General features: G+C 70.3%; 61 protein-coding genes and 1 pseudogene (2 of these 62 only partly in view). 47 read left to right on the plus strand and 15 right to left on the minus strand.

Going from position 1 to position 54374, the window contains the following annotated elements; genetic code table 11:
• From eno to FHW12_RS15065, 6 genes and pseudogenes are all read left to right on the plus strand, one after another.
• Positions 1 to 174 carry the final stretch of a phosphopyruvate hydratase gene (gene eno, locus FHW12_RS15040; protein ID WP_182531863.1) on the plus strand. 1122 nt of this gene lie to the left of the window's left edge, so 174 of the gene's 1296 nt are visible here — the last part of the coding sequence; its start codon lies off the left edge, out of view; the stop codon is at positions 172 to 174.
• A gap of 12 nt (positions 175 to 186) precedes the next feature.
• Positions 187 to 504: a cell division protein FtsB gene (gene ftsB, locus FHW12_RS15045; protein ID WP_182531864.1), complete on the plus strand. Its 318-nt coding sequence runs from the start codon at positions 187 to 189 to the stop codon at positions 502 to 504.
• A complete protein-coding gene (ispD, locus tag FHW12_RS15050; protein WP_182531865.1) occupies positions 494 to 1198 on the plus strand; it encodes a 2-C-methyl-D-erythritol 4-phosphate cytidylyltransferase in 705 nt (234 codons plus the stop codon). The genes ftsB and ispD overlap by 11 nt, the downstream gene beginning before the upstream one ends.
• Positions 1195 to 1677: pseudogene (gene ispF, locus FHW12_RS15055) on the plus strand (2-C-methyl-D-erythritol 2,4-cyclodiphosphate synthase); the annotation flags it as partial. The gene ispD and the pseudogene ispF, both read left to right, overlap by 4 nt.
• A 74-nt stretch (positions 1678 to 1751) precedes the next feature.
• Positions 1752 to 2777, plus strand: coding sequence for a tRNA pseudouridine(13) synthase TruD (gene truD / locus FHW12_RS15060; RefSeq protein WP_182531867.1), 1026 nt, complete (start codon positions 1752 to 1754; stop codon positions 2775 to 2777).
• A gap of 142 nt (positions 2778 to 2919) precedes the next feature.
• On the plus strand, positions 2920 to 3120 hold the full coding sequence (locus FHW12_RS15065; RefSeq protein ID WP_182531868.1) for a hypothetical protein: 201 nt from the start codon (positions 2920 to 2922) through the stop codon (positions 3118 to 3120).
• A 48-nt stretch (positions 3121 to 3168) separates the two neighbouring features.
• Here the strand turns inward: FHW12_RS15065 and FHW12_RS15070 are convergent, their stop codons facing one another.
• Positions 3169 to 3789: a Smr/MutS family protein gene (locus tag FHW12_RS15070; protein WP_310735255.1), complete on the minus strand. Its 621-nt coding sequence runs from the start codon at positions 3787 to 3789 to the stop codon at positions 3169 to 3171.
• 242 nt (positions 3790 to 4031) lie between these two features.
• Between FHW12_RS15070 and surE the strand changes: the two genes are divergently transcribed.
• The 5 genes from surE to FHW12_RS15095 all read left to right on the plus strand — a co-directional run bounded on the left by surE (position 4032) and on the right by FHW12_RS15095 (position 8152).
• Positions 4032 to 4808 (plus strand): 5'/3'-nucleotidase SurE, encoded by a 777-nt coding sequence (surE, locus tag FHW12_RS15075; RefSeq protein ID WP_182531870.1) that lies wholly within the window; start codon positions 4032 to 4034, stop codon positions 4806 to 4808.
• A gap of 18 nt (positions 4809 to 4826) precedes the next feature.
• Positions 4827 to 5507, plus strand: coding sequence for a protein-L-isoaspartate(D-aspartate) O-methyltransferase (locus FHW12_RS15080; RefSeq protein ID WP_182531871.1), 681 nt, complete (start codon positions 4827 to 4829; stop codon positions 5505 to 5507).
• Positions 5508 to 5556: 49 nt separating this feature from the next.
• A complete protein-coding gene (locus FHW12_RS15085) occupies positions 5557 to 6162 on the plus strand; it encodes a YqaA family protein (RefSeq protein ID WP_182531872.1) in 606 nt (201 codons plus the stop codon).
• A gap of 69 nt (positions 6163 to 6231) precedes the next feature.
• The gene (locus FHW12_RS15090) at positions 6232 to 7230 is read left to right on the plus strand and encodes a peptidoglycan DD-metalloendopeptidase family protein (protein WP_310735256.1); all 999 of its coding nucleotides are present in this window, start codon (positions 6232 to 6234) and stop codon (positions 7228 to 7230) included.
• Between the two features lie 55 nt (positions 7231 to 7285).
• Positions 7286 to 8152: a sigma-70 family RNA polymerase sigma factor gene (locus tag FHW12_RS15095; protein WP_182531874.1), complete on the plus strand. Its 867-nt coding sequence runs from the start codon at positions 7286 to 7288 to the stop codon at positions 8150 to 8152.
• A 42-nt stretch (positions 8153 to 8194) separates the two neighbouring features.
• On the opposite strand, the gene FHW12_RS15100 is transcribed toward FHW12_RS15095, so the two are convergent.
• From FHW12_RS15100 to FHW12_RS15110, 3 genes are all read right to left on the minus strand, one after another.
• The gene (locus FHW12_RS15100; RefSeq protein WP_182531875.1) at positions 8195 to 9916 is read right to left on the minus strand and encodes a hypothetical protein; all 1722 of its coding nucleotides are present in this window, start codon (positions 9914 to 9916) and stop codon (positions 8195 to 8197) included.
• Positions 9917 to 10044: 128 nt separating this feature from the next.
• Entirely contained in the window at positions 10045 to 12120 is a 2076-nt protein-coding gene (locus FHW12_RS15105) for a hypothetical protein (RefSeq protein ID WP_182531876.1), read from the minus strand.
• 100 nt (positions 12121 to 12220) lie between these two features.
• On the minus strand, positions 12221 to 13732 hold the full coding sequence (locus FHW12_RS15110; RefSeq protein ID WP_182531877.1) for a PAS domain S-box protein: 1512 nt from the start codon (positions 13730 to 13732) through the stop codon (positions 12221 to 12223).
• Between the two features lie 149 nt (positions 13733 to 13881).
• Between FHW12_RS15110 and FHW12_RS15115 the strand changes: the two genes are divergently transcribed.
• The 5 genes from FHW12_RS15115 (at position 13882) to FHW12_RS15135 (ending at position 15921) form a co-directional block, all read left to right on the plus strand.
• The gene (locus FHW12_RS15115) at positions 13882 to 14214 is read left to right on the plus strand and encodes a hypothetical protein (protein WP_182531878.1); all 333 of its coding nucleotides are present in this window, start codon (positions 13882 to 13884) and stop codon (positions 14212 to 14214) included.
• Positions 14211 to 14492 (plus strand): hypothetical protein, encoded by a 282-nt coding sequence (locus FHW12_RS15120; protein ID WP_182531879.1) that lies wholly within the window; start codon positions 14211 to 14213, stop codon positions 14490 to 14492. Before FHW12_RS15115 ends, FHW12_RS15120 begins: the two co-directional genes overlap by 4 nt.
• Before the next feature lie 110 nt (positions 14493 to 14602).
• Positions 14603 to 15013 (plus strand): hypothetical protein, encoded by a 411-nt coding sequence (locus tag FHW12_RS15125; protein ID WP_182531880.1) that lies wholly within the window; start codon positions 14603 to 14605, stop codon positions 15011 to 15013.
• A 152-nt stretch (positions 15014 to 15165) separates the two neighbouring features.
• Entirely contained in the window at positions 15166 to 15426 is a 261-nt protein-coding gene (locus tag FHW12_RS15130) for a hypothetical protein (RefSeq protein ID WP_182531881.1), read from the plus strand.
• Between the two features lie 108 nt (positions 15427 to 15534).
• Positions 15535 to 15921, plus strand: coding sequence for a VOC family protein (locus tag FHW12_RS15135; protein WP_182531882.1), 387 nt, complete (start codon positions 15535 to 15537; stop codon positions 15919 to 15921).
• A gap of 21 nt (positions 15922 to 15942) precedes the next feature.
• Here the strand turns inward: FHW12_RS15135 and FHW12_RS15140 are convergent, their stop codons facing one another.
• The gene (locus FHW12_RS15140; RefSeq protein ID WP_182531883.1) at positions 15943 to 16338 is read right to left on the minus strand and encodes an Mth938-like domain-containing protein; all 396 of its coding nucleotides are present in this window, start codon (positions 16336 to 16338) and stop codon (positions 15943 to 15945) included.
• A 3-nt stretch (positions 16339 to 16341) separates the two neighbouring features.
• Positions 16342 to 16638 carry a ribosome assembly RNA-binding protein YhbY gene (gene yhbY / locus FHW12_RS15145; RefSeq protein WP_182531884.1) on the minus strand — a complete coding sequence of 99 codons (297 nt, stop codon included), beginning with the start codon at positions 16636 to 16638 and terminating at the stop codon, positions 16342 to 16344.
• 140 nt (positions 16639 to 16778) lie between these two features.
• Here yhbY and rlmE point away from each other — a divergent pair, with 140 nt between their 5' ends.
• The 4 genes from rlmE (at position 16779) to folP (ending at position 23340) form a co-directional block, all read left to right on the plus strand.
• A complete protein-coding gene (rlmE, locus tag FHW12_RS15150; protein WP_182531885.1) occupies positions 16779 to 17399 on the plus strand; it encodes a 23S rRNA (uridine(2552)-2'-O)-methyltransferase RlmE in 621 nt (206 codons plus the stop codon).
• 91 nt (positions 17400 to 17490) lie between these two features.
• Positions 17491 to 19428 (plus strand): ATP-dependent zinc metalloprotease FtsH, encoded by a 1938-nt coding sequence (gene ftsH / locus FHW12_RS15155; RefSeq protein WP_182532138.1) that lies wholly within the window; start codon positions 17491 to 17493, stop codon positions 19426 to 19428.
• A 195-nt stretch (positions 19429 to 19623) separates the two neighbouring features.
• Positions 19624 to 22260 (plus strand): S8 family serine peptidase, encoded by a 2637-nt coding sequence (locus FHW12_RS15160; RefSeq protein WP_182531886.1) that lies wholly within the window; start codon positions 19624 to 19626, stop codon positions 22258 to 22260.
• A gap of 186 nt (positions 22261 to 22446) precedes the next feature.
• The gene (gene folP / locus FHW12_RS15165; RefSeq protein WP_182531887.1) at positions 22447 to 23340 is read left to right on the plus strand and encodes a dihydropteroate synthase; all 894 of its coding nucleotides are present in this window, start codon (positions 22447 to 22449) and stop codon (positions 23338 to 23340) included.
• A gap of 544 nt (positions 23341 to 23884) precedes the next feature.
• On the opposite strand, the gene FHW12_RS15170 is transcribed toward folP, so the two are convergent.
• Together FHW12_RS15170 and FHW12_RS15175 are read right to left on the minus strand one after the other, a co-directional pair.
• Complete coding sequence (locus FHW12_RS15170) at positions 23885 to 26308, minus strand: winged helix-turn-helix domain-containing protein (protein WP_182531888.1); 2424 nt, start codon at positions 26306 to 26308, stop codon at positions 23885 to 23887.
• A 59-nt stretch (positions 26309 to 26367) separates the two neighbouring features.
• Positions 26368 to 27570, minus strand: coding sequence for a magnesium transporter (locus FHW12_RS15175; protein WP_182531889.1), 1203 nt, complete (start codon positions 27568 to 27570; stop codon positions 26368 to 26370).
• 210 nt (positions 27571 to 27780) lie between these two features.
• Here FHW12_RS15175 and FHW12_RS15180 point away from each other — a divergent pair, with 210 nt between their 5' ends.
• Entirely contained in the window at positions 27781 to 28257 is a 477-nt protein-coding gene (locus FHW12_RS15180; protein WP_259393095.1) for a glycine zipper 2TM domain-containing protein, read from the plus strand.
• A gap of 115 nt (positions 28258 to 28372) precedes the next feature.
• Here the strand turns inward: FHW12_RS15180 and FHW12_RS15185 are convergent, their stop codons facing one another.
• Positions 28373 to 28810: a cell wall hydrolase gene (locus FHW12_RS15185; RefSeq protein WP_182531891.1), complete on the minus strand. Its 438-nt coding sequence runs from the start codon at positions 28808 to 28810 to the stop codon at positions 28373 to 28375.
• Positions 28811 to 29233: 423 nt separating this feature from the next.
• Positions 29234 to 30061 carry a YgfZ/GcvT domain-containing protein gene (locus FHW12_RS15190; protein ID WP_182531892.1) on the minus strand — a complete coding sequence of 276 codons (828 nt, stop codon included), beginning with the start codon at positions 30059 to 30061 and terminating at the stop codon, positions 29234 to 29236.
• Positions 30062 to 30193: 132 nt separating this feature from the next.
• Here FHW12_RS15190 and FHW12_RS15195 point away from each other — a divergent pair, with 132 nt between their 5' ends.
• From FHW12_RS15195 to FHW12_RS15235, 9 genes are all read left to right on the plus strand, one after another.
• Complete coding sequence (locus FHW12_RS15195) at positions 30194 to 30373, plus strand: DUF1674 domain-containing protein (RefSeq protein ID WP_182531893.1); 180 nt, start codon at positions 30194 to 30196, stop codon at positions 30371 to 30373.
• 56 nt (positions 30374 to 30429) lie between these two features.
• Complete coding sequence (gene sdhC / locus FHW12_RS15200) at positions 30430 to 30825, plus strand: succinate dehydrogenase, cytochrome b556 subunit (RefSeq protein ID WP_182531894.1); 396 nt, start codon at positions 30430 to 30432, stop codon at positions 30823 to 30825.
• Positions 30822 to 31208 carry a succinate dehydrogenase, hydrophobic membrane anchor protein gene (gene sdhD / locus FHW12_RS15205; RefSeq protein ID WP_182531895.1) on the plus strand — a complete coding sequence of 129 codons (387 nt, stop codon included), beginning with the start codon at positions 30822 to 30824 and terminating at the stop codon, positions 31206 to 31208. Before sdhC ends, sdhD begins: the two co-directional genes overlap by 4 nt.
• A gap of 1 nt (position 31209) precedes the next feature.
• On the plus strand, positions 31210 to 33003 hold the full coding sequence (gene sdhA, locus FHW12_RS15210; RefSeq protein WP_182531896.1) for a succinate dehydrogenase flavoprotein subunit: 1794 nt from the start codon (positions 31210 to 31212) through the stop codon (positions 33001 to 33003).
• 125 nt (positions 33004 to 33128) lie between these two features.
• Positions 33129 to 33911, plus strand: a complete 783-nt coding sequence (locus FHW12_RS15215; protein ID WP_182531897.1) for a succinate dehydrogenase iron-sulfur subunit — start codon at positions 33129 to 33131, stop codon at positions 33909 to 33911.
• Positions 33912 to 33921: 10 nt separating this feature from the next.
• Positions 33922 to 34353 carry an MAPEG family protein gene (locus FHW12_RS15220; RefSeq protein WP_182531898.1) on the plus strand — a complete coding sequence of 144 codons (432 nt, stop codon included), beginning with the start codon at positions 33922 to 33924 and terminating at the stop codon, positions 34351 to 34353.
• A gap of 19 nt (positions 34354 to 34372) precedes the next feature.
• Positions 34373 to 35389 carry an SRPBCC family protein gene (locus FHW12_RS15225; RefSeq protein WP_220484484.1) on the plus strand — a complete coding sequence of 339 codons (1017 nt, stop codon included), beginning with the start codon at positions 34373 to 34375 and terminating at the stop codon, positions 35387 to 35389.
• Complete coding sequence (locus FHW12_RS15230) at positions 35386 to 35640, plus strand: succinate dehydrogenase assembly factor 2 (protein WP_182531899.1); 255 nt, start codon at positions 35386 to 35388, stop codon at positions 35638 to 35640. The genes FHW12_RS15225 and FHW12_RS15230 overlap by 4 nt, the downstream gene beginning before the upstream one ends.
• A complete protein-coding gene (locus FHW12_RS15235; RefSeq protein ID WP_182531900.1) occupies positions 35612 to 36046 on the plus strand; it encodes a hypothetical protein in 435 nt (144 codons plus the stop codon). Before FHW12_RS15230 ends, FHW12_RS15235 begins: the two co-directional genes overlap by 29 nt.
• Before the next feature lie 189 nt (positions 36047 to 36235).
• On the opposite strand, the gene FHW12_RS15240 is transcribed toward FHW12_RS15235, so the two are convergent.
• Together FHW12_RS15240 and FHW12_RS21375 are read right to left on the minus strand one after the other, a co-directional pair.
• Positions 36236 to 36835, minus strand: a complete 600-nt coding sequence (locus FHW12_RS15240) for a Maf family protein (protein WP_182531901.1) — start codon at positions 36833 to 36835, stop codon at positions 36236 to 36238.
• The gene (locus FHW12_RS21375; protein WP_182531902.1) at positions 36832 to 37293 is read right to left on the minus strand and encodes a hypothetical protein; all 462 of its coding nucleotides are present in this window, start codon (positions 37291 to 37293) and stop codon (positions 36832 to 36834) included. Before FHW12_RS21375 ends, FHW12_RS15240 begins: the two co-directional genes overlap by 4 nt.
• A 116-nt stretch (positions 37294 to 37409) precedes the next feature.
• Here FHW12_RS21375 and FHW12_RS15250 point away from each other — a divergent pair, with 116 nt between their 5' ends.
• From FHW12_RS15250 to FHW12_RS15325, 16 genes are all read left to right on the plus strand, one after another.
• The gene (locus FHW12_RS15250) at positions 37410 to 37916 is read left to right on the plus strand and encodes a YceD family protein (protein ID WP_182531903.1); all 507 of its coding nucleotides are present in this window, start codon (positions 37410 to 37412) and stop codon (positions 37914 to 37916) included.
• Positions 37917 to 38052: 136 nt separating this feature from the next.
• The gene (gene rpmF, locus FHW12_RS15255; RefSeq protein ID WP_182531904.1) at positions 38053 to 38247 is read left to right on the plus strand and encodes a 50S ribosomal protein L32; all 195 of its coding nucleotides are present in this window, start codon (positions 38053 to 38055) and stop codon (positions 38245 to 38247) included.
• Between the two features lie 159 nt (positions 38248 to 38406).
• Complete coding sequence (locus FHW12_RS15260; protein WP_310735258.1) at positions 38407 to 39402, plus strand: beta-ketoacyl-ACP synthase III; 996 nt, start codon at positions 38407 to 38409, stop codon at positions 39400 to 39402.
• Between the two features lie 10 nt (positions 39403 to 39412).
• A complete protein-coding gene (locus FHW12_RS15265) occupies positions 39413 to 39655 on the plus strand; it encodes a hypothetical protein (protein ID WP_182531905.1) in 243 nt (80 codons plus the stop codon).
• Positions 39656 to 39668: 13 nt separating this feature from the next.
• Entirely contained in the window at positions 39669 to 40604 is a 936-nt protein-coding gene (fabD, locus tag FHW12_RS15270) for an ACP S-malonyltransferase (RefSeq protein WP_259393096.1), read from the plus strand.
• Between the two features lie 89 nt (positions 40605 to 40693).
• A complete protein-coding gene (locus FHW12_RS15275) occupies positions 40694 to 41026 on the plus strand; it encodes an ArsR/SmtB family transcription factor (protein ID WP_182531907.1) in 333 nt (110 codons plus the stop codon).
• Positions 41019 to 41453 (plus strand): SRPBCC family protein, encoded by a 435-nt coding sequence (locus FHW12_RS15280; protein ID WP_182531908.1) that lies wholly within the window; start codon positions 41019 to 41021, stop codon positions 41451 to 41453. Before FHW12_RS15275 ends, FHW12_RS15280 begins: the two co-directional genes overlap by 8 nt.
• 58 nt (positions 41454 to 41511) lie before the next feature.
• Positions 41512 to 42309 (plus strand): SDR family NAD(P)-dependent oxidoreductase, encoded by a 798-nt coding sequence (locus FHW12_RS15285; RefSeq protein WP_182531909.1) that lies wholly within the window; start codon positions 41512 to 41514, stop codon positions 42307 to 42309.
• 109 nt (positions 42310 to 42418) lie between these two features.
• A complete protein-coding gene (fabG, locus tag FHW12_RS15290; protein ID WP_182531910.1) occupies positions 42419 to 43162 on the plus strand; it encodes a 3-oxoacyl-ACP reductase FabG in 744 nt (247 codons plus the stop codon).
• Positions 43163 to 43349: 187 nt separating this feature from the next.
• Entirely contained in the window at positions 43350 to 43589 is a 240-nt protein-coding gene (gene acpP / locus FHW12_RS15295) for an acyl carrier protein (RefSeq protein ID WP_182531911.1), read from the plus strand.
• Positions 43590 to 43724: 135 nt separating this feature from the next.
• Positions 43725 to 44963 (plus strand): beta-ketoacyl-ACP synthase II, encoded by a 1239-nt coding sequence (gene fabF / locus FHW12_RS15300; RefSeq protein ID WP_182531912.1) that lies wholly within the window; start codon positions 43725 to 43727, stop codon positions 44961 to 44963.
• A 187-nt stretch (positions 44964 to 45150) separates the two neighbouring features.
• Complete coding sequence (locus tag FHW12_RS15305) at positions 45151 to 46500, plus strand: aminodeoxychorismate synthase component I (RefSeq protein WP_182531913.1); 1350 nt, start codon at positions 45151 to 45153, stop codon at positions 46498 to 46500.
• Positions 46501 to 46615: 115 nt separating this feature from the next.
• Positions 46616 to 47623 carry an endolytic transglycosylase MltG gene (gene mltG, locus FHW12_RS15310; RefSeq protein ID WP_182532141.1) on the plus strand — a complete coding sequence of 336 codons (1008 nt, stop codon included), beginning with the start codon at positions 46616 to 46618 and terminating at the stop codon, positions 47621 to 47623.
• A complete protein-coding gene (tmk, locus tag FHW12_RS15315; protein WP_182531914.1) occupies positions 47620 to 48255 on the plus strand; it encodes a dTMP kinase in 636 nt (211 codons plus the stop codon). The genes mltG and tmk overlap by 4 nt, the downstream gene beginning before the upstream one ends.
• Positions 48252 to 49220, plus strand: a complete 969-nt coding sequence (gene holB, locus FHW12_RS15320) for a DNA polymerase III subunit delta' (RefSeq protein WP_182531915.1) — start codon at positions 48252 to 48254, stop codon at positions 49218 to 49220. The genes tmk and holB overlap by 4 nt, the downstream gene beginning before the upstream one ends.
• A 118-nt stretch (positions 49221 to 49338) precedes the next feature.
• Complete coding sequence (locus tag FHW12_RS15325; RefSeq protein WP_182532142.1) at positions 49339 to 49689, plus strand: PilZ domain-containing protein; 351 nt, start codon at positions 49339 to 49341, stop codon at positions 49687 to 49689.
• A gap of 74 nt (positions 49690 to 49763) precedes the next feature.
• Here FHW12_RS15325 and FHW12_RS15330 read toward each other — a convergent pair whose 3' ends face one another.
• The 3 genes from FHW12_RS15330 to cysS all read right to left on the minus strand — a co-directional run bounded on the left by FHW12_RS15330 (position 49764) and on the right by cysS (position 53621).
• Positions 49764 to 51647, minus strand: a complete 1884-nt coding sequence (locus FHW12_RS15330; RefSeq protein ID WP_182531916.1) for a patatin-like phospholipase family protein — start codon at positions 51645 to 51647, stop codon at positions 49764 to 49766.
• A gap of 152 nt (positions 51648 to 51799) precedes the next feature.
• On the minus strand, positions 51800 to 52240 hold the full coding sequence (locus tag FHW12_RS15335; protein WP_182531917.1) for a SufE family protein: 441 nt from the start codon (positions 52238 to 52240) through the stop codon (positions 51800 to 51802).
• Complete coding sequence (gene cysS / locus FHW12_RS15340) at positions 52224 to 53621, minus strand: cysteine--tRNA ligase (protein ID WP_182531918.1); 1398 nt, start codon at positions 53619 to 53621, stop codon at positions 52224 to 52226. The genes FHW12_RS15335 and cysS overlap by 17 nt, the downstream gene beginning before the upstream one ends.
• Positions 53622 to 53855: 234 nt before the next feature.
• On the opposite strand from cysS, the gene FHW12_RS15345 reads away from it, so the two are divergent.
• A protein-coding gene (locus tag FHW12_RS15345; RefSeq protein WP_182531919.1) for a glycine zipper 2TM domain-containing protein crosses the window boundary here: on the plus strand, positions 53856 to 54374 show its 5' portion. The gene runs 21 nt beyond the window's last position; the window shows 519 of its 540 coding nt (coding positions 1-519); the start codon lies at positions 53856 to 53858; its stop codon lies off the right edge, out of view.

Here is a 54374-nt window from a genome sequence, read left to right on the forward strand (position 1 = left end):
ATCGCGGACCTTTCGGTGTCGACCGCGGCGACGCAGATCAAGACCGGCTCGCTGTGCCGCTCCGACCGCGTCGCCAAGTACAACCAGCTGCTGCGCATCGAGGAGGCGCTCGGCCCGGCCACGCGCTACGCCGGCAAGGACGCGTTCCCGAACCTGCCGAACTTCGGTCGCTGAGGTTCCGCGCACGTGCTGCGCTGGGTCGCCCTCGTCCTCGTGATCCTGTTGATCGCGCTGCAGGTTCGCCTGTGGACGGGGCAGGGCGGCCTGCGCGACGTGTGGCGGCTGCAGCAGCGCGTCGCCGAGCAGAAGGCGGAGAACGAACGCCTGAAGAAGCGCAACGAGACGCTGTCGGCCGAAGTCGAGGACCTCAAGCACGGCGAGGAAGCGGTCGAGGAGCGCGCGCGCTCCGAACTCGGCCTGCTCAAGCCGGGCGAGACGTTCTACCAGGTCGTCGAACCCGACGGCGCCGTGAAGAACGACGACGCGAACGTGCATGGTCACTGATCGATTCTGGTGCGTCGTGCCCGCGGCGGGCCGCGGCGCGCGCTTCGGCGCCGAGCGCCCGAAGCAATACGTCGCGCTCGCGGGGCGACCACTCCTCGAGTGGACGCTCGAACGCCTCGCCGCGACGCCGTGCATCGCCGGCATCATGCTCGTGCTCGCCGCCGACGATCGCGAATGGGCGCCGCGCGACCGCGTCGGCGGCAAGCCGCTGCTGGCCACGGCCGGTGCGGCCGAACGCAGTGGTTCGGTGCTCGCGGGCCTGCGCGCGCTGCCGCGCGAGGTCGGCGACGACGCGTTCGTGCTCGTGCACGACGCCGCGCGTCCGTGCGTGCGCAGCGACGATATCGCGCGGCTCGTCGAGCAGGGCGGCGCGGCCGGCGGCGGCCTGCTCGCCGCGCCGCTGCGCGACACGCTCAAGCGCGCAGACGCCGACGCACGCGTCGCCGCGACCGAACCGCGCGAGGCGCGCTGGCGTGCGCTCACGCCGCAACTGTTCCGCCGCGGCGAACTCGTCGCGGCGCTCGAACGTGCGCAGGCCGACGGCGTCGCGATCACCGACGAGGCGATGGCGATGGAGCGCGCGGGCCATCGCCCGCTGCTCGTCGAAGGTGCGGAGAGCAACATCAAGGTGACGACACCGGCGGACCTCGCGCTGGCGGAGTATCTTCTGTCGAGGAGCGGAGACCGGCCATGACGCTACGCATCGGCCAGGGCATCGACGTGCATGCCTTCGGACCGGGTGACCACGTCACCCTCGCCGGCGTGCGCGTGCCGCACACGCACGGCGTGGTCGCACACTCGGACGGCGACGTGGTCATCCATGCGCTCTGCGACGCGCTGCTCGGCGCGCTCGCCCTCGGCGACATCGGCCACCACTTCCCGCCGACCGATCCGCGCTGGAAGGACGTCGACAGCCGGCATTTCCTGCTGCGTTGCATGGCGCTGGCGATCGAGCGCGGGTACGCGCTTTCGAACGCGGACGTCACGGTCGTGTGCGAACGGCCCAAGCTCGCGCCGCACGTCGAGGCGATGCGAGGCAACCTCGCCGCCGACCTCGGCTGCACGGTCGGCGACGTCAGCGTCAAGGCGACCACCAGCGAGAAGCTCGGCTTCACCGGGCGTGGCGAAGGCATCGCCGCGTTCGCGATCGTGCTGCTGCACAAGCGCACCGCGGCGGCCACCGTCGCGCCGCCCGACGCACCCGACCTGCAGGCGCTCGTGCGTCGCCTCGAGCCGGACGCGCTCGAGTGAGCGAAACCCTGCCGTACGCGCACGGCGGGCCGCCGGCGACCGGCGTGCTGCGCGCCGAGCCCGCGGATTTCCGCGTCGACGAAGTGCTCGGCTTCGAACCGACCGGCAGCGGCGAGCATGCCTTCCTCGTGGTCGAGAAGACCGGCGCGAACACCGAGTGGGTCGCGCGCGAGCTCGCGCGCGCGGCCGGCGTCGTGCCGCTCGCGGTCGGCTTCGCCGGGCTCAAGGACCGCCATGCGGTGACGCGCCAGGTGTTCACGGTGCAGCTCGCGGGGCGCGCGGATCCGGACTGGTCGGCGCTTCCGATCGAGGGCGTGCGCGTGCTGTCGGCGACGCGCCACAACCGCAAGCTCAAGCGCGGAGCGCATCGCGGCAACCGCTTCCGCATCGTGCTGCGCGACGTGCGCGGCGCGCGCGACACGATCGAAGCACGACTCGCCGCGGTCGCCGCTCGCGGCGTGCCGAACTATTTCGGCGAGCAGCGTTTCGGTCGTGACGGCGGCAACCTCGCGCTCGCGGCGAGCCTGTTCGCGGGCGAGCGCATGCCGCGCGAACGTCGCGGCATCGCCTTGTCGGCGGCGCGCTCGGAGCTGTTCAACGCGGTGCTCGCGTCGCGCGTCGAGCGCGGCGACTGGGACCGCGCACTCGACGGCGAGGTGTGGATGCTCGATGGCACGCATGCGATCTTCGGTCCGGAGGCGTGGACCGACGAGCTCGCGCGTCGCCTCGCCGTGTTCGACATCCATCCGACCGGCCCGTTGTGGGGACGCGGCGAGCTGCGTTCCGCCGGCGACGTCGCCGTGCTCGAACGCGCCGCGGTCGCCGCGTCCGCGGCGTTCGCGCAAGGGCTCGAGCAGGCCGGGCTCGAGCAGGAGCGGCGTGCGCTGCGCCTGCGCGCGACCGGCCTCGCCCATGCGTGGGAGGCACCGGACCGGCTCGTGGTCGAATTCGGGCTCGGCGCCGGCAGCTTCGCGACGACCGTGTTGCGGGAGTTGTGCGACTGGCATGCCGCGATGGCGTGATGCGCCGAATCGACGGTTTTGCACGGCGGGACACATGTCCGGCGCGCCGTTCGGGCGTATGGTGACCTCGCGGCCGCGGCGATCGGCGCCGTGGTCGCGGCATCCCGAAGCGGAGGTTGTCATGCGATCGCTGGCGATTGGAGTGGCAGTACTGCTTTGCCTGGGCCTGTCGGCATGCGCCGGCAGTGGCGGCCGCAACGGCATCGCGCGCACGTCGTACGACGGCGACATCGACTACGGCAAGGTCATCGCGGTGAACCAGTGGGCGCTGCGCCGCCATGCGACCGTGATGTGGGTGAACTACCCGACGCGTCCGGAACGCCTCGCCCGCAACGACGGTTGAGGTTCTTTGCCGCGTGGCATCGGCGGCACGCGCGTCGCGCGTACCGCCCTACGTGCCTTGCAGGAGAACGATCACCGCGCCCGTGCCGCCCTGGGCGGGGCGTGCCGACGCGAAGGCGAGCACGTCCGCGCGCCGGCGCAGCAGGGTGTCGGTGAGCTGCTTCAATACCGGACCGTGCGCCTTGGAGCGCAAGCCCTTGCCGTGCACGATGCGCACGCACAACTCGTCGTGGCGGCGGCAGTCGTCGAGGAACTGGCGGATCGCCTCGCGCGCGACGGCGACGCTCATTTCGTGCAGGTCGATCTCCGCGCGCACGCTGAACTGGCCGCGGCGCAGCTTCTGCAGCAGCTTGGGCGGCTGCCCCGCCTTGAGGTAGCTGATCGCCTCGCCGAGTTCGATCGCGGCGGGATCGATCGCGTGCGTGAGCAGTTCGTCGCGCACGCTCGCTTCGTCGCGTTCGGATTGCAGCGGCTCCGCGGCCGGTCGCGACCGCGTCGGTTCCGCGACGGCCGGTTCCGGCAGGCGACGCACGTCGCCGATCGATTCGCGGAACAGGCGCGCGTCGTCGTCCGTCGCCGCGGGCCCACTCGGTTCGGGCACGGCCTCGTCGCGTCGGCGCAGCGCGTCGCGCACGCGCGCCGACCAGGATTTGTCGTCAGATCTCGTCAAGGACCTTCGCGCGCCGTTGCGCGTACTCCTCGTCGCTGGTCGCAGGCATGCGGATTCCTCGCTCGCACGGGCGGCGGCCCGAGAGTAGCGACGCGGCTCGGCAGCGACAACCGGGCACCGTGCCGGGTGTCCCGGCGTGGGCCCGCATCTGCGGCCGCGGGCCCGATCCGCTATCATTCAGGCTTCCCCGAGACGCTTCCGCTGGTGTGCGCCGTGCGCGCTGGCGCGGCGCAGGAAGCCGCATGCGAGTCCTGGTTTCAAACGATGATGGCGTCGACGCACCGGGCATCCGCGTGCTCGCGCAACGCCTCGGCGCGGTCGGTGACGTCACCGTGGTCGCGCCCGACCGCGACCGCTCCGGCGCGAGCAATTCGCTGACCCTCGACGCACCGATCCGCGCGCTGCGCCTCGACGACGGACGCTGGCGCGTCGCCGGCACGCCGACCGACTGCGTGCACCTCGCGCTGTCCGGACTGCTCGACCACGAGCCCGACATCGTCGTCTCGGGCATCAACAACGCGGCCAACCTCGGCGACGACGTGATCTATTCGGGCACCGTCTCGGCGGCGATGGAAGGGCGCTTCCTCGGCCTGCCGGCGATCGCCGTGTCGCTCGTGACGAAGGACCACAAGGGCACGCATTTCGACAGCGCCGCCGAAGCCGTGCTGCTGCTCATGCGCCGCCTGCTCGTCGACCCGCTGCCAGCCGACACGATCCTCAACGTGAACGTGCCGGACCTGCCGTGGCAGGAGATCCGCGGCCTTGCGGTCACGCGTCTCGGGCGCCGCCACCGTTCGGCGCCGTGCATCGCGCAGACCGATCCGCGCGGCCGGCCGATCTACTGGATCGGCCCGCCCGGCGAAGCCGCCGACGACGGCCCCGGCACCGACTTCAACGCGGTGCGCGACGGCTACGTCTCGATCACGCCGATCCACGTCGACCTCACGCGCTTCCAGGCGCTCGAGAAGGTCAGCGGCTGGGTCGCGGCGTTGCAACCGGGACTGGCGGGAGCGGCCTGACCCGATGAGTCGCCAGCGATGAGCCCGCTCTTCTCGCGCCAGGATCCGTCGTCGCGCGGCCTCGGCATGACCTCGCAGCGCGCGCGCGATCGCCTCGTCGATCGCCTCGTCGCCGAGGGCATCCGCGATCGGCGCGTGCTCGACGTCATGCGCCAGCTGCCGCGCCACCTGTTCATCGACGAAGCGCTCGCCTCGCGTGCGTACGAGGACACCGCGTTGCCGATCGGGCAGGGCCAGACGATCTCGCAGCCGTGGGTGGTCGCGCGCATGACCGAAGCGCTGATCGAAACGAAGCTGCCGCGTCGCGTGCTCGAGGTCGGCACCGGTTCGGGCTACCAGTGCGCGGTGCTCGCCGCGCTCGTCGAGCAGGTGCATACGGTCGAGCGCATCGACGAACTGCTGCGCAACGCGCGCCGCCGTTTCCGCAAGCTCGGCCTGTCCAACATCCGCTCCAAGCACGACGACGGCCGCCTCGGTTGGCCCGAGGAAGGGCCGTTCGACGCGATCATCGTGACCGCGGCCGGCGCCGCGCTCGAGCCCGCGCTGCTCGCGCAACTGGCGAAGGACGGTTGCCTGGTCGCGCCGGTCGGCCCGTCGGGTCGGCAGGGCCTGTTGCGCGTGCGTCATGGCGACGACGGATTCGTGTCCGAGAATCTCGGCGCGGTGAGTTTCGTGCCGCTGCTCGGAGGGGTCGGATGAACGATGCAATGATGGAACGCCACGGGACGATTCGCACGGAACGCACGCGATGAAACTGTTCCGACCGCTGTACGAACGAGCACTGGTGTGGGCCTCGCATCCGCTCGCGGAGCGCTACCTCGGCATTCTGAGTTTCGTCGAGGCGATCATCTTCCCGATCGCGCCGGAGATCATGCTGGCGCCGATGGTGCTCGCCAGGCCGCAGCGCTGGGCGCGCTATGCGGGCGTGAGCCTCGCCTGTTCGCTGGTTGGCGCGCTGATCGCCTACACGCTCGGCCACTACGCGTTCGACGCGATGCGACCGCTGTTCGCCTGGCTCGGCTGGCTGCCGAAGATCGACGCGCTCGTCGCCGAATTGCGCACGCAGATGGGCGCGCATCCGTGGCAGGCGTTCTGGATGCTCGTCGCGGCGGGGTTCATCCCGGTGCCGCTGAAGATCTTCACCTGGGCCTCCGGCATCGTCGGCATGCCGTTGCTGCCGTTCGTCGGCGGCATGATCGTCGGTCGCGGCAAGCGCGTGTTCCTGCTCGCCGGTGCGATCCGCCTCGGCGGCAAGCGCGCCGAGGATCTGCTGCACCGCTGGATCGAATGGGTCGGCTGGGCGATCGTGCTCTCGCTCGTCGGCTTGGTCGTCTACTTGAAGTTTATCCGGTAACATATTGGCATGCCGAGATATTTACGCGGAATGCGCGCGCCGCACGGACTTGCAGCCCTGATCCTGGCCGTGGTCGTCGCCGGATGCGCATCGACCGGCCCCGCGCCGGTCGAGGACCGCAGCCTCGGTGGTCCGCCGCCCGAACGCGAAGCGGTTGCCGCGAAGCCGGCGTCGGCCGCCGGCGATACGTATCGGGTGCAACGCGGCGACACGCTCTACAGCATCGCGTTCCGTCACGGTGTCGACTACCGCGAACTCGCGGAATGGAACGGCATCGCCGCGCCGTACACGATCTACGTCGGCCAGGAATTGCGCACGAGCGCATCCCGACGCGTGCCGCTGCCGGTCGCGGGCGCATCGGCTCCCGCACGCGTGACCAGCGCGCCGACGCCGCGAGCGACGGCGGCCGCGGTAGCGCCGAAAGCGACGAACGATGCGGCGAAGCCGGGCGCATTCGAACCGCTCGCAGCGACGCCCGCGCCGGCTCCCGCAGCGCCCGTCGCCGCGACGTCCGCTTCGGGTGTGTCGCCAGCCACGCCACCCGCGCCCCCGAAGAACGCGCCGACCACGGCGCCGCCGGCATCGGGTGCATCGTCGACGACGCCGACGCCCGCAACGGCGGCCGCGGCCCCCGTGCCCGCACCGCCAGCGAAACCGGCGGCGCCGCCCGCGCCCGAACCCGCATTGCCGGCGGGCGAAGTGAGCTGGCGCTGGCCCGCCGACGGTCCGGTAGTCGGCAGCTACGCGGCGGGCGACCCGACGCGCCAGGGCATCGACATCGCGGGCAAGGCGGGCGATCCCGTGCGCGCGGCCGCCGACGGTGCGGTCGTCTACAGCGGCAACGGGCTCATCGGCTACGGCGAACTCATCATCATCAAGCACAGCCCGAGCTTCCTGTCCGCGTACGGCCACAACAGCAAGCGCTTGGTCAAGGAAGGCGATCGCGTGAAGGCGGGGCAGGTGATCGCCGAGATGGGTTCGAGCAGCGCGAGCCGCGACTCGCTCCATTTCGAGATCCGCCGCAACGGCAAGCCGGCGAACCCCGTCGATTTCCTGCCGCGACGTTGAGCGGCATGCGCGGCGGTGACGCAAGCGGTCTCGTCGGCGTTAAGCTGCGCCGGTGATGCCCGACGCTCCCGATCCGCACGCGCACGACGAGATCCTCGACCTCGTCGAGGCGATCGAGCCGCAGGACGAAGAGGCGCGCAGTTCCGCGAGTGCATACCTCGGCGAGATCGGCTACATCGAACTGCTCGGTGCGCGCGAGGAATGGGCGCTCGCCGAGCGCGTGCAGGCGGGCGACGCCGACGCGCGCCGCCGCCTCATCGAGGCGAACCTGCGCCTCGTCGTCAGCGTCGCGCGGTCGTACGTCGGCCGCGGCGTGCCGCTCATGGATCTCATCGCCGAAGGCAACCTCGGCCTCATCCGCGCGGTCGGCAAGTTCGATCCGGCGCGCAGGCTGCGCTTCTCGACCTACGCGGTCTGGTGGATCCGCGAAGCGGTGCAGTCGGCCGTGATGAACCAGGGCCGCACCGTGCGCCTGCCCGTGCACGTGCTGCGCGAGCTCGCCCAGGTGCTTCGCGCGGAACGCGAACTCGCCGCGCGCATCGGCGCCGCGCCGAGCCTCGACCAGATCGCCGAGGTCGTCGGCAAGAGCGTGCAGGACGTCGCCGAATTGTTCCGCGTGAGCGAGCGCGTCGATTCGCTCGACGCGCTCGATGCGGGCGAGCGCGCGCTCATCGGCACGATCCAGGACGGCGACGACGGCGCGAACGAGCCCGCCGCGGTGATCGGCAGCGAGCGCCTCGCCGACCTCATCGGCCGCCTCAACGAACGCCAGCGCCTCGTGCTGCAGCGCCGCTTCGGCCTCGACGGCACGCCGGTGCAATCGCTCGCCGACATCGGCCGCGACCTCGGTATTTCGCGCGAGCGCGCGCGGCAGATCCAGGAAGAAGGCTTGAAGCGGCTGCGCAAGCTCGCCGCGCAGTGAACCACGCGCGACGACGGCGCGTATGGAATTGCTCCATGCGCGTCATGGCACGAGCGGCGGCGGATCGAAGCCGTCGGCGAAGATGAGATCGGCGAGTTCGTGCGCGCCGCGGTCGAACGGCGTCGGCGACCCCATCGGTGACTGCGGGCGCGGATGCCCGGCGACGTCGACGTGCGTTTCGCCGGTGCCGGACACGGCGACGGTATCGGTGCAGGCGTCGACGTTCGGCGAGTCGGTGCGCAGGCGCAAGTCGCCGTGCGCCGCATCGACGAAGCCCGGATCGCTGGTGACGCCGTCGATGCCGGCGCCCGCGTGCACGTTCATGCACGTGCTCGTCACCGTTTCGCCCGCGCTCGTGTCCTGCACGAGCACGCCGGGTTGCCAGACGATGCTGCGGTCGAAATGCAGTCCCGCGGCGCCGCCGCTCAGGTACACGCCGGCCATCGGCGACAGCGTCGCGTTCGCCACGACCGTGCTCGCGCCGAGCGTGAATACGTTGTCGGTGCCGTAGAGCACGAACAGCCGGCCCGCGCCGGCGTCGTTGTCGTGCACGAGGCTGTCGAGCACGCGCACGCCGCTGCTGCCGTCGAGGCGGATCAGGGCCTGGCCCGAGTGGGAGACGTTGCCGGTGATTTCCGTCTGCGCGAGCACCGCGACCGCATCGATCACCTGCAGCGCGCTGGCGGCCGCGGTCGGCACATCGTCGACCGCGTTGTCGACGATGCGGCTGCACACGGCGTCGCGCGCGCACGACGTACCGCCGTCGGCGCCACGTTCGAGCGCGAGATACGCGCCACTTTCGACGTAGGCGGCGGCACCGAAGGCGCCCACGCTGTTGCCGGCGAGCGTGATGCCGGCGCCGTGGAACCGGGTGCCCGCGGCGCTGAGGTGGATGCCGCCGCCGCGGCTCGCGCGATTCGCCTCGAACGCGACGGGCTGATGGTCGTTGTCGAGGCCGATGTCGCTCGCATTCGTCGCGTACAGGCCGCCGCCGAAGAACGTCGCGGTGTTGTCGCGCACGAGCGCCGACAGCAAGGGATGGCCGGCAGCGACGAGCGCGGCAGCGCCCGCGTCGAGATCGCAGGCGAGCAGCGCGATGCCGCCGCCGTAGTCGGCGTGGTTGCCCTGCACGAGCGCGCTGCTCAGCTGCACGCGCGCGTCGGCACAGTACACGCCGCCGCCGAACGTCGCCGCGTTGCCGTCGCCGCTTCCGACGTCGGGTGTACCGACCGTGCTGTGCACGAGGCGCAGCACGGTCTGCGCCGGCGACACGCCCGTCACGGAGACGCCGCCGCCGTCGGCAGCGCTGTTCGCCGTGACCAGGGTGTCGTCGAGGCGCACGTCGAGCAGTCCGTCGACCTCGATGCCCGAGCGCGTTCCGCCGCGGATCTCGAGGTGTTCGAGCCGCACGCTGCGCGACGTGCCCGCGGCCTGGATGCGCAGCACCGGCAGGTTCGCGCCGGCTGCGCCTTCGATGAGCGCGCGCTGCGCGGAAGGCGTGCCCGCGCAATCCGCCCAGCCGCCTTGCAGCGTCACGCTCCTGTTCGAGATCGTGAGATTCGTGTTCGCGTACGTCTGGTTGTCGGCGATGCGGATCGTCGCACCCTGCGGCACGGCGCCGAGCGCGATCGGCAACGAACCGAAGTTGCACGGCGCACCGCCGCCGCCGAGCCAGAACACCGCGCCGCCGGCGACCGCGGGCAGCGGGAACATCGAAAGGAGCAACGCGAGCAGCAGGTACCGCCGGGTCCGTCGAGCGTGCACGGAGGAGCCTCCATCCGGTGAGGCGGCGCAGGCCGCCGACGTCACCGGATACGCAGTGGGGCAGGCGAAACGCCATACCCGGCGTGAGGAGGCACCAGCGGCCTTGCAGCGCGCTCCCGCGTCGAAGCCTAAGGCTGCAGCTGCACGCGGTTCGCAGCACCCGTCAAGTCACGATTCAGCGTGAGCCAAAGCTCGTTCGCACCCGCACGCAGCGACGGGTAATAGTCGATGTCGGCGGCGAGCGTCGTACCGTTGAGCTTCACGCTTTGCGGATACGCGTTGACGCCGCGCACGACGAGCAGTGGGTGCTTCAACGTGCGCCCCGCGCCGACGGCGATGTTCGCATCGAGCGCGTTCCCCGCGGCGGCGAACGTGAGCGCGCCGTAGACCGGGTCGTAGCCCGCCGGCGCGTAGGTGATCGTGTCGCTGCGCGCGGGGCCGGCCGGGCCGCTCGTCGCGACGTTGCCGATGCTCGCACTCAGCGCGAGCGTCTGGATCGCCTCGACCTCGGCGCGTTGCGCCTCGACCGGGCTCGCGCCGTGTGGGCCGAGCACGACGTAGACCGCGTAGCTCTTCTTCGGGTAGCCCGACGCAGTCGCGACGACGCCGTCGTGCACGTCGTAGCTGGTCTGGCCGAGGAAACCGTACGACGTGCCCCAGGTGAGGCGCGCGTTGTTGCTTGATGCACCGACGTCGATCGAATACGAGTTCGCCTGGTACGGCCAGCTGTCCTGCCACGGCATCGCGTAGCCGTCGCCGGCGTCGCCTTGCGCGCTCGTGTGGTTCCAGTACGCGGTGACGTCGTGGTAGAACGCGTTGCGCGCGCCGGCGTCCTGTTGCGTCATCGTCTGGCTCTGCACGAGCCCCATCGTCGCGTTCGTCGAGGCGACCCAGAGCTTCACGTACGGCACGCTGTTCGGCGTGTTCCACGTCCACGTGCTGTCGAGCGTGACCGGCGCGAGCGTACTCGTGAACTGCCAGCGATCGCCCCAGGCGACGCCGCTGATGTCCGCGGCGCCCGAGCCGTCGATCTCGAGCTCGCCGTAAGGCGCGCGCGAGTCGTCGAAAAGATAGTTCGCGCCGAGCGCGCTCATGTCCCAGGTCACCGACCAGAGCGGGTTGTCGCGCCCGGTCGAGAAGCTCCAGTCGATCGTCACCGGCACGACCGTGCTCGCGCCGCCGGGCGCCGCGCTGCAGTGGCGCGGATAGTTCTGCGTGAAGCGGAAGATCGCGTGATGGCGGCCTTCGAACACGCGCTGGAACGAACCCGGCGTGCCGTAGCCGAGCGGCGAGTCGTCGCCGTTGCAGCCACCGCCGTTGCTCGGCCACGCCGAATGCGAGACGACGTAGCCGAAGCCGCCCTGGCCCGCGTTGCCGTAGTCCGTGACGCCGGCGATGCGCGTCGAACCGTCAGGCATCTGGTAGCGGAACTCACGCAGCGCGCCGCCGCGGTTCGGATAGCCGCCCGGCGAGGTCGGCCCGGTCTGGCCGTCGTTGTGGGCGAGCACGGCGACGCGCGGCTTGTTCGCCGAGTCGCGCCAGGTGAAGCGGTCGCTCGCCATCGAAGCGACCGTGACGTCGTGTTCCTCGACGAGCATGCTCGCCGCGACCGGCGCGCCTTCGAACCCGTTGGCGTAGATCGTATCGACCGGATTCGAACCCTGCAGCGTGATGTCGTCGAAATACAGCGTCGGCTGCGTGCCGGCTGCACTGCTCTCGATGTCGATGCGGTCGAAGCCGCCCGAGTACGACAGCGGCGGCTGCGTGATCGGCACGGTGACCTCGCGCCACGTGCCTGCCGCCGGCGCGCCGCCGGTGATGTACGGGTTGAGGCTGTGCTGCGCGACGACCGTGCAGGGGTTGCCCGCGGCGCTGCAGTTCGCCTGCAGGATGAGCCCGAGTTGCTGGCCGCTGCCGCTGCCGCCGTGCACCCACAGGTGCAGCACGGGATAGCTCGTCGTGGACAGCAGACCGGTTTCGTGGGTGAACGACACCGCGTTGAAGGCGTTGCCCGCGAGCGAGATCGAGTGCGAGCCCGCGTGCACCGGCGTCGTGTTCGCGAAGTTGCTGCCACCGCCGTAGGACCAGTCGCCGAAGCCGTTTTGGAGCGCGTCGTCGTAGACGACGAGTGATTGCGCGCAGGCGGCGATCGGTGCGAGCGGGAGGAGGAGGCAGACGAACACGCAGCGACGGCGGGCGGGCATGGCGGACTCGCGCGAGGAGGACACTCTGGAATACGCGATAGTGCAACGGATTCGGCCACGGGGGCCACCGCGGCCGATGAGGCCGATCGCCCTGCGCGCCCTACGCGCGACCGGGGCGCGCCTTCCTCGCCGGCGCGGTCAGGCCGTGCATGCCGCGCTCGCGCGCCCACAGCATCGCCTCGGCGCGCCCGCGCACGCCGAGTTTCGCGTAGATCGACGTCGCATGGTTGCGCACCGTGCGCGGCGAGAGTTGCAGGCGCGTCGCGATCGCCTTGTCCGCGAGGCCTTCGCCGATCAGGGCAAGCACGTCGCCCTCGCGACGGGTGAGGCTCGCCATCTCCGCCGACTCGCCGGCCGCGTCGCCGCGGCGCACGCGCGCGAGCCGTTCGATCAACGGGCGGCTGAACCACGATGCATCCTGCATGATCGCCTCGACCGCGTCGGCGAGTTCGAGCTCGCGACGCTTGCGGTGGGTGATGTCGAGGTAGGCGACGAGGACGCAGTCGCGCCCCTCGATGCGCACGGTCTCCGCCGACACCAGCACGTCGACCGACTCGCCTTCGCGCAACGCGAGCGTGAGTTCGGCGTTGCGCACGCGCCCGTGCGCGCCGACCTGCGCGGCGACGCGGTTGCGGTCCGGCGTCGCGCCGAGCAGCCCGAGCGCGGCGAGCGTGCGCCCGACGAGCTCGTCCGGTGGCCGCCCAGCGAGCGCCGACGCGGCTTCGTTGACGTCGGTGATTTCGAGCGAGTCGGCGCGGCAGACGATCGCCGGCACCGGCGACATCGCGAACGCCTTCGCGAATTTCTCCTCGCTGTGGCGCAGCGCGAGTTCGACGCGCCGGCGCGGTTCGAGGTCGATGAAGGTGAACAGCATGCACGGCTCGCCCGCCATCTCGATCGGCTGGCCGGCCACGACGACGAGCTTGCCGCTGCCGTCCGCGACCGCGAGTTCGGCTTCGGTCTGCGGGATCGTCTGCCATGCCGACAGGCGCGCGATCGCCGCGTCGCGATCGCCCGCACCCGCCAACACGTCGAATTCGTAGGTGGAACGGCCGAGCACCTGTTCGCTCGCGTATCCGGTCATCTGCAGGAAGCCGGGATTGACCTTCACGTAGCGCAGGTCGGCGACTCGGCAGATCACCGCGGGCGCGGGATTGGCGCCGAACGCCTTCTCGAAGCGCTGTTCCGAACTGGCCCAGTCGGTGACGTCCGTGATGAACAGCGCGCGCACCTGCGTGCCGCCGTGTTTCGACACGATCGGCTGGCCGCGCACGCGGTGCACGCGGTGCATGGCCGGGTCGGCCTGCGCCTGCACGTCGACGACGACGTCGGCGAACGCCTCGCCCGACGCGACGCGCTGCAACGGGTACTGCGCAGCGACGAGGGGACGATGGTTGCGGTACCTCAATCGGAACAGGCGCCGATACTCGGCGACGGTGCGTCCGAGTTGCGCGGGCGTCTCCACCGCGTGCATGCCGCACGCCGCCGCGTTCGCCCACAACAGGTCGCGCCGGGCGCCGACGAGGATGACGCCTTCGGCGATCCCGGCGAGGATCTGCCGCAGCTGGTCGAGGTCCGCCAATCCGGCGGGAGGCGACGATGCTCTGCTCATGGACGCGCGCGATCCCTCGTGGTCGAAAGGTCGTCGGTGCTGCACGGGACAAACGCACCAGGCGATCCGGGGCATTCGTCCCGCGACGGCATTCAGGCTCGGCGCGCAGACTCCAGCGCCACACGCCGCGGCCATCATGGCCAAGTCTAATGAACGAAACGAAAACGACGCCGGGTGCGCCCGGCATGCATACGCTCGCCGTCGTCGAGACGACGGCCGACCTCGACGACGTGCGCGCCCTGCTCGCCGGGTTCGCGAGCGCGGCGCCGTTCCGCATCGAGCACTTCATCAAGTCGCCGCACGGCTCGTCCTGGTACAGCGTCTGCGTCGCCGTAACGCAGACCGACGACGCGCTCGCGACCACGCGTTCGGTGCTCGAAGCATTGTTGCGCTTCGCCGACCTCGGTCGCCTCGATCACTTCCGCATCGTCTGGGGTTCGTGGGTGCTGCGCGACGGTCCCGCGGATGCGAGGGACGCATGAAGCGCGCCACGCGCCGCGCGGCGCGCGCGCACTCGCTGTCGGGCGACCTCGGTGCGACGGCGCTCGCGATCCACGCCGCGCTCGCCGACGGCGACGTGACGGTCTGGTCCAACGCCGCCGGCGACATCCTCTGGGCGGTCGGCGCGGACGATGCAGGACGTGGCGCGACCGACACGGCGATCGGCTCGTATCGCATGGGCGTTCGGGCGAGCGACATCGAGGACGACCTGCGCGCCGTGCGCGGTACCTACGCGGGCGGCGCGATCCTGCTCGATTGAGCGCATCGCGGACGCGCCTGGTCGCGAGGGCGGGCCTGCGAGGCTCCGGTCCGGCGTGGCGTCTGCGCTATCATCATCCGTCGCGCGTCTTCGAGGCGAACGGTGAATTCATGGACATCTGCGGACTCGCCGCCATCGACAAGCGGCTGCTCGGGCGCAAGGTCGGTGCGGATCTCGCGAAGCGCCACGGCAGCAGGCCGACTTACGCCGTGAGGGACATCAAGGCGGCCGCGCGCCGCTGCAATTTCCCCGATGCGTGGGATTGCTGGGCATTGTCCCTCTATGCGTCACCACACGACTTCGCGGACTACCACCAGCGGACCGGCGAACGGTGCGACTACGCCTCGATGCACGAGAGCATGGCGGATGCAGTCGCACTGGATTCCCAGGCCGTCGAAGCCGTTCCGCTCGACCCTTTGCAGCTCGTGGACGCCATCGACGGCGGATCCCCGCCGCACGACCCGTCGTGGCTCGACGGGCTCATGGATTCGCCGGCGAACGCGCACTCCTTCGACCCGTGACGCCGTCGTCGTCGCGACGGGGCGGGGGGACGGGGCCGCACGATCGCAAATTTGCGTGAATCACGGTGAATTCCGCGACACCTGTCACCCATTTGCCAGGGAAACGAGGACCATAGTGACGGTCCCTGAACGACGAATCCCGATTGGCAAGCATGAACCCCGAGTGGCGCATCGTTGCGGTTGTCAGCACGCCGGCCCTGAGCACGTCCGTGCGCGACGTCTGCGACGCACAGCCTGCGCACTATCGCAGTCGCCGGCTTCCGTCGCGGTGCGAGTCGCTCACGCACTGGGAGCTCATGGTCAATTACGCCGAGGGTGAGCTGCTGGGTGCCGCCTCGGCGGGCATCTTGTTGCGCACGCTGCGTACGATGGCGACTGCGCGCGTGGTCGATCTCGAAGTGCCGTGTGATTGAGCGCGCGTATCGCGCGCGAACGGCGGTGCGTCCGCTCCTCCTCGCGTCGCAGTCGCGCTGAAGCGGAGTACGCTTCGGGTCTCTCCCCACAGGCGAGGTGCGACGACGATGAAGCGCACGTGGACGATCATCGGCGTGAAGGACGTCGCACGCAGTTTCGCCTGGTACCAGCGCTTGTTCGGTCAGCCGCCGGGCGCGCCTGCGCACGCGTATTTCGGCCAACTCGTCGATGCGGACGGCACCGTGCTGCTGTGCCTGCACGCATGGGGCGCGCATGAGCATCCCACGCTGGCGAGCGCCGATCGCGCGGAGCCTGGCAATGGCCTGCTGCTGTTCTTCCGCGTCGACGACTTCGAGGCTGCACTGCAACGCGCGGGCACGCTCGTCGAGCGCTTCGAGGAAGCACCCAATCGCAACCCCAATACGGAAACGATGGAATTCTCGCTGCGCGATCCCGACGGCTACTACGTGACGATCAGCGCCTGGCAGGCGTGACGAGGGCGCCCGTCGGGCAGCTCAGGAGGCCGGATCCGCTGCGGGCCCCGGCAGCATGATCGCCGCGACGACGCGCCGGCCCTCGCCAGCGAGCAGGTTGTAGGTGCGGCACGCGGCGGCGTTCGTCATCACCTCGATGCCGATGCGGCGACGGAGCAGTGCGGCGAGCGCTTCGCGCGGCGGGAACACCTGCGTCTCGCCGGTGCCGAGCAGGACCACCTCGGGCTCGAGCGCGGCGACCGCGTCGGCGGCGGCGACGTCGAACCCGGCCGCGGTCGTCACGGGCCAGTCCTCGACGATGCGGTCGGGCGCGAGCAGCAGGCTCGTCCTGAGCTCTCGATCGACGACCGTGACGACGCCGGGCGCGCAGGCGCGGAAGAAGAAATGGCCTTCCGGCAATTCGTGGGTGAGCTGCACGGCTTACTTGGGCAGCGGGTACTGGTTGCGGTCCGGATTGCGCTTGAAGAAGCAGGCGACCTTGCCGATCGCCTGCACGAGTTCGGCCCCGGAATGCGCGCGGATCGCCTCGATCGAGGCCGCGCGCGACTCGCGGTCGTCGTCGGCGAGCTTGACCTTGACCAGTTCGTGGTGGTCGAGCGCGCCGTCGAATTCGGCCAGCAATGCGCTCGTCACGCCCTTCTGCCCGACCAGGATCACCGGCTTGAGGTCGTGGGCGAAACCGCGCAGGTAGCGCTTCTGGGAGGCGGACAGGGGCATGAACGGCAACCGAATCAGGGCGGACGGAGGAGCCGCCCGCGGGTCGGACAGGGTATCATGCCGGCCTTGACGAGTCCCTCGCAGGCGCCCGCCGGCCATCGGCGCGGGGCTGCCACGGGCATGAATCGCGATTCGAGCCCATGGCGCGCAGCAAATCGAGTTCCCGCTGGTTGCGGGAGCACTTCAACGATCCCTTCGTGAAACGGGCGCAGGCCGAGGGCTGGCGCTCGCGCGCGGTGTTCAAGCTCGAGGAGCTGATCGAGCGCGACCGCCTGCTCAAGCCGGGCATGGTCATCGTCGACCTCGGCGCGGCGCCGGGCGGCTGGTCGCAGGTCGCGCGCGAGCGGCTCGGTGACAAGGGGCGGGTGATCGCGCTCGACATCCTGCCGATGCAGGGCATCGGCGGGGTCGAGTTCATCCTCGGCGATTTCCGCGAGGACGCGGTGCTCGGGCAGCTCGAGCAGGCACTCGGCGGGGAAGAGGTCGATCTTGTGCTTTCCGACATGGCCCCCAACATGAGTGGCGTGAACGCGGTCGATCAGCCCCGTTCGATGCACCTGGTCGAACTTGCGGAGGAATTCGCGGCCCGGCACCTGCGCAAGGGCGGGGCATTCCTCACCAAGGTCTTCCAGGGCGAGGGATTTGACGATTTCGTAAGGCGCTTGCGTGCAGGCTATGAGCGAGTCAGCATCCGCAAGCCGAAGGCCTCCCGGGCGCGCAGCCCGGAGGTATATGCGCTGGCCGTAGGCAAGCGCGCGTGAGGGCATTCATGTTCGATTGTTTCCAGATGACCGACGCTTTTCGTGAGACGTCCACGCAGGATCGCGCGGGCGCTTGCGGAGGAACCGCATGATGAACGACATGGCCAAGAACCTGCTGCTCTGGGTGGTCATCGCGGTCGTGTTGCTGACCGTATTCCAGAGCTTCAATCCGCGCGCTTCGCAGCCGTCGGACGTGGCGTATTCGGAGTTCACCCAGAAGGTGGGCAACGGCAGCGTGGCGTCGGTGACGTTCAGTGCCGAGATCCCCTCGAAGGCGACGGCCAAGCTCAAGGACGGCACCAACACGGTGTCGACGATCGTGCCGATCGACGGCAACAAGGACCTGCTCGAGCTGCTCGCGAAGAACGGCATCGAAGTCCGGCAGACCCCGCCTGACAACGTGATGCCGCTCTGGCGCATCCTGCTCGACTGGGTACCGATCCTCATCTTCATCGGCCTGCTCATCTACTTCATGCGCCAGATGCAGGCGGGCGCGGGCGGGCGCGGCGCGATGTCGTTCGGCCGTTCGCGCGCGAAGCTGCAGGGCGAGGACCAGGTCAAGATCACGTTCGCCGACGTCGCCGGCTGCGACGAGGCGAAGGAGGAAGTCTCCGAACTCGTCGAGTTCCTGCGTGATCCGTCCAAGTTCACCAAGCTCGGCGGCAAGATCCCGCGCGGCGTGCTCATGGTCGGCTCGCCCGGCACGGGCAAGACCCTGCTCGCGAAGGCGATCGCCGGCGAGGCGAAGGTGCCGTTCTTCTCGATCTCCGGTTCCGATTTCGTCGAGATGTTCGTCGGCGTCGGCGCCGCGCGCGTGCGCGACATGTTCGAGCAGGCGAAGAAGCACGCGCCATGCATCATCTTCATCGACGAAATCGACGCGGTCGGCCGCCATCGCGGCGCCGGCCTCGGCGGTGGCCACGACGAGCGCGAGCAGACGCTGAACCAGCTGCTGGTCGAGATGGACGGCTTCGAGGGCAGCGAGGGCGTGATCGTGATCGCCGCGACGAACCGCCCCGACGTGCTCGATCCCGCGCTGCTGCGCCCGGGCCGCTTCGACCGCCAGGTCGTCGTGCCGCTGCCGGACGTGCGCGGCCGCGAGCAGATCCTCAAGGTGCACATGCGCAAGGTACCGGTCTCGGCCGACGTCGAGCCGATGACGATCGCGCGCGGGACGCCGGGCTTCTCCGGCGCCGACCTCGCCAACCTCGTCAACGAGGCGGCGCTGTTCGCCGCGCGCGAGAACTCGCGCGAAGTGCGCATGGACCACTTCGAACGCGCCAAGGACAAGATCATGATGGGCGCCGAGCGGCGCTCGATGATCATGAGCGAGGACGAGAAGAAGCTGACCGCGTACCACGAGGCGGGCCATGCGATCGTCGGTCGCCTCGTGCCCGACCACGACCCGGTCTACAAGGTCACGATCATCCCGCGTGGTCGTGCGCTCGGCGTGACGATGTACCTGCCCGAGAACGACCGCTACAGCTACAACAAGGAAAACATCATCAGCCGGCTGTGCTCGCTGTACGGCGGCCGCGTCGCGGAAGAGCTCATCTTCGGCGCCGACAAGGTCACCACCGGCGCGTCGAACGACATCGAGCGCGCGACCAAGATGGCGCGCAACATGGTCACCAAGTGGGGCCTGTCGGACAAGCTCGGCCCGATCGCCTACGGCGAGGAGGAGGACGAGGTGTTCCTCGGCCGATCGGTCACCCAGCACAAGAACGTCTCCGACGAGACCGCGCGCCGCATCGACGAGGAAGTGCGCGACATCCTCGACCGCGCCTACGCGCGCAGCACGGAACTGCTCACCGAGAACCTCGCCAAGCTGCACACGATGGCCGAGGCGCTGCTGCAGTACGAGACGATCGACGCGGCGCAGATCGAGGACATCATGGCCGGCCGCACGCCGGGTCCGCCGAAGGACTGGCGCGGCGACAAGAAGCCGGGCGGTGGCGGCGACAAGCCGCGCGGCGAGAGCCCGATCGGTGGTCCCGCGGTGCAACCGCGCGAACGCCTCGACGACTGAGCGCATCCGTCCGCAGTCCGACGAAGGCCGCCCTCCGGGCGGCCTTTTCGTTTGGCGCGCGCCCGAGCCGGCCGGCACGCGCGGTGGTATACACTGGATTTTTGCCACGCGATGCGGCGGGCGCCCTGGGGACGTCCGGCCATACCCATGGCGTGGCCGCACAGCGGGTCCCCAGCCGCTCCGGGGAGTAGGCGCATGGCTCGCAGCAATCGTCCGACCCTGATCGCGGCCGTCGTCGCTGCGGCGTTCTCCATCGCCGCGGTCGCCGCGCCGGATCCGTCCGCACGTACCCACTGGGTGCGCGTGGAAGCGAGCGCGCAGCAGCTCGCGCGCGTGCGTGGCACGTCCGCGCGCAGCACCGACTACGGGCGCTTCCAGTGGCTCGCGGTCGACGATGCGCAACTGCAGCGCTTGCGCGTAGCGGGAGTCGACGTGGACGAGGTCGCCGAGCCGTTCGTGCTCGATCTCGGCGGCGTGCGTTTCGATCCCTTGCAGGCACCACCCTCGCTGCCTCCAGGGTGGCGACAGGCCGCGGATCCCGCAGGCGACGGCGGCGACCTGCACCTCGTGCAATTCACCGGCCCGGTGCGCCAGGGCGACCTCGAAGCGCTGCGCGCGAGTGGCGTCGAACCGGTGCAGTACATCCACCCGTTCTGCTACGTCGTGTGGGCACGCCCGTCGCAACTGCAAGCGGCTTCTTCACGCCCGGCGGTGCGCTGGATCGGCGATTTCGCGCCCGCGTATCGCGTGCTGCCGCAGTGGCGCGCGCTGCCGGCCGACGCGATCGACGTGCACGTGGGCATCTACCGTGGGGCGGGCGACGTCGCTGCGAAACTGCGCGCAGCCGGCGCGGAGATCGTCGGTGAACGCTCCGTCGATCGCGCATTCTCGGTCGTCGACGTGCGCGTGCCCGGCGACCGTTTCGGTGCGCTCGCGCGCATCGCCGGTGTCTACAGCGTGCAGCCGGTGCCGCACGACGGCGGCTTGCGCGGCGAAATGAGCGACCAGATCGTGGCAGGCAACTACGGCGGCAACAACCTCGCCGTGCCGGGCTATCTCGCCTGGCTGACGCAACTCGGCGTGAACGGCGACGGCGTCGTCATCGCCGACGTCGACGGTGGCATCTACGACACGCATCCCGATCTCGTGCACCGCATGCTGCCGTGCACGGGCACGACCTGCGGCGGATCCGCGACCGACGCGCACGGAACGCACACGGCCGGCATCATGGCGGCGGATGGCAGCTCCGGCACGCTCGCCAACGGTTTCCTGCGCGGACTCGGCGTCGCTCCCGGCGCGAAGCTCGTCGAGCAGCTGTACGACCCGACCTTCACGCAGGCCGGCGGCATGCTCCTGCTCATGACCGAATCGCAGCGCAACGGTGCGGTGATGTCGGGCAACAGCTGGGGACCGGCCGGCTCGCCGCTCGGCTATGACGGCGACACGCGCCAGGTCGACGTCGGCGTGCGCGACGCGGACCCGGTCGCCGCGGGCGACCAGCCGTTGCATTTCGTGCTGTCGATCATGAACGGCAACGGCGGTACGAGTTCGCAGGGCACGCCCGACGAAGCGAAGAACATCTTCACGATCGGCTCGACCAAGATGCAGAGTTCGGCGACCGTGCAGATCGCAGCGATCGACGACGTCTCCTCGAACAGCGCGCACGGTCCCGCGCTCGACGGCCGCAGCATCCCGGCGATGGTCGCGCCCGGGTGCAGCGTCGATTCGAGCGCGAGCTCGACGGGCTACCAGCTCATGTGTGGCACGAGCATGGCCTCGCCGCACGTGACCGGCGCGTCGGCGCTGTTCGTCGAGTACTACCGCAACCTGTTCGGCCATGATCCGAGCCCGGCGATGATCAAGGCCGCGTTCACCGCCGTCGCGAAGAACCTTACCGGCAACCACGATGCGGACGGCGTCGTGCTCACCCACCTGTTCGACAACAGGCAGGGCTGGGGACGCCTGCAGCTGCCGCCCGTGCTCGCGCCGACCGAAGCCGTCGAATACGTGGACCAGACGACCGTGTTCGACAATACCGGCGAGAGCTGGACGCATACCTACACGGCGGCCGACCCGGCCAAGCCGATCCGCATCATGCTCGCCTGGACCGACGCGCCCGGCCATGGCCTCGGCGGTTCTACGCCGGCATGGAACAACGACCTCGACCTGCGCGTGACCGCCAACGGCAGCGTCTATCGCGGCAACGTGCTCGACAACGCGGGCTGGTCGACCGTCGGCGGCAGCGCCGACGCGAAGAACAATACCGAAGCGGTGTTCCTGCAGTCGGCGCAGCATGCGGGCTCGGTCACCGTCGAAGTGCTCGCGACCGACATCAACTCGGACGCGCTGCCGCATTCCGGCGACGCGACCGACCAGGACTTCGCGCTCGTCTGCTACAACTGCGTCGGGGAGGTTCCCGTATCGGCGAATCTCGCCGTGACCGCGAATGCGAACGCGACCGCCGTCGTTGCCGGCCAGGCGATCCAGTACACGGTCGACGTGCACAACGACGGTCCCGATGCCGCGAACCACGTCGAAATCGCCGTCACTGCGCCCGATCTCGCGAGCGCAGGTGCGTCGGCTTCGCCCGGCTGGACCTGCCTCGGCCTCGGCGCGAACCAGCAGTGCGTGCTCGTCGATCCGCTTTCGACCGGCGCGACGGCGACGCTCGTGCTCGACGCGGTCGTCGCCGCGAATCCGGTCGACCCGGTCGTGACGACGTTCGCGGCAACGGCCGACGAGCCGGACTCGAACATGATCGACAACACCGTGGTCGTGTCGACGCCACTCGACGACGTCATCTACCTCGACGGCTTCGACCCGGCCGGATGAACGCGTGAGGCAGCGCTCCGGAGTACGCGTCGCGTGCCGGAGCGATGTCGCTCCGCCCGATCGCGCCGACATCCGGTAGCCGCTGTATCCGGCCGTGCGGGCCTCAGTGACGCGACGCGCCCGTGGTCGCGACCGTCGCGAGGATGCGCGCGCATACAATGCACCGTCGCCCACCCGGATGCCGCCATGTTCCACCCCCGCCTCGACTGCAACGGCCGTGAACTCGTGCTCGACCGCACGCTCGTGTGCGGCGTCGTCAACGTGACGGCCGATTCGTTCTCGGACGGTGGCGAGTTCCTCGATCCCGCGCGCGCGATCGCCCACGGGCTCGCGCTGGTCGAACAGGGCGCGGACCTGCTCGACGTCGGTGGCGAGTCGACGCGACCGGGTGCGGACGAGGTCGACGCGGCGACCGAGATCGCGCGCGTCGTGCCGGTGATCGAGGCGCTCGCGCGGCGGGCGAACGTGCCGATCTCGATCGACACGTCGAAGGCCGAGGTCATGCGCGCGGCGGTCGCCGCGGGCGCGGGGCTGATCAACGACGTGCGTGCGTTGCGTGGCGACGGTGCGCTCGATGCGGCCGCCGCGCTCGGCGTGCCCGTGTGCGTGATGCACATGCAGGGCGAGCCGCGCACGATGCAGGACGCACCGCACTACGACGACGTCGTCGGCGAAGTGCACCGCTTCCTCGCCGAGCGGCTGTTCGCGTGCCAGATGGCCGGCATCGACAAGAAGAAGATCCTCGTCGATCCCGGTTTCGGCTTCGGCAAGACGCTCGAACACAACCTCGCGCTGCTGCGTGCGCTCGATCGCTTTCCCGAGATCGCGCCGGTGATGGTCGGGTTGTCGCGCAAGCGCTCGATCGGCGTGCTGACCGGACGCGAGGATCCGCACGAGCGCGTCGCGGGTTCAGTCGCCGCGGCGCTGATCGCCGCGCAACGCGGCGCGGCGATCGTGCGCGTGCACGACGTCGCTCCGACGCGCGATGCACTCGCGGTGTGGCAGGCGGTCGCCGCCGGCGAAGGCGCCGCGCGCAAGCCGCCTGCGGCGAAGAAGGCGAGCCTCTGGGACGACGACTGACCGTCATCGCGCTTCAGCCGGCCGTTGCGATGCACGCCGTGTCTTCCGTCACGCGGATGCCGCTGACCGGTCGAGTCCGTTTCGTTGTCTCGCGTCATTCCACCGGACAGGCGCGCGTTCCGGTCCGCCGACGGGCAGACCGGAATGCGTCAGGGAGAAATTCCCGCCGCCGCCCGAGGGAGAGAGGGAGGCGACGGCGGGGCCGGTCGAGGCTGTTGGGGGGTGCCCCGACCGGGGGGACCTTGCATCGAGGACGATACACGCGGCCACATCGTCGCAGCCGCATCGGATTCAGGCGATCACGACGGACGGTCGATCCGGCAGGCCAGCGGCCGGGCGGTGTACAGGGTGCGACGGGCGTGCATGGTGATCGTCCCTCGATGGCGACGGGGTCATCTTCGCGTCGGCAGCCGGTCGCCGCACTCCATCTTCATTCGTTTTTCGTTCGCATCGCATGAAGCGACGCTGATTTGCGGCTGTATAGCCGGATGGACGGCCACTGGGCGGGGGCACGGCGGCCAAGGGCGGGGTGCATTCGGCCGGACTAGCCGCTCCGCGTCGCCGGTTCGGTGGCGTCGCCCGCGTTGGGTACCGCACGTTCGCCTGCGAGCGCGCGAACGCGCGCGAGCGCCGCGCGCCAGGCATCGGTCTGGTGCAGCGCCTCGTACAGGCGTGCCTGCAACAGGGCGCAGTCGTAGTCCTGCTCGGCCCAGCGCGCGACGCGTCCGACGACTTCGCTGGCGCGATCGAGCTCGCGGTCGGCGATCAGGCTCGCGCCGTACGAGGAGACGACGACGGCGAGGTCGCGCGGCACGGCCCAACGCTCGGCGTCGGCGAACGCCGCCGCGTAGCTGCGGTAGGCGTCGTCGCGCCGCTGCGCGGCGCGCGCGAGCTCGGCGTCGGCGAGCCGAGCGAACTGGCTGATCGAAGGCATGTCGTCGTGCTCCTTCGTCCAGCGCTGGAACTGCGCGCATTCGACCAGCGCGTCGCTCGCGCGACCGGTCGCGAGCAGCGCGCGCACGAGCGTGAGCCAGGCCTGCGCGCGCACGTGCGCTTCGTCGGTGGTCGGCAGCGCGGCGACCGCACGGCGCGCCGATTCGGCGGCCTGCGCCGCGTCGCCGGCGGCGAGCTGCAGGCGCGCGCTCTCCGCCGCGATGCTGCCCGGCAGTTCCGCCTGGTCGGCGAGCGAAGGGTCGCGGCGCAGTTCGTCGAGCAGCACGCGCGCGTCGGTGAGGCGGCCGACCGCGGCGAGCGCGCGCGCGCGCTGCAGGTCGAAGTTGCCGCGCGTGCGCGCGTTGACGAGCTGGGCGCGCTGCGGCAGCAGCGATTCGCTCGTCGCGACCGCGCCCGGCGCGTCGAGCAGGGCGAGCTGCGCCTTGATCTGCGCGGTCACCGTGAGCGCGAGGTCGTTGAGCGCGCCGAAATGGCGGAAGCGGTCGGCCGCACGCTGCAATACCGGCAGCGCTTCGGCGTGGCGGCCGCGATTGTTGTTGAGGATGCCTTCGTTGGCGTCGACGCGGGCGAGCGAGAGCGTGTCGTTGGCGAGCGTGAGCGCGATGCGCGCGCGCGCGAGCGCGTTCGCCGCCTCGTCGAAACGCCCGAGGTTGACCAGCGCAGCGGCGAGGCCGGTGTAGGCCTGGCCGACGACGACCGGCTCGTGGCGCGACTCGGTCAGGCGGATCGCTTCCTCGAAGATCGGCACCGCGTCCGCGCTGCGGTCCTCGCGCACCGCGAGCGCGCCGAGCATGTGCAGCGCCTGCGCGCGCAACACGGGGTCGGTCTCGGCGGACACCGTCGCCAGGACCTGCTCGAGCGTGCCGCGCGCGGCGTCGAGGCGGCCGCTGCGATAGTCGATCTGCGCGAGTCGCACGCGGATCGTCGGCGTCGCGCGCACCGCGGCCGGCGCCGCCTCGATGAGCCGGCGTGCGGTCGCGAAGTCGTCGCCGAGCAGCGAAGCCTCGGTGCGCTGCAGGAGTTCGGCGACCGACACCGGCACGTCGTCGTGGGTCGACACCGGCGACTTGCCGAGCAGCACGAGCAACTGGTCGCTCGCGTTGCGCGCGGTTTCGATCGGGTCGCTGCCGCGGGTTTCGATCGTGCGGCGCCGGCCGTCGTCCTCGCGCAGCTCGATCTGCACGAGCCAGTTGTCGGCGACATGCGCGACCTGCGGCACGATGACCTGGCGCGCGCCGGTGAGGCTGCGCACGACGGTTGCCGGATCGCCGCGAGCGCCGCTCGTGCTCGCGGTGCGCCACGCGGCGACGACGTTGTCGCTCGGTGCGACGACCTGCCCGGCTTGACGCAGGCGCGAGGCGATGAGGTCCATGAGGCCCAGTCGCAGCCAGGCCCATTCCTCGCTCGATTCGACCGTCGCCGGCAACACGACGAGGGCATCGGTCGGGGCGACCGGCGCGCTGGTCGTCGGCACCGTGTCGTGCTCGCGCGGAGGCAGCAGCCAGGGCAGGGCGAGTGCGGCGATCACGACCGCGGCCCCGGCGATCGCCGCGGGGACGAGCCAGCGCGGGCGCTGCGGCGCCGGTGTGGGCGGCGTCGCGGCGGCAACGGGCTCGGGCGCCTCCATCGCGAGTGCGACCGGCGCGGCGACCGCGGGCGTCGGCACGGCCTCGCGCGCGTCGGCGTCGCTGACGCGTTCGGTTTCGAGTTCGCGGATCCAGCGATAGCCGAAGCGCGGGATCGTGCGGATCGCGTTCTGTTCGTTGCCGTCGTCGCCGACCGCGCGCCGCGCCTTCAGCAGGGTCTGGCCGAGCAGGGTGTCGCTGACGTCGAGCTTGCCCCACACCGCGGCGATCAGCTCGTCGCGGCCGACGGCGCGGTCGCGATGCTCGATCAGGTAGACGAGGCAGTCGAACACCTTCGGCGACAACGCGAGCAGCTCGCTGCCGCGATGCAGTTCGCGCGCGAGCGGATCGACGCGATATTCGCCGAAGAGGTAGACCGGATGGGACATGATCGGAGGTTAGCGCGTGCGCGCGCCTGCGGCCATCGGCTCGGCGTGGCGCCGGCGCGTCACGACACGAGCCACGCGGCGAGGCCGAGGAACAGCCCCATGCTCACGACGTCGGTCGCGGTGGTCAGGAAGATGCTCGACGCGGTCGCGGGATCAGCGCCGAAGCGCTTGAGCGCGAGCGGCACCGCGGCGCCGGCGACGCCCGACAGCGCACAGCTGCCCGCCATCGCGACGAAGGTGATCGCGGCCAGCGTCAGGGCCTGCGGATGCTGCTGGTGGTGCGCGAGCCAGAGCATGCCGAGCGCGGCGACGAGGCCGGTCAGCGCGCCGTTGAGGAAGCCGAGCCAGGTTTCCTTCCAGAGCAGCGCGCTCGTGCGGTTCGCGCCGAGCTCGCCGAGCGTCATGCCGCGCAGCGTGACCGCGAGCGACTGGCAACCGGTGTTGCTGCACTGGCCCGACAGCACCGGGATGAACACCGCGAGCAGCACGATGCGGTTGACCGTGCCCTGGAACAGGCCGACCACGCTCGCCGCGACGAATGCGGTGACGAGGTTGATCTGCAGCCACGGATGGCGGAAGCGCAACGCGCGCTGCCACGGCGTCGCGAGGCGCTCCTCCTTTTCGACACCGACCATCGCGCCGGCTTGCGCGCTGATCTCGAACGCCTGCTCCTCGAAGATGACCGCGCCGCGCACGATGCCGATGAGGCGGCCGTCGGCGTCGCAGACCGGATAGACCGGATAGTGGCGACGCACGACTTCGCGCATCGCGTCGAGGACGTCGGTCTGCGGCTGCAGCGAGAACGGCCGCGCGACCATGATCTCGGCGAGGCGTTGCGTCGCGCGCGCGAACGCGAGTTCGCGGAACGCGACGATGCCGGTCAGCGTTCGCTTCGCGTCGACGACGAAGACGTAGGTCACGAGCGTGTGCGAGACGATCGGGCGCAAGGTCTCGATCACCTGCGCGACGGTCGCGTCCTCGTCGAACACGGCCGGCGCCGGCTCCATCAGGCGTCCGATCGACCCTTCGGGCCAATGCTGCCCGCTCAGCCATTGGCCGTCTTCACCCTGGCCCGCGGCGAACGCGATCTGGCGGCGACGCTCCACGCCGAAGCGGTCGAGGATCGCGACCGCTCGACCCGGGCCGAGTGAATGCAGCAGGCGCGCGACCGACGCGTCGGGCAAGGGTGCGAGGCGCGCGACCGCGTCGTCGGCGTCGAGATCGCGCAATTCGTCCACGGTCACGGTCGGCGTCGTCGTCATGGTTCCCCCAGCGGTGGACGGATGCTAGCCCAAGGCCGACGCGGCTCCCATAGCGGGTTTCGGGACAATGCCGCGGCGTCGGCCGGGCGAACCGCCGACCGCTGCCGAATGGCGTCAAGGCGTCCGGTCCGGTCGCCTGATCGGCCGTTCACGACTTCTTTAACGTAGGTGCGTGAACATGCGTCGCAGTCCTCCAACGGAACCATGACGATGAGCAGCAGATTCGTGTCGATGGCGCTGACCGCGGTGACGGGCCTCGCCCTCGTGGGTTGCGTGGCGACGCCGCCGCGCACCCGCTACTACGACGATTCGTACTATCAGCGGCGCGCGGCCTACGACTGCTCGCGCTGCGGCGTGATCAAGGAAGTCGGCCGCGTCTACGTGCGCGAGAACAGCACCGGCGGTGGCGGTGCGGTGCTCGGCGCGATCATCGGCGGCGTGCTCGGCAGCACGATCGGCAAGGGCGATGGCCGCACCGCGGCCACGGTCGCCGGTGCGGTAGCCGGCGGCTTCGCCGGCAATGCGATCGAGCGCAACTCGAACGACCGCGGCGATCGCGAGGCCTGGCAGTTCCAGGTCCGCCTCGACGACGGCCGCTGGGCGACGGTCACGCAGTGGGACAACAACGACCTGCGCCCGGGCGATCGCGTGATGATCCGCGACAACCACCTGCTGCGCCTGCGCTAGGCCGCGCGCTCGCCGCGCGAGCCGTCCGCGAAAACGAAAACGGCGAAGGCCCAATGCCTTCGCCGTTTCTTTTGGCCGAAGCGGCGGCTGGCCGAAGCCACCGTCGCGCGACGCGTCAGTTGATGCGATAGAAGTTGTGCGCGCCGATCGTCGCCAGCGGAGGACCCTTGATCCAGCCCGGCGACACCGAGTCGGCGAGCACGAAATGGTCGGCCTCGGGGACGACGAACTTGCGCCGGTCGCGCGGCAGCGACCAGATCGCGAGCGAGCGGCCGGCGATCTGCCAGGCCGTGTTCCACGCTTCCGGGTCGTCCATGATGCGGCTGTCACGCGTCGTCGTCGTCGCGAACTGGCCCGGCGCCCGCACGACGTCGCAGACGGTCTTGCCCCAGCGGCCGCTTTCGCGGCGCCGCATCGCGACCTCGGCGACCGCCATCTGGCCGACCTTCGACTCGCTGCGCGCTTCGAGGTAGACCGTCGTCGCCAGGCAGACCTGGTCGGCGGCCGGCTGCGGCATGATCGACGCGAGCCAGAGCAGGAAAGAAAGTTTCATGTCGCACACCTCTCACAGTCGGGAGGCTCGCTCCGCCCGCCAGGGCGCGAACGCCATGGCGGGCATGCCAGGCGAACCACCGCCGGGCCGGGTCGAACCATCGATTTGGATGACGCTGCGGCGTGGGCGCGGTCCTGCCGTGCCTTACTACGCCCGCCGGCGGCGTCTGCCACCCCGGCAGTCGCTCCGACGTCTTTCTCGAACCGGCGCCTTGCACCGGGGGCATCCGCCGGCCTGTTCAGGTCCGCGGCAAATACCCAAAAAGCTCATTCAAAACAAGCTTGTGGATACACGAAACGCCTCGTCTGAACGAGGCGCGGAGCGAAGCCTACGCGAGTCGGACACGCATGTCGCTGAACGGCCGGACGCTTGTTCAGCGTGGCGTAAGCCGGGGTCTGGCAGGGCGGTTTGTAAAAAAATCGTTCAGACGCAGGGGCTTAGCACGTGCCCTTCGGTGGTCGTGGCGCCAGACTCGCGGGCGTCGTCGGTGACGACCGCGAGCGCATGGCCGCGCGTGTCGCCGTCGTCGGCGACGGCATACAGGATGCGCCCGATCGCGGTGTCGCCGACAAGCACGGCCGATCCTGGCGCGGGTGCCGCCGCCGCGGATTCGAAGCGATAGACCTGAAGGCGGCGCTTGTTGCCGCCGCGGAAGTGCAGGCGCGCGGCGATCTCCTGGCCCGGATAGCAGCCCTTGTCGAAGCGGATCGCGTCGATGCGCTCGAGTTCGAGCGCCTGCGGCACGAATTCACCGGCGAGTTCGCCGGCGAGCAGGGGCAGGCGAGCGGTGAGGTCGTCGCGGCGCCATTGGGCGAGCGCCGCCGGGTCGGCGTCACCCATCGCGGACCCGATCCAGGCCGTGCGCGGCCGGACACCGGGCAGCGCGAGCCGGTAGCCGCCGTCGCTGGCGACCACCTGGCGGCCGGCATCGGGCGGCGCGGTGTCGAGGCGATGTACTGCCCAGCCGTCGATGGCCTCGAGGCGCACCGCGCTGCGGAACACGTAGCGCCGCAGCGCGTCGCGCACGGCGACGGCGTCGCCGAGCGGCTGCCAGGCGAGCAGGCGTTCGGCATCGACGCGCAACAGGACGAACAGCGCGCGCGCGCGGCCTTGCGCGTCGAGCCAGGCGCTCCATTGCCAATGCCCCTCGGCGAGCGCGCCGACGTCGCTGGTGAACTGCGCCTGCGCGAACGCGACCGCGTCCTTGCCTTCGAGGGAGAGCAGTTCCGCGCGGCAAAGGGCAGTCGGCATCGCGATCGTCGTCGGTGGCGAGTCGTCCACTGTAGCAGGCGCGCGTAGGACGGCGCCGCTTCGCGCCGCGGATGCGCCATGCGAGGTTGTCTCGATGAACGAGTGGGTTTAACCTTCGCGCCGCATCGCACCATGCCCGATACCCGACGCTCCCCGACCCAATCCCCGACGCCACCCGTGGCCCGCGCTCCCGTGGAAGCGCCCGCGGTGCCGGCGCGCGAGGCGCAGGTGGAGATCGGCGGGCGCGAATCGGGCCTGGATCCGACGCGCTACGGGGATTGGGAAAAGAACGGCCGCTGCATCGACTTCTGATGCCCACGCGCGGGATGCGCGAGCGGACGACACGACAACGCCAGCACGAGCCAGCCATGCCAGCCAACGCGCGACCGCTATCGCCTCATCTGTCGATCTACCGCTGGCAGATCCAGATGGTCACCTCGATCCTGCACCGCGCGACCGGCATCGCGCTCGCCGCGGGCACGATCCTGCTCGTGGTCGCGCTGCTCGCGCTCGCGAGCGGGCCGCAGGCGTACGCCCAGGTCGCCGCGTTCTGCGGATCGTGGTTCGGCACGCTGCTGCTGGTCGGCTGGACCTGGTCGCTCGCCTACCACCTGCTCAACGGCATCCGCCACCTGTGGCAGGACCTCGGCTACGGCTACCTGCCCGCGCAGTTCGTGCGCAACGGCTGGATCGTGTCGATCGGCAGCGTACTGCTCGCCGGGCTCGTCTGGGCCTGCGTGCTGGCGCAGCGGGGTGGCGCATGAACGGTCGCCTGCGCACGCCGCTGAAGAATGCGCTCGGACTCGGTTCCGCGCACCAGGGTTCGCATCATTTCGTCGTGCAGCGGCTCACCGCGGCCGCGCTCGTGCTGCTCGGCCTGTGGTTCGTCTGGACCGTGCTGAAGCTGCTCCACCTCGACTACGAAGGCGCGCACGCGCTCGTCGCGCAGCCGTGCAACGCGGTGCTGCTGCTCGCGTTCGTGGTGGCCGCGTTCTGGCACGCGCAGCTCGGCCTGCAGGTCGTCATCGAGGACTACGTGCATACGCGCGGCTCGCAGCTGGTGCTGCAGGTCGCGGTGAAGTTCATCTGTTTCATCGGCGCCGCCGCTAGCGTGCTCGCCATCCTCAAAATCGCGCTGGGACGCTGACATGGCCGGTACCGCTTACAAGGTCCAGGAACACAAGTACGACATCATCGTGGTTGGCGCCGGCGGCGCTGGCCTGCGCGCCACCTTCGGCCTCGCCGCGACCGGCTTGCAGACGGCGTGCCTCACCAAGGTGTTCCCGACGCGCTCGCACACGGTCGCCGCGCAGGGCGGGATCTCCGCCGCGCTCGGCAACATGGGCCCGGACGACTGGCGCTTCCATTTCTACGACACGATCAAGGGTTCGGACTGGCTCGGCGACCAGGACGCGATCGAGTACATGTGCCGCGAGGCGATCCCCGCGATCATCGAGCTCGAGCATTACGGCGTGCCCTTCTCGCGCACCGACGAAGGGAAGATCTACCAGCGCCCGTTCGGCGGCATGACGACCGACTACGGCAAGGGCGTCGCCCAGCGCACCTGCGCCGCGGCCGACCGCACCGGCCACGCGATCCTGCACACGCTCTACCAGCAGTCGCTCAAGCACGACGCTCGCTTCTTCATCGAGTACTTCGCGCTCGACCTCATCTTCGACGACGAGGGCGTCTGCCGCGGCGTGCTCGCGCTCGACATGGCCGAAGGCACATTGCACCTGTTCCGCGCGCACGGCGTCGTGCTCGCCACCGGCGGCTACGGCCGCGCCTATTTCTCGGCGACGTCGGCGCACACCTGCACCGGCGACGGCGGCGGCCTCGTCATGCGCGCGGGCCTGCCCATGCAGGACATGGAGTTCGTGCAGTTCCACCCGACCGGCATCTACGGTTCGGGCTGCCTCATCACCGAGGGTTCGCGCGGCGAAGGCGGCTACCTCACCAATTCGAAGGGCGAGCGCTTCATGGAGCGGTACGCGCCGAACGCGAAGGACCTCGCCTCGCGCGACGTCGTCTCGCGCTCGATGACGATCGAGATCCGCGAAGGCCGCGGCGTCGGCGAGCAGAAGGACCACATCAACCTCAACCTGATGCATCTCGGCGCCGACGTGCTGCACGAGAAGCTGCCGGGCATTTCCGAGTCCGCGCGCATCTTCGCCGGCGTCGACGTCACGAAGGAGCCGATCCCGGTCATCCCGACCGTGCACTACAACATGGGCGGCGTCCCGACCAACTACCACGGTGAAGTCGTGCGCAAGGTCGGCGGCGACCCGGACGCGGTCGTGCCGGGCCTGTTCGCGATCGGCGAAGCGGCCTGCGTGTCGGTGCACGGCGCGAACCGCCTCGGCTCGAACTCGCTGCTCGACCTCGTCGTGTTCGGTCGCGCGGTCGCGCAGCGCTGCGCGGCGACGATCAAGCCCGGCCAGCCGCACAAGGATCTGCCGGCCTCGGCCTGCGACAAGGCACTCGGCAACCTCGACCGCCTGCGCAACGCGAACGGCTCGACGCCGACCGCCGAAGTGCGCCTGACCATGCAGAAGACGATGCAGGCCGACGCCGCGGTGTTCCGCACGGCGCAGACGCTCAGGGAAGGCTGCGCGAAGATGGACAAGGTGTTCGCCTCGTTCGACGACGTGCGCGTCTCCGATCGCTCGCTGGTGTGGAATTCCGACCTCATCGAGACGCTCGAGCTGCAGAACCTGCTCTACAACGCGGTGGCCACGATCAATTCGGCCGAACAGCGACCGGAGAGTCGCGGCGCGCACGCGCGCGAGGATTTCCCGGACCGCGACGACGAGCACTGGATGAAGCACACGCTCGTCAGCGTCGACGACAAGGGCAAGTGCGCGTTCGACTTCCGTCCCGTGCACATGAACACGATGACGAACGACGTCGAGCCGGTGCCGCCGAAGAAGCGCGTCTACTGAGGACGGTGGGATCGGGAATGACTCGCGTACGCGCGTCATTCCCGCGAAAGCGGGAATCCATTTTCCGCTATTGATGCAGGATCAACCTGGATTCCCGCTTTCGCGGGAATGACGGCGAGGCGAACGTGGCCGAATTCACCCTTCCCAAGAATTCCAAGATCAAGGCCGGCAAGCACCATCCGGCGAACGCGGGCGCGAAGGACATCCGTACCTTCCGCGTCTACCGCTGGAGCCCGGACGACGGCGAGAACCCGCGCATCGACACCTACGACGTCGACATGGCGACCTGCGGGCCGATGGTTCTCGACGCGCTGATCAAGATCAAGAACGAGATCGATCCGACGCTGACGTTCCGCCGCTCGTGCCGCGAAGGCATCTGCGGCTCGTGCGCGATGAACATCGACGGCACCAACACGCTCGCCTGCACCAAGGCGATCGCCGACTGTGGTTCCGGCGACGTGAAGATCCACCCGCTGCCGCACATGTCGGTGGTCAAGGACCTCGTGCCCGACCTCACGCATTTCTACGCGCAACTCGCCTCGGTCAAGCCGTGGCTGCGCACCGAGACGCCGGCGCCCGACCGCGAGCGCCTGCAGTCGAAGGAGGACCGCGCCAAGCTCGACGGCCTCTACGAGTGCATCCTGTGCGCGTGCTGCACGACCTCGTGCCCGAGCTACTGGTGGAACAGCGACCGCTACCTCGGCCCGGCCGTGCTGCTGCAGGCGTACCGCTGGATCGTCGACTCGCGCGACGAGGACACCGGCACGCGCCTCGACGAGCTCGAGGACCCGTTCAAGCTGTATCGCTGCCACACGATCATGAACTGCGCGCGCACCTGCCCGAAGGGCCTCAACCCGGCCAAGGCGATCGGCGAGATCAAGAAGCTCATCGTCGAGCGCGCGGGCTGAGGCGGCGCGCGTGCTCGCCGGCCCGCACGCGATCCTGTGGCCGGCGTTCGCGCTGGTCGCGCTCACCTTCGTGGTGTGGCTGCGCATGTACCACGTGCGCATCCGCGAGATGCACCGCCTGCGCATCGATCCGCAGAGCGTCGCGACGTCGGCGCAGGCGTCCGGGCGGTTCGTCGACACGCGCGCGTCCGACAACCTGCGCAACCTGTTCGAGCTGCCCGTGCTGTTCTACGCGGGCGTGCTCGTCGCGCACGCGACCGGTGCGACGAGCGCGACGCTGCTCGTGCTCGCCTGGTCGTTCGTCGCCTTGCGCATCGTGCACAGCCTCGTCCACTGCGGCTACAACCGCGTCATGCACCGCTTCGGCGCCTATGTCGCCGGCAGCATCGTGCTGTGGGCGATGTGGGGCATGCTCGGCTTCGCGCTGCTGCGCGACGCCTGACGCCGGGAGAATCGTGCGCATGAATGGAAACGGGATCGACGCCACGGCCGCCGCGCCGGCGCCGTTGCGCCGGCCGCACCTCGGATGGATGTTCGGCGCGGGCGCGCTGTACGGCCTGCTCATGCGACTGCTGTTCGTGCTGCCGCTCTACCGCGAGCGCAGCGGCGCGAGCGGCGTCATGCTCGCGTCGTTCGTGTTCCTCGTGCCGCTGCTGATCGGCGCGTTGACCGTGTACCTGCTGCCGGCCGCGCAGCGCACGCTCGGTCGCGCGCTCGTTGCGCCGCTCGTGCCCGTGCTGGTGTTCGTCGGCGGCACCGCGATCCTGCTCATCGAGGGCAGCATCTGCATCGCGCTCGCGTTGCCGGTCTTCCTGATCGCCGCGATGCTCGGCGGATTGCTCGGTTGGGTGCTGCTGCTGGTCGCGTCGCCATCGCGCTCGACCGTCGGCGCGGTGCTCGTGCTGCCGCTGCTGCTCGGCGCGGTCGAACGCAGCGCGCCGCTGCCGGACCGCCGCGGTGAAACCGACGCGTCGGTGTTCATCGCGGCACCGCCCGAGGCGATCTGGCATCTCATCAACGACGCCACCGGCATCCAGCCCGATGAGATGGCGCAGGGCCTTGCCTGGCGCATCGGCGTGCCGTTCCCGCAGGAGGCCGTCACGGTCGATACGCCCGACGGGCGCGTGCGCAAGCTGCGTTGGGACAAGAACGTGCATTTCGACGAGCCGATCCTCGACTGGGTCGAGAATCGCTACATCCGCTGGCGCTACGTATTCGCCGCGGATTCGATCCCGCCCGGCGCGCTCGACGAGCACGTGCTGATCGGCGGTCGCCATTTCGACCTCGTCGACACTTCCTACCGCCTCACGCCGGAAGCAGGCGGCACGCGCCTCGCGATCCACGTGAGCTGGCGCGTGAGCACGCATTTCAACGCCTACGCCGGCGCCTGGGCGGACCTGCTCGTGGGCGACGCCGCGCGCACGATCCTCGCGTTCTACCAGCGCCGCGCCGAAGCGGCCGTGGTCGTGAGCCGATGAGTGACGCGGCCGACGCGCGCCTCGGACGCCTGCGCTGGCGTGCGCGCCGCGGCACGCGCGAACTCGACCGCCTGCTCGGCGCGTGGCTCGACCGCCGCTACGCCGGCGCCGACGAGGCGCTTCGCGCGGACTTCGACGCGCTGCTCGGCGAAGCCGATCCGGACCTGTGGGACTGGCTGACCGGGCACCTCGACCCGGCGCCGCGCTACGTCGCGATCGTCGATGAGATCCGCGCCCTCGATCGCGTTTGACTACCGGGCATCGCCGGGCGTGGTCGCCGCGACGCTCGTGGTCGCGCTCGCCGCGGGACTCGCACCGTGGTCGAGCGGCGCGCCGCTCGCGCTGCGTGTGGTGCTGTCACTGTGCGCATTCGCGGGGACTGCGGCCGCGTTGCGACGGTATTGCGCACCGCCGTTCCGGCGCATCGTGCGGCGCGCGTCGGGCTGGCGGCTCGTCGATCGCGATGGCCGCGAACACGCGGCGATCCTGCGCGCGCACCGCCGCCTTGGCGCCTGGCTCGCGCTCGACTGGCGCTGCACGCCGCGCGCGCGGTTCCGCGTGCTCGTCACGCCCGACAACCTGGATGCGGATACCCGACGGCGCCTCGTGCTGCTGCTCGCACGCGGGGAGCCCCCGCAAACCGAAGCGATCGGGTAGGGCTGTGCCAAAGCGGAAAAGATTGAAACACGAAGCACGCAGAGCACCCAGAGAAATCTCCTTGCCCGATCTGCCTTCTTCGTGTGCTCCGTGTTTCAGGCCTTTTGATTCCATCCCGAACCCCGGGCCGGTTCGGGCGTGCGAGGATCGGCCGACCGTGACGCAGCGGTGGTCGCGGTGCGACGGCCCTTACGGCAGCTCGATGCCGGTGGCGCGCAGCAGGCGCGCGAGCGCGATCAGCGGCAGGCCGATTAGCGCGGTCGGGTCGGTGCTTTCGATGCGTTCGAACAGCGTGATGCCGAGGCCTTCCGCCTTGAAGCTGCCCGCGCAGTCGAGCGGGCGCTCGGCCTCGACGTAGCGCGCGATCGCGCCCTCGTCGATCGGGCGGAACACCACGCGCGTGAGATCGGCGTCGGCGTGCACGCGCAGGGTGCCGTCGCGCGTGTCGACGACGCACAACGCGGTGTGGAAACCGACCGTGCGGCCGGAACACGCGCGTAGCTGGGCGCACGCGGCCTCGACCGTTCCCGGCTTGCCGAGCGCGATGCCGTCGACTTCGGCGACCTGGTCGCTGCCGATCACGAGTGCACCCGGGCAGGCAGCCGCGACCGCCTGCGCCTTCGCGGCGGCGAGCCGCGTGGCGAGCGGTGCCGGGGCCTCGCCCGCGCGCGGCGTTTCGTCGACCGCGGGCGCGTGCACGCGAAACGACGGGGTCAGGCGCGCGAGCAGTTCGCGCCGGTAGCGCGAGGTCGAGCCGAGCACGAGATCGACCTCGCCGAGCCGGGTCAATGCGGGACTTCCGACGGCTGCGCGGCGACCGTCGCACGCGTCTGCTCGACGTCGGCACGCACGTCGGCGAGCCGCTCGAGCTGGCGGGCGAGGGTGCTGCGCGTCGCGTCGAGCGCATCGCGAGCGGCGACGAGTTCGGTTTCGCTCGCGTTCGCGGCGTGTTGCTTGAGCCAGAGGCGGTGCGCGAGCAGGTCGCGCAGCGCTTCCTGCACCTGCGGCTCGGCGGCGAGGGTCGCGCGCGCGGACACCTGCTCGGCGGGCGACAGCGCGGCCGCGGCGAGCGCGGGGACCTCGCGCAGGCGCGCGCGGCATTCGAGCAGTTCCTGTTCGAGGGCGTCGGCGAGATCGAGGATTTCGGTCAGCAGCACGCGCCGGCGCAGCAGGCGGCGTTCCCGCCGCCAGGCGAACACCAGGCCGAGCGCCACCACGGCGGCCGCGCAGGCGAGCAGGACGTTCACGTGGGCGGGCGGCTCCGATGGACGGGGAGCCAGTGTGCCCCCGATGGCCGCGCCAAGCCAGCCGCCGGGCGGTTCAGGTTGACACCGGAGGGGGCTGCACCTACCATCGCGCGCCCATGTCCGCAGCCCTGCCAGATCGCGTGGATGTCGCACGCCAGGTGCAGGCGCGCCGCACGTACGAAGGAACCTTGCCGCTGGCCGCGATGCAGCGCCTGCGCGGCAGCCTCGCGACGACGGAAGGCGAGGCGCGCTACCACGTCGAATTCGGCAGGGACGAACTCGGCGTCGCGTACCTCGAAATGCGTGTGGAAGCCGGGTTGCCGCTGGTCTGCCAGCGTACACTCGACGTCTTCGTCCAGCCGGTGTCGATCGACCAGCGCCTCGGCCTGATCGCCGACGAAAGCGGTGAAGCCGCGCTGCCGCCAGGCTACGAGCCGCTGCTCGTGCCGGACGGCCAGGTTGGCATCGCCGACGTGATCGAGGACGAACTGATACTCGCGTTGCCGGTGGTGCCCGTGAAACCGGGCGAACCGCTGGAGTGGAAGGACCGGTCGGACGAGGTGTCCGACGAAAAGCCGGCCAGCCCGTTCGCGGCGCTGGCGGGTTTGAAAAAGAGCACATAAGCACGAGCTTTGCTGTTGTGAGACGTGCGGCCAGGACGGCTGCTTCAGCTTCGAGCACGACGCTCGTGAAAACAAACGAAGGCGGCCTGGACGGCCGTCGGTTCGGATACGGAAGTCCGCCAGAGGAGTCACCACCATGGCTGTTGCCAAGAGTCGCAAAACCCCGTCCCGCCGCGGCATGCGTCGCGCCCACGATGCGCTGACCGCGAAGCAGCTGTCGACCGACCCGACCTCGGGCGAGGTGCACGTGCGCCATCACGTCACCAAGGACGGCTACTACCGCGGCAAGAAGGTCATCGAGTCGAAGGTCCAGGCCCGCGACGAAGACTGAGAGCGCCGTTCGGGCGACGTCGCACGACGTCGCTCGCGGTGACGCCCCGGGCCGGATGCCCCGGGTGGGGTTGCCTTGCGGGGTCCGGACGACCCGGTTCGGCAGCAGCGCGCGCCTGCGGTCGGTGCGCGCCGATTCTTGCGCAGGCGCATTGCGCCCGTGCGCCTCGACCGGGGAACGACCCTGATCTACTCACGCATCGCCGGTACCGGCAGTTACCTGCCGGAAAAGATCGTCACCAACGCCGATCTCGAGAAGCTCGTCGAAACCACCGACGAGTGGATTGCCTCGCGCACGGGCATCCGCGAGCGCCGCTTCGCCGCCGACGGCGAGACCACCGGTGACCTCGCGTTCTACGCTGCCACGCACGCGCTCGACGCAGCCGGCATCAAGGGCGCCGACCTCGACCTCATCGTGCTCGGCACGACCACGCCCGACATCATCTTCCCGTCGACCGCCTGCCTGCTGCAGCATCGCCTCGGCGCGAACGGCTGCGCCGCGTTCGACGTCAACGCCGCGTGCTCGGGCTTCATGTACGCGCTCGGCATCGCCGATCAGTTCATCCGCAGTGGCCAGGCGAAGCGAGCGCTCGTGGTCGGTTCGGAGACGCTGACGCGCATGCTCGACTTCAGCGACCGCGCGACCTGCGTGCTGTTCGGCGACGGCGCCGGCGCGGTCGTGCTCGAAGCGTCGAGCGAACCCGGCATCCTCACCACCAAGCTGCACGCCGACGGTGGCTACAAGCACCTGCTGTACAACCCGGTCGGCGTCTCCGCGGGCTTCCGCGACGACGAGCCGAACCACGGCGTGCGCGTGATGATGACCGGCAACGAGGTGTTCAAGGTCGCCGTGAAGACGCTCGACCGCATCGTCGGCGAGACGCTCGAAGCGGCCGGCATGCACGAACAGGACGTCGACTGGCTGATCCCGCACCAGGCGAACCTGCGCATCATCGAGGCGACCGCCAAGCGCCTGCAGATGTCGATGGACCGCGTGATCGTCACGGTCGACCGCCACGGCAACACCTCGTCCGGCTCGGTCCCGCTCGCGCTCGACGAAGCGGTGCGCTCGGGCAAGGTGCAGCGCGGCCAGACCCTGCTGCTCGAGGCATTCGGCGGCGGCTTCACCTGGTCTTCGGCGCTGCTGAAGTATTGATCGGAGCGGCGTGCTCGCGGATCTCGCCGGAGCCGCCGTCCATGTCGTCGCGACGATCCTGCGCGACGTCGTCGTCGATTTCTTCCTGATCAACCTGGGTCGCGGCGCGTTGCTCGTCTGCACGTTCGGCCGATACCCGCACGGTCGCGCGCTCGAGCGCGATGCGCGGTGGATCGCGGGCGCGGGCTTCGCCGTCGTCGTACTGACCGGCGTGGCCCTCGCGGTGTACAACAACGTCTTCGCATCCACCTGAAATGAGCCAGCCTATGTCGTCGCTCGCATTCGTGTTTCCGGGTCAGGGTTCCCAGTCGATCGGCATGCTCGCCGAACTCGCCGAGCTGCACGCGCACGTGCGCGACACGTTCGCCGAGGCGTCGGACGGTGCCGGCGCCGACCTGTGGGCGTTGTCGCAGGGCGGGCCCGAGGCGATGCTCAACCGCACCGAATACACCCAGCCTGCACTGCTCGCGGCGGGCGTGGCGGTATGGCGCCTGTGGCAGGCCAACGGTGGCGCGACGCCGTCGCACCTCGCCGGCCACAGCCTCGGCGAATACACCGCGCTCGTCGCGGCCGGCGTGCTGTCGCTGCGCGATGCGGCGCACCTGGTGCGCATCCGCGGCCAGGCGATGCAGGACGCGGCGCCCGAGGGCGTCGGCGCGATGGCGGCCGTGCTCGGCGCCGACGACGTGCTCGTCGAAGAAGTCTGCCGCGAAGTGTCTGGAGACCACGTCGTCGTGCCGGCCAACTACAACTCGCCCGGGCAGATCGTCATCGGTGGCCACGTGCAGGCGATCGACGCCGCGCTCGCGAAGCTGTCCGAGCGCGGCGTCCGCAAGGCGGTCAAGCTCCCGGTGAGCGTGCCGTCGCACACGCCGCTCATGCGCGAAGCGGCGAACCGCCTCGGCGAAGCGATGACGGCGTATCACTGGAGCCAGCCGCACATCCCGGTCGTGCAGAACGTCGATGCGCGCACGCACGAAGGCCTCGCCGAAATCCGCGACGCGCTCGTGCGCCAGCTCTACCTGCCGGTGCGTTGGACCGGCTGCGTGCAGGCGCTCGTCGCAGCCGGCGCCACGCGCGTGGCCGAATGCGGCCCGGGCAAGGTGCTGACCAGCCTGGTCAAGCGCATCGACAAGGCGATCGACGGTCGCGCGCTCGGCACGCCGGGCGAGTTCGACGCCGCGCTCGCCGACTGGCGCTGACCCGCGCCTGATTCCGTTTCCCGCGACGCGCTTGACGCGCGTCGCGAGCTGCGTATTATTCAACCATAAGGTTGAATGTCGAAACCGCCGTGCCTGCAGCCCTCGATCTCGCGTTCGCCGCGCTCGCCGATCCGACCCGGCGGCGCATCGTCTCGCGCCTCACGCGCGGCGAGGCACGCGTGACGGATCTCGCGCAGCCGTTCCACATGTCGCTGAACGCGGTGTCCAAGCACGTCAAGGTGCTCGAGCGCGCTGGCTTGGTGCGGCGCGAGCGGCTCGGCCGCGAGCACTACCTGCACCTGCGCGCGGCGCCGCTGCGCGAGGTCGCACGCTGGACGTCGCGTTACGAACGTTTCTGGAACCAGCGCCTCGATGCACTGGAGCAGTTCCTCGCCGAATCGAAGGAGGCTTCCGATGACTGAACGAAACCCGCCGGCAATGGGCGCGTTCTCGACGCGCGTGCCGCGCACCTACGACGCGAGCGCCGAGCGCGTGTTCGACGCATGGGTGGATCCGGCGAGCGTGAAGGCATGGCTCGCCGGCGGCGAGCGGGCCGTCGTCGACGCGCGCGTCGACGGCCTGTTCTACGTCGAGATGGCGTGGGAAGGGCGGATTTATCCGCACTACGGCCGCTACCTGCGCGTCGAGCGTCCGCACCTGCTCGAATTCGCCTGGGTCAGCGAAGGCACGCAAGGCAAGGAGTCGGTGGTGCTGGTCGAGTTCATCCGCCGCGGCGCGCGGACCGAACTCGTGCTCACCCACGACGGCCTGCCGAGCGAGGAGATGGCCACGAGCCACCACGGCGGCTGGTCCGGGTTCATGGAGCAACTGGTCGAGCGACTGCGCTAGTCTCTCGGCCACGACATGCGGGCCGCGCGCGCGACGTCGCCGCGGCGGGAGGTGGACGATGCTCCTGCAAGGAAAGGTGGCGGTGATCCACGGTGGCGGTGGCGCGATCGGCGGCGCCGTCGCGCGCGTGTTCGCCCGCGAGGGCGCGCGCGTCTATCTCTGCGGACGCACGCGCGCGAAGCTCGACCGCGTCATGCACGACATCGTCGCCGCCGGCGGGCGCGCCGAAGCGACCGAAGTCGATGCGCTCGACGAACACGCGATCGAGCATCACGTCGAAGGCGTCGCGCTGCGCGCGGGGCGCATCGACATCGCGCTCAATGCGGTCGGATTCGCACACGTGCAGGGCACGCCGTTCGTCGATCTCCCGCTCGCCGACTTCGCCTACCCGATCGAAGCGTGCGCGCGCACGAATTTCCTGACCGCGCAGGCGGTCGCGCGGCGCATGGTCGACCAGGGATCGGGCGTGATCCTCACCTTGTCGACGCCGGGCGCGCGCTTGTCCGGGCAAGGCTTCCTCGGCAACGGCGTCGCGTCCGCCGCGATCGAAGCGTTCTCGCGCATCCTCGCCGGCGAACTCGGTGCGAGCGGCGTGCGCGTGGTCTGCCTGCGGCCGGACGCGATCCCGGGCGCGCTGGCCGAGTCCCATTCACGGGACGTGTTCGCCGGCGTCGCCGCGCGCGCGGGCACGACGATCGAAGCGATGCTCGCCGGTCGCGCCGAGCACGCGACCCTGCTCAAGCGCCTGCCGACGCTGGAGCAGGTCGCCGAAGCTGCGGCCTTCTTCGCCTCCGACCGTGCCGGCGCGATGACCGGAACGGTCGCGAACCTCACCTGCGGGTCGATCGTCGACTGATCATCCGCCGGGATCGCGTGCGCCCGTACGTTCCCGCACGGCCGGCGCCGTGGATGCGCGCCGCGGCTTTTGCGATCATGCGCGACCACAGTCCCGGATGGATCGCATCGTGAGCAAGCCCCTCGAAGGAGAAATCGCCCTCGTCACCGGCGCCAGCCGCGGCATCGGCGCCGCGATCGCCGACGAACTCGCCGCGCTCGGCGCGAAGGTGATCGGCACCGCGACGACGGAGAGCGGTGCGCAGGCGATCGGCGCGCGGCTCGCCGCGCACGGCGGCGCCGGGCGCGTGCTGAACGTGACCGACGGCGCGGCGATCGAGGCGCTCGTCGACGCGATCGGCAAGGAATCCGGCGCGATCTCGATCCTGGTCAACAACGCGGGCATCACCCGCGACCAGCTGCTCATGCGCATGAAGGACGAGGACTGGCAGGCGATCCTCGACACCAACCTGAGTTCGGTCTACCGCGCCTCGAAGGCGGTCATGCGCGGCATGATGAAGGCGCGCAAGGGGCGCATCATTTCGATCGCCTCGGTGATCGGCCTCACCGGCAATCCCGGTCAGTCGAACTACGCGGCGGCGAAGGCGGGCATCATCGCGTTCTCCAAGTCGCTCGCGCGCGAGATCGGTTCGCGCGGCATCACGGTCAACGTCGTCGCGCCCGGCTTCATCGACACCGACATGACGCGCGCGTTGCCGGAGGAACAGCGCAACGCGCTGCTCGGCCAGATCGCGCTCGGCCGGCTCGGTGCGGCGGACGACATCGCCAAGGCGGTCGCGTTCCTCGCTTCGCCCGCGGCGTCCTACATCACCGGCGAGACGCTCCACGTGAACGGCGGCATGTACATGCCGTAAGGCTTGTTATTCAGCATCTTGGACGCATCTTCGACATCGCCGCCGAGGTTCGTGCGGCCCTTCCCGGCGCGGCTGGCGAGGGGGCAGGGCTTCCACTACAATGCCGCGGTTTACAGGGGCGCGCTGCCCGCTGCGGCAACGCGGCCTGCATGCGCCGCATGAATTCCGACCGGAGGTTTAGAAACACATGAGCACTATCGAAGAGCGCGTCAAGAAGATCGTGGTCGAGCAGCTCGGCGTGAAGGAAGACGAAGTCACCCCGAACGCGTCGTTCGTCGACGACCTCGGCGCCGACTCGCTGGATACGGTCGAGCTGGTGATGGCTCTGGAAGAAGAATTCGAGTGCGAGATCCCGGACGAGGAAGCCGAGAAGATCACGACCGTGCAGCAGGCGATCGACTACGTCAAGGCGCACGTCAAGGGCTGATCGCCGCTACAAGCTGGATGCGACGCTGCGCCCACGAGGCGCAGCTTTCGTTTCAGCGGCACGCAACAGACGCCGGCGTATGCGCGCACCAAGCGCCCGCCGGCGGCACCATGAACTGACAGGCGGTACCTTCCCATGAGCAAGCGTCGCGTCGTCGTCACCGGTCTCGGCATCGTCAGCCCCGTCGGCAACGACATCGCCACCGCGTGGTCGAACATCACCGCCGGCAAGAGCGGCATCGGTCCGATCACCCATTTCGACGCGTCGACGTTCCCGACCCGCATCGCGGGCGAGGTGCGTGACTTCGACCCGGCGCAGTTCGTCGCGGCGAAGGACGTCAAGAAGATGGATCCGTTCATCCACTACGGCATCGCCGCGTCGGTGCAGGCGCTCGCCGACGCGGGCCTGCATCCGCACGAGCACGACGAGGAACGCATCGGCGTCGCGGTCGGCGCGGGCATCGGCGGCATCGCGACGATCGAGAAGACCTCGATCACCTACCACGAGCAGGGCCAGCGCAAGATCTCGCCGTTCTTCGTGCCGAGTTCGATCATCAACATGGCCTCGGGCAACCTGTCGATCATGCTCGGGCTGAAGGGTCCGAACATCGCCTGCGTGACCGCGTGCACGACGGCGACGCACAACATCGGCCTCGCGATGCGCATGATCCAGTACGGCGACGCCGACGTCATGATCGCGGGTGGCGCCGAGTACTCGACCGTCGGCACCGCGGTCGGCGGCTTTTGCTCGGCGCGCGCGCTGTCCACGCGCAACGACGAGCCGGACAAGGCGAGTCGCCCGTGGGACAAGGACCGCGACGGTTTCGTGCTGTCGGACGGCGCCGGCGTGCTCGTCATCGAGGAATACGAACACGCGAAGAAGCGCGGTGCGCGCATCTACTGCGAGCTGGTCGGCTTCGGCATGAGCGGTGACGCATACCACATGACCGCGCCGAGCGAGAACGGCGAAGGCGGCGGCCGCTGCATGGTCGCGGCGGTCAAGGACGCCGGCCTCAACCTCACCGACGTGCAGTACATCAACGCGCACGGCACCTCCACGCCGGCCGGCGACGTCGCCGAAGTGCAGGGCATCAAGGGCGTGTTCGGCGACTACGCGAACAAGCTCATGGTCAGTTCGACCAAGTCGATGACCGGCCACCTGCTCGGCGCCGCGGGCGGTGTCGAGGCGATCTTCTCGATCCTCGCGTTGCGCGACAACGTCGTGCCGCCAACGATCAACCTCGACAACCCGGGTGAAGGCTGCGACCTCGATTTCGTGCCGCACACCGCGCGCGAGGCGAAGCTCGACGTCGTGCTGTCGAACTCGTTCGGTTTCGGCGGCACCAACGGCACGCTGGTGTTCCGCCGCGCCTGAGGCGCGCGCGTCCAGGAGCGGAAAGACTGAAACACGAAGGGCACCAAGGAAGCGCAAGAATCTTCGGATCATTGCTTCTCCGTGTGTTCCGCGTACTCCGTGTTTCAATCTTCGAATCCTTCCGCTTTTCCTTCGTGTCCTTCGTGTTTCAATCTCCTGCTCTTGCCCTCGAGCCGAGCGCGCATCCATGACCCACGTCGTCAAGGAAATCGACGGCGTGCGCGATCTGCTCGCGCTCGCCGCGGCGCATCCGCGGCGCTATCCGGGCCTGCTCGAAAGCGTCGCGCGCGGCAACGCGCGGGCGCGCCACGACATCCTGTTCGCGTTCCCCGAGCGTGAACTGCGGTTCGCCGGCGGCGTCGTGCGCGACGAGCACGGTGTCGCCCAAGGCACGCGGTTCCTCGACGCGCTCGACCAGGCGTGGGGCGCGGAGCGCGTCGAACGTCGTGGCGACGACGGCGTGCCGTTCCATGGCGGATGGCTGCTCTACCTCGGCTACGAACTCGCCGCCGAGATCGAGCCGACCCTGTGCCTGCCGACGCCGCGCGAGGCGGCACTGCCGACCGCGCTCGCGTTGCGTTGTCCCGCAGCGATCGTCGTCGACCACGAGCGCGCCCGCACGCTGCTCGTCGCGGAAGCCGGCCGCGAGGCGTTGCTCGATGCGCTCGCTTCGGACCTCGCCGCCCGAGCGCACTTCGAGGAGTCGCCCCGCGGTCGCATCGACATCGACGAGGACGCGCCGCAACCCTTCCTCGACGGCGTCGCGCGCGTGCTCGAGCACCTGCACGCGGGCGACGTGTTCCAGGTCAACCTGTCGCGCGCGTGGCGCGCGCACTGTGCGGAGGCGCTCCGCGCTGCGGACCTGCATGCCGCGTTGCGCCGAGCGAATCCGGCGCCGTTCGCCGGCCTGCTGCAGGTGGACGACTGGGCCGTCGCGAGTTCCTCGCCCGAGCGGCTCGTCGAATTGCGCGGTACGCGCGCGCAGACGCGCCCGATCGCCGGCACGCGGCCGCGCGCGCACGGCGACGATGACGCCGCGCGCATCCGCGAACTCTCCGGGCATCCGAAGGAGCGCGCCGAACACGTGATGCTGATCGACCTCGAGCGCAACGACCTCGGCCGCGTGTGCGTGCCGGGCAGCGTCGAGGTCGACGAGCTCATGGCGATCGAGAGCTACGCGCACGTCCACCACATCGTTTCGAACGTGCGTGGCGAGCTGCGCGCGGGCGTGACGCCGGGGCAGGCGATCCGCGCGGTGTTCCCGGGTGGCACGATAACCGGCTGCCCGAAGGTGCGCTGCATGCAGATCATCGCCGCGCTCGAAGGCGTCGGTCGCGGCGCGTACACGGGTTCGTTCGGCTACCTCGATCGCAACGGCGATCTCGATCTCAACATCCTGATCCGCACGCTGACCCTGCACGGTGCCGGGATAACCTTCCGCGCGGGCGCCGGCATCGTCGCCGACTCCGACGCGGTGCGCGAGCTGGAGGAGACGCGCGCCAAGGCGCGTGGCCTGCTGCGGGCGCTCGGTGCGTGAAGCCGCTGCGCGGCTGCCGCTTCAAGCTCGCGTCGAATCCGGTTACGCTGCCCGGATGATGCCCGTGACGCCCCGACGATCGTTCCACGCCCAGCGCGGTGGCGCGGTCCTGCGCATGTTCCTCGCACTCGTGCTGATCGGCCTCGTCGGTGGCGGCGCGGCCGCCTGGTTCGACTACCAGCGTTACACGAACGCCGCGCTTCCGGTCGGCACCGACGCGATGACGGTCGACGTGCCGCGCGGCGCGAACTACCCGCAGATCGTCGCCGAGCTGCGCCGCGCCGGCGTCGTCGAAGGCGGCTTCCGCGCGATGGCCTACTGGCGTGCGCTCGGCCGCGAACTCGGCGTCGGCGGTCGACTGCACGCGGGCGAGTACGCGCTGCCGCGCGGCATCACGCCGCGCGAGCTGCTGCGGCGCATGGCGGCGGGCGAGGTCGTGCAGCACCGCTTCACGATCGTCGACGGCTGGACCTTCCGCCAGCTGCGCCTCGCGCTCGCCAACGAAGCCGGCCTGCAACAGACGTTGCCCGGCAGCAGCGACGAGGACATCGCGCGCCGGCTCGGCATCGCCGACGCGAAACCGGAGGGCTGGTTCCTGCCGGAAACCTATTCGTTCGTGAAGGGCGAATCCGATTTCGACATGCTGCAGCGCGCGCATGCGGCGATGAAGAAGACGCTCGACCAGCTGTGGCCGCAGCGCTCGGCCGACGTCAAGCTCGACTCGCCGTACCAGGCGCTGATCCTCGCCTCGATCGTCGAGAAGGAAACCGCGCAACCGGTCGAGCGCGCGCTGATCGCCGGCGTGTTCGTGCGCCGCCTCAAGTTCGGCATGCGCCTGCAGACCGACCCGACCGTGATCTACGGCATGGGCGAGAACTACGCGGGCAACATCCGCCGCAGCGACCTCGAGACCGACACGCCGTACAACACCTACACGCGCGACGGCCTGCCGCCGACGCCGATCGCGCTGCCCGGCAGCGTCGCGCTGCAGGCGGCGCTGCATCCCGCGCCCGGCGACGCGCTGTACTTCGTCGCACGCGGTGACGGCAGCCACGAATTCTCGCCGACGCTCGACGCGCACAATCGCGCCGTGCAGAAATACCAGTTGCATCGCGGCCAATGAACGGACGGCTGATCACGCTCGAAGGCGGCGAGGGTGCCGGCAAGAGCACCGTGCTCGCCGCGGTGCGCGATCGCCTCGAACAGCACGGCATCGACGTCGACGTCACGCGCGAACCGGGCGGCACCGCGTTCGGCGAAGCGGTGCGCGCGCTCGTGCTCGATCCGGCCCGGCACGGCGTCTGCGCCGAGAGCGAGCTCCTGCTGATGTTCGCCGCGCGCGCGCAACTCGTGCGCGAGCGTATCCAGCCCGCGCTCTCCGCGGGACGCTGGGTGCTGTCTGATCGCTACACCGATGCGAGCTACGCGTACCAGGGCGGCGGCCGCGGCCAGCCGCTCGAGCGCATCGCCGAACTCGAACGCTGGGCCGCGCCGGTCGTGCCCGGGCTGACGCTGCTGCTCGACCTGCCGGTCGAACAGGGCCTCGCGCGAGCGGGGGCGCGCGGCGAGGCCGATCGCATCGAGCGCGAGAACGGCGATTTCTTCGAACGCGTGCGCGCGGCCTACCGCGCGCGCGCGGCGGCCGACCCGGCGCGGTTCCGCGTCATCGACGCGAGCCGCGCGGTCGACGACGTGCGCGCCGCCGCGGTCGCCGAGATCGATCGCTTCGTCGCGGCCGTGCGGGAGCAGGCATGAGCCTGCAACCGTGGCTCGCCGAACCGTGGCGCCAGCTCGCTAGCGCGCTCGTGCGCGGGCGCCTGCACCACGGCCTGCTGTTCGCCGCGCCCGCGGGCTACGGCAAGCGGGCCCTCGCGACCGCGCTCGCCGCGGCGGCGCTGTGCGAGCAGCGCCGCGAGGACGGCCACGCCTGCGGCCGCTGCCGCGGCTGCGTGCTGTTCGCCGCGGGCAGCCATCCCGATTTCGCGCGCGTCACCTTGGAACTGCGCGACGACGGCAAGCTGCGCAGCGAGATCACGATCGACCAGATGCGTGCGCTGTCGCAGCGGCTCGCGCTGTCGAGCCAGTTCGGCGGGCTGCAACTCGCGCTCGTCGACCCGGCCGACCGCCTCAACGCGAGCGCGGCAAATGCGCTGTTGAAGACGCTCGAAGAGCCGGCGAGGGCGACGATCCTGCTGCTCGTCGCCGACGACCCGGCGCGCCTGCCGGCGACGATCCGCAGCCGCTGCCAGCGCATCGACGTGCGCGCGCCGACGCGCGACGAGGCGCTCGCCTGGTTGCGCGCCGAACGCGTCGACGCCGCGGCGGCTACGGCTGCGCTCGACGCGAGCCTCGGCAATCCCGGCCTCGCGCGCGCCTGGAGCGCGGACGACACGCTGCCGCTGCGCAAGGCCTGCGCGGACGACCTGGCCGCGCTTGCGCGAGGGCGCCGAACCGCGGCCGACGTCGCCGAGGCCTGGGCCGCGGACCGGCCTCACGAGCGCCTCTGGTTCGCCGCCGTGCTCGCACGTGACGAGGCGCAGGCGATCGCGGGCGGCGGCGCGGGCAAGCTCGGCTTGACCGCGCGCGAGGAAATCCCGAAGCTAGTCGCATGGTTCGGCCGTGCCAACCAGGCACGTGGCCTGCTCACGACCACCGTACGCGCGGATCTGGTCCTGCTGGAACTGTTGCGCGCGTGGTCGCCGGGCGACAGGCCGGCATGATGCGGCGGGGCGCACGGCGCGCTTCGCGGGTTTGCGGCAGGATGCCGGATGGGAACGCGCCTGCGGCGGTCGTCGCGGGCACGCACGAGCGAAGGGGTGGCTGATGGCAACGCCGGCAATGGGCGGTGCGCCGCGACAGGGCATCCTGTCGCTCGCGATCAAGGACAAAGGCGCGCTGTTCAACGCGTACATGCCGTTCGTGCGCGGTGGCGGCCTGTTCGTGCCGACGACCAAGCGCTACAGCCTCGGCGACGAAGTGTTCATCCTGCTCTCGCTGATGGACGAGAAGGACCGCCTGCCGGTCGCCGGCAAGGTCGTCTGGATCACCCCGGCCGGCGCGCAGGGCAACCGCATGGCCGGCATCGGCGTGCAATTCAACGAATCCGCGGACGGCGAAGCCGCGCGCACGAAGATCGAATCGATCCTCGCCGGCATCATGGGCCAGGAGCGCCCGACCCACACGATGTAGTCGCTGCGGCGGCCTGGTCACGGGATCCCGGCATGGCAGGCCCGTTCGCGGCCGACCCGTCGCGCGTGCGTCGATCAGCGTGACGGTCGCGAGACGGCGGTCGGCTTCGGGCTCCGCGTCGCCGCCGCCGTGGCGGCCCGCGCGCGGGTGGCGGCGCCCTCGCGTCGATCCGTGCGCGCGAGTTCGCTGCGCCGCCGTTCGTCGAAGAATCCCTTGAGCGCCGCCAGCGAGTATTCGTAGCTGCGGTCGACCAGCGACTGCACTTCCCGCCAGCCGAACATGCGCACGCCATGCACCGGCATGCGCAGGTGCAGGTCGGCGAGGTCCTCGCGCGTGCCGGCGTCCTCGCGCGAGGGCGTGAAGCCGCTGACCAGCAGCCCGAACAACGAGACGCGCGAGGGATTGCTGCGCCGGTGCAGCAGCGCTTCCGGATCGGGACCGACGATGCCGGGTGCATCGAGGCCGCCGCCGGCGGCGACGTCGGACGCGACGATCGGGCCGCGGCCGAGCGCGTGCATGACGTCGATCGGCAGGCTGTTGGCGATGGCGCCGTCGACGAGCAGGCAACCGTTCCAGGCGACCGGCGGCGCGATGCCGGGGACGCACATGCTCGTGCCGACCCACACCGCGAGCGAACCGCTGTCGTGCACTTCCTGGCGCCCGCGCGTGAGGTTGGTGCTGATGCAGTAGTACGGCACGCGCAGATCCTCGATGCGCGTGTCGCCGAACACGCTGCGCAGGCGCTTGAGGAACTTGCGGCCGCGGATCAGCGACACGCTCGGCCAGACGTAGTCGTTGAGGTAGTTCTTGTCGACGAAGGTCTCGCGGCCGATCGCGAGCATGTCGCGGCTGCTCGCGCCTGTCGCGTGCAAGGCGGCGAAGAACGCGCCCATGCTGGTGCCGCCGACGATGTCGGCGCCGACGCGCAGCTCTTCCATCGCGCGCACGAGGCCGACGTGCGCGAAGCCGCGCGCGCCACCGCCGCCGAAGACGACGCCGAGGCCGTGCCCGCTGAGCTGGCGCGCGACCGCCTCGTGGTCGGCTTGCGCGTCGGGGCGCACGAAATAGTGCGAGCGCGCGCCGAACAGCACGCGCCACTCGAGCACGTCGCCCGCCTGCGAACCGTCGGGGCGCAGGACCAGAAGGTCGACCGGCGTGCGCGGCGCATGTTGCCGCAGCGTGCGCGCGAGCGCGACCGCCGGCTGGCCGCCGTCGCTCGATACGACGACGATGACGCGATCGGACTGGCGCAGGCAGCGTTCGGTCCACTGCTCGCCGCTGGCGTCGCTCCACAGCACGAGATGCCCGCCGGCGAGTTCGCGCCGCTCGAGCCACGCGCTGATGATGCGATGGCGGTCACCGGCGCCGAACGGCGTCTGCGCGGCGCCTTCGCCGAACTGCTTGTCGACGTCGGCCGCGCCGAGGCAGCGCACGACCTTGCCGGTCTTGCGCATGCCGCCGACCACGCGCTCGACCACCGGGCCGAGGCGGATCCCGGGTTGCGCGCGGATCACCGCGATCGTGCGGTTGCCGCGTGCGGCGTCCAGGCGCGCGCCGCGTGCGCTGCGGCGGCTGCGCCGCGCGATCGTGCCGCACAGCGCGAGCAGCGCCGACGGGTGCCGCGAAACGAGGTCGAGCAGGGCCATGCGGTTGATCCGCAGCAGCAGCGAATCGCGCAGGGCGACGACGTCGGCGCCGCGCGTCTCGCCGGAGAGCAGGGCCATCTCGCCGACCGGCTCGCCGCGGCCGATCTCGCCGATGACGACGCCGTCCGCATGTTGCGCTTGCAGCCGTCCCGTCGCGACGACGTAGAGGTAGTCCGGGAGGTCGCCCTCGCGGAACAGGGTGCGACCACCGCGCAGTTCCTCGACGTCGAAACGCGCGGCGATCGCTTCGAGCGCGTCCGGGGCGAGGTCGCGGAACAGCGGGCTGCCGGATAGCACGGTCTTCTTGTCCATCGCCTCCCCCTGCGAGACGGCCCAAGCTTAGCAGTCGATCCGCCGGGACTGCGCGCCCCGCGCCGCGCGCCGGGTCCAAGGGAGTTCAGGCTGCGCCGGCGCGTGGCGCGGTATCGGCAGGCCACGGCGCGGTCGCGCCGCTTCGGGGCGTTCTATGCCGACACGTCGCGCGCGTACTGCTTGACCTTCGCGAGCATCGCCGCGAGCCCGTTCGAGCGCGTCGGCGAGAGATGCCGGGCGAGGCCGATCGTTTCGATGAAGCGCGGTTCGGTCGCGAGGATCTCAGCGGCCGCACGCCCCGAGTAGACGCGCAGCAGCAGCGCGATCAGGCCCGATACGATCGACGAGTCGCTGATCGCCTGGAAATCGAGGCGCTGCGCATCGCCGGACGGCACCAGCCACACCTGCGACTGGCAGCCGCTCACCTTGAATTCCTCGCGCTGCAGCGCCTCGGGGAACGGCGGCAGCTTGCGGCCGAGGTCGATGAGGTACTGGTAGCGTTCGGTCCAGTCGCCGAAGAACGCGAATTCCTCGGCGATCGCCGCCTGCGCCTGTTCGGCGCTCGCGTCCGCGGGTTCATGCAGCACGTTCATCGGCCTTCACCACCTTCCAGCGAGGTCCCTGCGCGGTGTCCTCGACCACCACGCCTATCGCGAGGAGCTGCTCGCGGATGCGGTCCGCCTCGGCGAAATTGCGCGCCTTCTTCTCGCTGACGCGCAGGTCGACGAGGCGCTGGATCTCCGCTTCGTCGAGCGCGGGACCGCCGGCCGCGTGCTTGAACCACGCCTCCGGATCCTGCTGCAGGATGCCGAGCAGGGCCGCGGCGCCGAGCAGCGCACCCTTCGCGGCACGCCGCGCGTCGGGGGTGGCCGCGGCGCGTGCTTCGCCGGCGAGGCGCGCGATCACCGCGAGCGCCTCGGGGGTGTTGAGGTCGTCCTGCAGCGCGGCTTCGATCTCGGCCGGCACGGTGCCCGCGCCGGCGTCGACGTCGACGAGGCCGCGCAGCGTGCCGTACAGGCGGTCGAGCGTGCGGATGCTCTGCTCGACGAGCCCGTCCGACCAGTCGAGCGGCTGGCGATAGTGCGCGCTGAGCAGCGCGTAGCGCAGCGCTTCGGCCGGGTAGCGGTCGAGCAGTTCGTGCAGCACGCAGACGTTGCCGAGCGACTTCGACATCTTCGCGCCACCGAAGTCGAGCATGCCGTTGTGCAGCCAGTAGCGCGCGAACACCTTGCCGCCGTGCGCGCACGTGCTCTGCGCGACCTCGTTCTCGTGATGCGGGAACATGAGGTCGTTGCCGCCGGCATGGATGTCGATCGTTTCGCCGAGGTGCGCCGCGGCCATCGCCGAGCACTCGATGTGCCAGCCGGGGCGGCCGACGCCCCATGGCGAGTCCCAGCCCGGCTGCTGCGGGTTGGACGGCTTCCACAGCACGAAGTCGCCCGCATCGCGCTTGTACGGGGCGACGTCGATGCGCGCGCCGGCGATCATCTCGTCGACCGGGCGGCGCGACAGCTTGCCGTAGTCGGCGTAGCTCGCGACCGAGAACAGCACGTGGCCCTCGGCCGCATAGGCGTGGCCCGCGGCGATGAGTTGCTCGATCATCGTGATGATCTGCGCGATGTGCGCGGTCGCGTGCGGCTCGACGTCGGGCGGAACGACGCCGAGGCGGCCCATGTCCTCGCGGTAGATCGCGGTGTACTTGTCGGTGATCGTCGCGATCGGGACACCCAGTTCCTGCGCTGCAGCATTGATCTTGTCGTCGACGTCGGTAATGTTGCGCGCGAACACGAGGTGCGGGTAGTGGCGGCGCAGCAGCCGGGTCAGCACGTCGAACACGACCGGGCCGCGCGCATTGCCGATGTGCACGTAGTTGTAGACGGTCGGCCCGCACAGGTACATCGTCACGCGCTGCGGATCGGCGGGGACGAAGTCTTCGGTGCGGCGGGTCAGGCTGTTGTGGAGTCGGAGCGGCATCGGTCGGGGCCTCTGTGGACCCTGAATGATACCAGCGCGACCCGGCACCCCCGACGGGGCGGCCATGGGGTGTCACCGGCAGTGATATTCCGGCACATTTTTTGTCAGGCAGGGGAAAGGCTTAGGGTTGGGTTCAGCGATCGACTGCTGTAATGGCGGCCAAGGATCAATGGGCTGCGTACCGGAAAGGAGCCGGCGAGCGATCGGCGTACGCGGCAATTCAGCGGAGGCAACATGAAATTGATGGTGGCGGTGGCGTTGCTCCTGGCGGGAACCCAGGTCGGCGCGCAGGAGCGTGGCTACGTCGCGGACGAGCCGGGTTCCGCGGACAACGTGAAGGTCGCGTGGGCGGACGTGTTGCGGGTCGATCCGATCTACGATCGCGTGCGCGTGAGCGATCCGCGTGAAGTCTGCGACGACGTGCCGGTCGAACGGCGCGTCGACAACGGCAACCGGGCTGCGGGCACCGTGCTCGGCGCGATCGTCGGCGGCGTGCTCGGCAGCACGGTCGGCAAGGGTGACGGCCGGCGCGCGGCGACGGTCGCCGGCGCAGTCGTCGGTGGCGCGGTCGGCAACAACGTCGCGCGCGGCGACGACCGTTACGTCGACGGCGTCGAGCGCCATTGCCGCAGGGTCGACGACGGCGCGCAGGAAAGCCGCATCGTCGCCTACGACGTGCAGTACCGCTATCGCGGCGACGTCTACATGTCGCGCCTCAACTACGATCCGGGCGATCGCCTGCGCGTGCGCGTC

Source organism: Dokdonella fugitiva, from assembly GCF_014138265.1.
GTDB lineage: Bacteria > Pseudomonadota > Gammaproteobacteria > Xanthomonadales > Rhodanobacteraceae > Dokdonella_A > Dokdonella_A fugitiva_A.

What these genes read in the sequence shown, in the direction of transcription:
- ispD (WP_182531865.1), top strand. Translation starts at nt 494, where the DNA reads ATGGTCACTGATCGATTCTGGTGCGTCGTGCCCGCGGCGGGCCGCGGC.
- surE (WP_182531870.1), top strand. Translation starts at nt 4,032, where the DNA reads ATGCGAGTCCTGGTTTCAAACGATGATGGCGTCGACGCACCGGGCATC.
- FHW12_RS15080 (WP_182531871.1), top strand. Translation starts at nt 4,827, where the DNA reads ATGAGCCCGCTCTTCTCGCGCCAGGATCCGTCGTCGCGCGGCCTCGGC.
- FHW12_RS15085 (WP_182531872.1), top strand. Translation starts at nt 5,557, where the DNA reads ATGAAACTGTTCCGACCGCTGTACGAACGAGCACTGGTGTGGGCCTCG.
- FHW12_RS15095 (WP_182531874.1), top strand. Translation starts at nt 7,286, where the DNA reads ATGCCCGACGCTCCCGATCCGCACGCGCACGACGAGATCCTCGACCTC.
- FHW12_RS15105 (WP_182531876.1), bottom strand. Translation starts at nt 12,120, where the DNA reads ATGCCCGCCCGCCGTCGCTGCGTGTTCGTCTGCCTCCTCCTCCCGCTC.
- FHW12_RS15110 (WP_182531877.1), bottom strand. Translation starts at nt 13,732, where the DNA reads ATGAGCAGAGCATCGTCGCCTCCCGCCGGATTGGCGGACCTCGACCAG.
- FHW12_RS15115 (WP_182531878.1), top strand. Translation starts at nt 13,882, where the DNA reads ATGAACGAAACGAAAACGACGCCGGGTGCGCCCGGCATGCATACGCTC.
- FHW12_RS15120 (WP_182531879.1), top strand. Translation starts at nt 14,211, where the DNA reads ATGAAGCGCGCCACGCGCCGCGCGGCGCGCGCGCACTCGCTGTCGGGC.
- FHW12_RS15125 (WP_182531880.1), top strand. Translation starts at nt 14,603, where the DNA reads ATGGACATCTGCGGACTCGCCGCCATCGACAAGCGGCTGCTCGGGCGC.
- FHW12_RS15130 (WP_182531881.1), top strand. Translation starts at nt 15,166, where the DNA reads ATGAACCCCGAGTGGCGCATCGTTGCGGTTGTCAGCACGCCGGCCCTG.
- FHW12_RS15135 (WP_182531882.1), top strand. Translation starts at nt 15,535, where the DNA reads ATGAAGCGCACGTGGACGATCATCGGCGTGAAGGACGTCGCACGCAGT.
- yhbY (WP_182531884.1), bottom strand. Translation starts at nt 16,638, where the DNA reads ATGCCCCTGTCCGCCTCCCAGAAGCGCTACCTGCGCGGTTTCGCCCAC.
- rlmE (WP_182531885.1), top strand. Translation starts at nt 16,779, where the DNA reads ATGGCGCGCAGCAAATCGAGTTCCCGCTGGTTGCGGGAGCACTTCAAC.
- ftsH (WP_182532138.1), top strand. Translation starts at nt 17,491, where the DNA reads ATGAACGACATGGCCAAGAACCTGCTGCTCTGGGTGGTCATCGCGGTC.
- FHW12_RS15160 (WP_182531886.1), top strand. Translation starts at nt 19,624, where the DNA reads ATGGCTCGCAGCAATCGTCCGACCCTGATCGCGGCCGTCGTCGCTGCG.
- folP (WP_182531887.1), top strand. Translation starts at nt 22,447, where the DNA reads ATGTTCCACCCCCGCCTCGACTGCAACGGCCGTGAACTCGTGCTCGAC.
- FHW12_RS15170 (WP_182531888.1), bottom strand. Translation starts at nt 26,308, where the DNA reads ATGTCCCATCCGGTCTACCTCTTCGGCGAATATCGCGTCGATCCGCTC.
- FHW12_RS15175 (WP_182531889.1), bottom strand. Translation starts at nt 27,570, where the DNA reads ATGACGACGACGCCGACCGTGACCGTGGACGAATTGCGCGATCTCGAC.
- FHW12_RS15180 (WP_259393095.1), top strand. Translation starts at nt 27,781, where the DNA reads ATGAGCAGCAGATTCGTGTCGATGGCGCTGACCGCGGTGACGGGCCTC.
- FHW12_RS15185 (WP_182531891.1), bottom strand. Translation starts at nt 28,810, where the DNA reads ATGAAACTTTCTTTCCTGCTCTGGCTCGCGTCGATCATGCCGCAGCCG.
- FHW12_RS15190 (WP_182531892.1), bottom strand. Translation starts at nt 30,061, where the DNA reads ATGCCGACTGCCCTTTGCCGCGCGGAACTGCTCTCCCTCGAAGGCAAG.
- FHW12_RS15195 (WP_182531893.1), top strand. Translation starts at nt 30,194, where the DNA reads ATGCCCGATACCCGACGCTCCCCGACCCAATCCCCGACGCCACCCGTG.
- sdhC (WP_182531894.1), top strand. Translation starts at nt 30,430, where the DNA reads ATGCCAGCCAACGCGCGACCGCTATCGCCTCATCTGTCGATCTACCGC.
- sdhD (WP_182531895.1), top strand. Translation starts at nt 30,822, where the DNA reads ATGAACGGTCGCCTGCGCACGCCGCTGAAGAATGCGCTCGGACTCGGT.
- sdhA (WP_182531896.1), top strand. Translation starts at nt 31,210, where the DNA reads ATGGCCGGTACCGCTTACAAGGTCCAGGAACACAAGTACGACATCATC.
- FHW12_RS15225 (WP_220484484.1), top strand. Translation starts at nt 34,373, where the DNA reads ATGAATGGAAACGGGATCGACGCCACGGCCGCCGCGCCGGCGCCGTTG.
- FHW12_RS15230 (WP_182531899.1), top strand. Translation starts at nt 35,386, where the DNA reads ATGAGTGACGCGGCCGACGCGCGCCTCGGACGCCTGCGCTGGCGTGCG.
- FHW12_RS15235 (WP_182531900.1), top strand. Translation starts at nt 35,612, where the DNA reads ATGAGATCCGCGCCCTCGATCGCGTTTGACTACCGGGCATCGCCGGGC.
- FHW12_RS15250 (WP_182531903.1), top strand. Translation starts at nt 37,410, where the DNA reads ATGTCCGCAGCCCTGCCAGATCGCGTGGATGTCGCACGCCAGGTGCAG.
- rpmF (WP_182531904.1), top strand. Translation starts at nt 38,053, where the DNA reads ATGGCTGTTGCCAAGAGTCGCAAAACCCCGTCCCGCCGCGGCATGCGT.
- fabD (WP_259393096.1), top strand. Translation starts at nt 39,669, where the DNA reads ATGTCGTCGCTCGCATTCGTGTTTCCGGGTCAGGGTTCCCAGTCGATC.
- FHW12_RS15280 (WP_182531908.1), top strand. Translation starts at nt 41,019, where the DNA reads ATGACTGAACGAAACCCGCCGGCAATGGGCGCGTTCTCGACGCGCGTG.
- FHW12_RS15285 (WP_182531909.1), top strand. Translation starts at nt 41,512, where the DNA reads ATGCTCCTGCAAGGAAAGGTGGCGGTGATCCACGGTGGCGGTGGCGCG.
- acpP (WP_182531911.1), top strand. Translation starts at nt 43,350, where the DNA reads ATGAGCACTATCGAAGAGCGCGTCAAGAAGATCGTGGTCGAGCAGCTC.
- fabF (WP_182531912.1), top strand. Translation starts at nt 43,725, where the DNA reads ATGAGCAAGCGTCGCGTCGTCGTCACCGGTCTCGGCATCGTCAGCCCC.
- FHW12_RS15305 (WP_182531913.1), top strand. Translation starts at nt 45,151, where the DNA reads ATGACCCACGTCGTCAAGGAAATCGACGGCGTGCGCGATCTGCTCGCG.
- mltG (WP_182532141.1), top strand. Translation starts at nt 46,616, where the DNA reads ATGTTCCTCGCACTCGTGCTGATCGGCCTCGTCGGTGGCGGCGCGGCC.
- tmk (WP_182531914.1), top strand. Translation starts at nt 47,620, where the DNA reads ATGAACGGACGGCTGATCACGCTCGAAGGCGGCGAGGGTGCCGGCAAG.
- holB (WP_182531915.1), top strand. Translation starts at nt 48,252, where the DNA reads ATGAGCCTGCAACCGTGGCTCGCCGAACCGTGGCGCCAGCTCGCTAGC.
- FHW12_RS15325 (WP_182532142.1), top strand. Translation starts at nt 49,339, where the DNA reads ATGGGCGGTGCGCCGCGACAGGGCATCCTGTCGCTCGCGATCAAGGAC.
- FHW12_RS15330 (WP_182531916.1), bottom strand. Translation starts at nt 51,647, where the DNA reads ATGGACAAGAAGACCGTGCTATCCGGCAGCCCGCTGTTCCGCGACCTC.
- FHW12_RS15335 (WP_182531917.1), bottom strand. Translation starts at nt 52,240, where the DNA reads ATGAACGTGCTGCATGAACCCGCGGACGCGAGCGCCGAACAGGCGCAG.
- cysS (WP_182531918.1), bottom strand. Translation starts at nt 53,621, where the DNA reads ATGCCGCTCCGACTCCACAACAGCCTGACCCGCCGCACCGAAGACTTC.